This is a genomic window from Frankia sp. Mgl5, from assembly GCF_023242985.1.
GTDB classification, from domain to species: Bacteria; Actinomycetota; Actinomycetes; order Frankiales; family Frankiaceae; genus Parafrankia; species Parafrankia soli.
In genome coordinates, this window is the sequence record NZ_JALKFY010000001.1 from 1 (window position 1) to 57,671 (window position 57,671).

Annotated in this window: 43 protein-coding genes and 1 pseudogene; 25 read left to right on the forward strand and 19 right to left on the reverse strand. The window is 72.6% G+C overall.

The features are described 5' to 3' along the window. Positions 1-652 (reverse strand): annotated as a pseudogene (locus MXD62_RS00005) (proline dehydrogenase); the annotation flags it as partial. 236 nt (positions 653-888) lie between these two features. Here MXD62_RS00005 and MXD62_RS00010 point away from each other — a divergent pair. Continuing rightward, a complete protein-coding gene (locus MXD62_RS00010; RefSeq protein WP_248827430.1) occupies positions 889-2,802 on the forward strand; it encodes an alkaline phosphatase D family protein in 1,914 nt (637 codons plus the stop codon). Between the two features lie 34 nt (positions 2,803-2,836). On the opposite strand, the gene MXD62_RS00015 is transcribed toward MXD62_RS00010, so the two are convergent. Together MXD62_RS00015 and MXD62_RS00020 are read right to left on the reverse strand one after the other, a co-directional pair. Further along, a complete protein-coding gene (locus tag MXD62_RS00015; protein WP_248827431.1) occupies positions 2,837-4,174 on the reverse strand; it encodes an ATP-dependent 6-phosphofructokinase in 1,338 nt (445 codons plus the stop codon). Positions 4,175-5,243: 1,069 nt separating this feature from the next. Next, positions 5,244-5,615, reverse strand: coding sequence for a hypothetical protein (locus tag MXD62_RS00020; protein WP_248827432.1), 372 nt, complete (start codon positions 5,613-5,615; stop codon positions 5,244-5,246). A 168-nt stretch (positions 5,616-5,783) separates the two neighbouring features. On the opposite strand from MXD62_RS00020, the gene MXD62_RS39570 reads away from it, so the two are divergent. Then, positions 5,784-8,915: a CHAT domain-containing protein gene (locus tag MXD62_RS39570; protein ID WP_248827433.1), complete on the forward strand. Its 3,132-nt coding sequence runs from the start codon at positions 5,784-5,786 to the stop codon at positions 8,913-8,915. Positions 8,916-8,930: 15 nt separating this feature from the next. Here MXD62_RS39570 and MXD62_RS00030 read toward each other — a convergent pair whose 3' ends face one another. Next, a complete protein-coding gene (locus MXD62_RS00030) occupies positions 8,931-10,073 on the reverse strand; it encodes a phosphotransferase (protein WP_248827434.1) in 1,143 nt (380 codons plus the stop codon). Between the two features lie 373 nt (positions 10,074-10,446). Here MXD62_RS00030 and MXD62_RS00035 point away from each other — a divergent pair, with 373 nt between their 5' ends. Next, the gene (locus tag MXD62_RS00035) at positions 10,447-10,800 is read left to right on the forward strand and encodes a DUF6011 domain-containing protein (RefSeq protein WP_248827435.1); all 354 of its coding nucleotides are present in this window, start codon (positions 10,447-10,449) and stop codon (positions 10,798-10,800) included. A 97-nt stretch (positions 10,801-10,897) separates the two neighbouring features. Here MXD62_RS00035 and MXD62_RS00040 read toward each other — a convergent pair whose 3' ends face one another. Further along, a complete protein-coding gene (locus MXD62_RS00040; RefSeq protein WP_248827436.1) occupies positions 10,898-12,127 on the reverse strand; it encodes a cobalt-precorrin-5B (C(1))-methyltransferase in 1,230 nt (409 codons plus the stop codon). A gap of 56 nt (positions 12,128-12,183) precedes the next feature. Beyond that, positions 12,184-12,810, reverse strand: a complete 627-nt coding sequence (locus MXD62_RS00045) for a precorrin-8X methylmutase (RefSeq protein WP_248827437.1) — start codon at positions 12,808-12,810, stop codon at positions 12,184-12,186. Positions 12,811-13,010: 200 nt separating this feature from the next. On the opposite strand from MXD62_RS00045, the gene MXD62_RS00050 reads away from it, so the two are divergent. From MXD62_RS00050 to MXD62_RS00090, 9 genes are all read left to right on the forward strand, one after another. Beyond that, positions 13,011-18,185: an AAA domain-containing protein gene (locus MXD62_RS00050; protein ID WP_248827438.1), complete on the forward strand. Its 5,175-nt coding sequence runs from the start codon at positions 13,011-13,013 to the stop codon at positions 18,183-18,185. After that, on the forward strand, positions 18,182-18,688 hold the full coding sequence (locus MXD62_RS00055) for a hypothetical protein (RefSeq protein ID WP_248827439.1): 507 nt from the start codon (positions 18,182-18,184) through the stop codon (positions 18,686-18,688). The genes MXD62_RS00050 and MXD62_RS00055 overlap by 4 nt, the downstream gene beginning before the upstream one ends. Before the next feature lie 172 nt (positions 18,689-18,860). Then, complete coding sequence (locus tag MXD62_RS00060; protein WP_071066880.1) at positions 18,861-19,079, forward strand: hypothetical protein; 219 nt, start codon at positions 18,861-18,863, stop codon at positions 19,077-19,079. Between the two features lie 211 nt (positions 19,080-19,290). Then, entirely contained in the window at positions 19,291-20,094 is an 804-nt protein-coding gene (locus MXD62_RS00065; RefSeq protein ID WP_248827440.1) for a DUF3050 domain-containing protein, read from the forward strand. 142 nt (positions 20,095-20,236) lie between these two features. Next, the gene (locus tag MXD62_RS00070) at positions 20,237-22,099 is read left to right on the forward strand and encodes a class I adenylate-forming enzyme family protein (RefSeq protein WP_248827441.1); all 1,863 of its coding nucleotides are present in this window, start codon (positions 20,237-20,239) and stop codon (positions 22,097-22,099) included. 101 nt (positions 22,100-22,200) lie between these two features. Continuing rightward, complete coding sequence (locus MXD62_RS00075) at positions 22,201-22,860, forward strand: carboxymuconolactone decarboxylase family protein (protein WP_248827442.1); 660 nt, start codon at positions 22,201-22,203, stop codon at positions 22,858-22,860. 57 nt (positions 22,861-22,917) lie between these two features. Next, positions 22,918-23,856 carry an NAD(P)-dependent oxidoreductase gene (locus tag MXD62_RS00080; protein WP_248827443.1) on the forward strand — a complete coding sequence of 313 codons (939 nt, stop codon included), beginning with the start codon at positions 22,918-22,920 and terminating at the stop codon, positions 23,854-23,856. Between the two features lie 433 nt (positions 23,857-24,289). Further along, positions 24,290-25,660: a hypothetical protein gene (locus MXD62_RS00085; protein ID WP_248827444.1), complete on the forward strand. Its 1,371-nt coding sequence runs from the start codon at positions 24,290-24,292 to the stop codon at positions 25,658-25,660. A gap of 68 nt (positions 25,661-25,728) precedes the next feature. Beyond that, complete coding sequence (locus tag MXD62_RS00090) at positions 25,729-27,948, forward strand: BTAD domain-containing putative transcriptional regulator (RefSeq protein ID WP_248827445.1); 2,220 nt, start codon at positions 25,729-25,731, stop codon at positions 27,946-27,948. Positions 27,949-28,067: 119 nt separating this feature from the next. On the opposite strand, the gene MXD62_RS00095 is transcribed toward MXD62_RS00090, so the two are convergent. Both MXD62_RS00095 and MXD62_RS00100 read right to left on the reverse strand, forming a co-directional pair. Then, entirely contained in the window at positions 28,068-28,478 is a 411-nt protein-coding gene (locus MXD62_RS00095; RefSeq protein ID WP_248827446.1) for a hypothetical protein, read from the reverse strand. Between the two features lie 120 nt (positions 28,479-28,598). Then, positions 28,599-29,822, reverse strand: coding sequence for an enoyl-CoA hydratase/isomerase family protein (locus MXD62_RS00100; protein ID WP_248827447.1), 1,224 nt, complete (start codon positions 29,820-29,822; stop codon positions 28,599-28,601). Positions 29,823-29,919: 97 nt separating this feature from the next. Between MXD62_RS00100 and MXD62_RS00105 the strand changes: the two genes are divergently transcribed. Both MXD62_RS00105 and MXD62_RS00110 read left to right on the forward strand, forming a co-directional pair. Continuing rightward, positions 29,920-31,374, forward strand: coding sequence for an amidohydrolase family protein (locus MXD62_RS00105; RefSeq protein ID WP_248827448.1), 1,455 nt, complete (start codon positions 29,920-29,922; stop codon positions 31,372-31,374). 539 nt (positions 31,375-31,913) lie between these two features. Continuing rightward, positions 31,914-33,149 carry a cytochrome P450 gene (locus tag MXD62_RS00110; RefSeq protein WP_248827449.1) on the forward strand — a complete coding sequence of 412 codons (1,236 nt, stop codon included), beginning with the start codon at positions 31,914-31,916 and terminating at the stop codon, positions 33,147-33,149. 140 nt (positions 33,150-33,289) lie between these two features. On the opposite strand, the gene MXD62_RS00115 is transcribed toward MXD62_RS00110, so the two are convergent. Then, positions 33,290-35,116, reverse strand: coding sequence for an ABC transporter ATP-binding protein (locus tag MXD62_RS00115; RefSeq protein WP_248827450.1), 1,827 nt, complete (start codon positions 35,114-35,116; stop codon positions 33,290-33,292). Continuing rightward, positions 35,113-36,825, reverse strand: coding sequence for an ABC transporter ATP-binding protein (locus MXD62_RS00120; RefSeq protein WP_248827451.1), 1,713 nt, complete (start codon positions 36,823-36,825; stop codon positions 35,113-35,115). Before MXD62_RS00120 ends, MXD62_RS00115 begins: the two co-directional genes overlap by 4 nt. Positions 36,826-37,282: 457 nt before the next feature. On the opposite strand from MXD62_RS00120, the gene MXD62_RS00125 reads away from it, so the two are divergent. Further along, positions 37,283-38,155, forward strand: a complete 873-nt coding sequence (locus MXD62_RS00125; protein ID WP_248827452.1) for a helix-turn-helix transcriptional regulator — start codon at positions 37,283-37,285, stop codon at positions 38,153-38,155. Between the two features lie 315 nt (positions 38,156-38,470). Further along, the gene (locus MXD62_RS00130) at positions 38,471-38,734 is read left to right on the forward strand and encodes a hypothetical protein (RefSeq protein WP_071066869.1); all 264 of its coding nucleotides are present in this window, start codon (positions 38,471-38,473) and stop codon (positions 38,732-38,734) included. Positions 38,735-38,905: 171 nt separating this feature from the next. Here the strand turns inward: MXD62_RS00130 and MXD62_RS00135 are convergent, their stop codons facing one another. After that, the gene (locus tag MXD62_RS00135; RefSeq protein ID WP_020459997.1) at positions 38,906-39,070 is read right to left on the reverse strand and encodes a hypothetical protein; all 165 of its coding nucleotides are present in this window, start codon (positions 39,068-39,070) and stop codon (positions 38,906-38,908) included. 352 nt (positions 39,071-39,422) lie between these two features. On the opposite strand from MXD62_RS00135, the gene MXD62_RS00140 reads away from it, so the two are divergent. Further along, positions 39,423-40,298, forward strand: coding sequence for a hypothetical protein (locus tag MXD62_RS00140; protein WP_248827453.1), 876 nt, complete (start codon positions 39,423-39,425; stop codon positions 40,296-40,298). A gap of 49 nt (positions 40,299-40,347) precedes the next feature. On the opposite strand, the gene MXD62_RS00145 is transcribed toward MXD62_RS00140, so the two are convergent. After that, on the reverse strand, positions 40,348-40,836 hold the full coding sequence (locus MXD62_RS00145; protein WP_248827454.1) for a flavin reductase family protein: 489 nt from the start codon (positions 40,834-40,836) through the stop codon (positions 40,348-40,350). 292 nt (positions 40,837-41,128) lie between these two features. Between MXD62_RS00145 and MXD62_RS00150 the strand changes: the two genes are divergently transcribed. The 3 genes from MXD62_RS00150 (at position 41,129) to MXD62_RS00160 (ending at position 43,273) form a co-directional block, all read left to right on the forward strand. Then, positions 41,129-41,902 carry a type 1 glutamine amidotransferase gene (locus MXD62_RS00150; RefSeq protein WP_248827455.1) on the forward strand — a complete coding sequence of 258 codons (774 nt, stop codon included), beginning with the start codon at positions 41,129-41,131 and terminating at the stop codon, positions 41,900-41,902. A gap of 524 nt (positions 41,903-42,426) precedes the next feature. Then, complete coding sequence (locus tag MXD62_RS39025) at positions 42,427-42,795, forward strand: hypothetical protein (RefSeq protein WP_308301176.1); 369 nt, start codon at positions 42,427-42,429, stop codon at positions 42,793-42,795. Continuing rightward, complete coding sequence (locus tag MXD62_RS00160) at positions 42,788-43,273, forward strand: (2Fe-2S)-binding protein (RefSeq protein ID WP_248827457.1); 486 nt, start codon at positions 42,788-42,790, stop codon at positions 43,271-43,273. The genes MXD62_RS39025 and MXD62_RS00160 overlap by 8 nt, the downstream gene beginning before the upstream one ends. On the opposite strand, the gene MXD62_RS00165 is transcribed toward MXD62_RS00160, so the two are convergent. From MXD62_RS00165 to MXD62_RS00175, 3 genes are all read right to left on the reverse strand, one after another. Then, a complete protein-coding gene (locus MXD62_RS00165; protein ID WP_248827458.1) occupies positions 43,270-44,040 on the reverse strand; it encodes an SRPBCC family protein in 771 nt (256 codons plus the stop codon). The genes MXD62_RS00160 and MXD62_RS00165 overlap by 4 nt on opposite strands. Positions 44,041-44,051: 11 nt before the next feature. Continuing rightward, entirely contained in the window at positions 44,052-46,391 is a 2,340-nt protein-coding gene (locus MXD62_RS00170) for a xanthine dehydrogenase family protein molybdopterin-binding subunit (RefSeq protein ID WP_248827459.1), read from the reverse strand. Between the two features lie 125 nt (positions 46,392-46,516). Continuing rightward, entirely contained in the window at positions 46,517-47,152 is a 636-nt protein-coding gene (locus tag MXD62_RS00175) for an NTP transferase domain-containing protein (RefSeq protein ID WP_248827460.1), read from the reverse strand. 83 nt (positions 47,153-47,235) lie between these two features. On the opposite strand from MXD62_RS00175, the gene MXD62_RS00180 reads away from it, so the two are divergent. The 4 genes from MXD62_RS00180 to MXD62_RS00195 are packed head-to-tail and all read left to right on the forward strand — an operon-like array spanning position 47,236 to position 51,485. Continuing rightward, complete coding sequence (locus MXD62_RS00180) at positions 47,236-48,114, forward strand: MoxR family ATPase (protein WP_248827461.1); 879 nt, start codon at positions 47,236-47,238, stop codon at positions 48,112-48,114. Continuing rightward, positions 48,111-49,283 carry a VWA domain-containing protein gene (locus MXD62_RS00185; protein ID WP_248827462.1) on the forward strand — a complete coding sequence of 391 codons (1,173 nt, stop codon included), beginning with the start codon at positions 48,111-48,113 and terminating at the stop codon, positions 49,281-49,283. Before MXD62_RS00180 ends, MXD62_RS00185 begins: the two co-directional genes overlap by 4 nt. Then, a complete protein-coding gene (locus MXD62_RS00190; RefSeq protein ID WP_248827463.1) occupies positions 49,276-50,466 on the forward strand; it encodes an XdhC/CoxI family protein in 1,191 nt (396 codons plus the stop codon). Before MXD62_RS00185 ends, MXD62_RS00190 begins: the two co-directional genes overlap by 8 nt. A gap of 47 nt (positions 50,467-50,513) precedes the next feature. Next, positions 50,514-51,485 carry an LLM class flavin-dependent oxidoreductase gene (locus MXD62_RS00195; protein WP_248827464.1) on the forward strand — a complete coding sequence of 324 codons (972 nt, stop codon included), beginning with the start codon at positions 50,514-50,516 and terminating at the stop codon, positions 51,483-51,485. Positions 51,486-51,697: 212 nt separating this feature from the next. On the opposite strand, the gene MXD62_RS00200 is transcribed toward MXD62_RS00195, so the two are convergent. Continuing rightward, on the reverse strand, positions 51,698-51,928 hold the full coding sequence (locus MXD62_RS00200; RefSeq protein ID WP_248827465.1) for a hypothetical protein: 231 nt from the start codon (positions 51,926-51,928) through the stop codon (positions 51,698-51,700). Between the two features lie 429 nt (positions 51,929-52,357). Here MXD62_RS00200 and MXD62_RS00205 point away from each other — a divergent pair, with 429 nt between their 5' ends. Continuing rightward, positions 52,358-53,227: a helix-turn-helix transcriptional regulator gene (locus MXD62_RS00205; RefSeq protein ID WP_248827466.1), complete on the forward strand. Its 870-nt coding sequence runs from the start codon at positions 52,358-52,360 to the stop codon at positions 53,225-53,227. Between the two features lie 123 nt (positions 53,228-53,350). Here MXD62_RS00205 and hpnH read toward each other — a convergent pair whose 3' ends face one another. The 3 genes from hpnH to MXD62_RS00220 all read right to left on the reverse strand — a co-directional run bounded on the left by hpnH (position 53,351) and on the right by MXD62_RS00220 (position 56,967). Further along, positions 53,351-54,349 (reverse strand): adenosyl-hopene transferase HpnH, encoded by a 999-nt coding sequence (hpnH, locus tag MXD62_RS00210; protein WP_248827467.1) that lies wholly within the window; start codon positions 54,347-54,349, stop codon positions 53,351-53,353. A gap of 1,161 nt (positions 54,350-55,510) precedes the next feature. Beyond that, positions 55,511-55,882 carry a hypothetical protein gene (locus MXD62_RS00215; RefSeq protein WP_020463613.1) on the reverse strand — a complete coding sequence of 124 codons (372 nt, stop codon included), beginning with the start codon at positions 55,880-55,882 and terminating at the stop codon, positions 55,511-55,513. A gap of 611 nt (positions 55,883-56,493) precedes the next feature. After that, the gene (locus tag MXD62_RS00220; RefSeq protein ID WP_248827468.1) at positions 56,494-56,967 is read right to left on the reverse strand and encodes a peroxiredoxin; all 474 of its coding nucleotides are present in this window, start codon (positions 56,965-56,967) and stop codon (positions 56,494-56,496) included. Positions 56,968-57,671: the final 704 nt, after the last annotated feature.

Genomic DNA, 57,671 nt, shown 5'->3' on the forward strand with positions numbered 1-57,671 from the left:
GGCGGGGGGGGCCCCCCGCCCCCCCGCCGCCCCCGCACGGCCGGGCCCGCGCGGGCCCCGGACACAGCCGGACCCGACAGCCCGGACGGGCGAGGTCCCGGCAGTCCGCCACGGTGCGGGCCAGACCTGTCCGCAGCACGGCACCGGTCGCCGGGACGTCCCGGCGCAGCTCCGACAGGGTCACCAGCATCGCGTCGACGGCGGCCGGTTCGGCGGCGTCCAGTGGAAAGATGTCCAGGGTGACGGTGGCGCCGACCTCGCGGGCGCGGGCGCAGATCTCGGCGGCGTTCCCGTGGGCGATCTTGGCGCCGTCGCGGGGCACGGCCTGGCCGACCGCGGCGAGCCGCAGACTGATGTCGAGATCGTCGGCGATCCCGGCGCGGTCGGCGAGGTCGAGCAGGGTCAGGTAGGAGGCGGTCGTGGCGCTTGCCGCCTCGGCGTCTGTCGCGATGGGCCCGACCCGGTCGATGCTCGCCAGCACCCGGGCGTCCGCGACCTGCGCGGCCCGCGCGAGCGCGTCCACCGGACCGGCTCCCGCACGGTCGAGGCGGTCGACGAGCGCCCTGGCCGCAGGAACCCGTCCGGCCAGCTCACGGGCCCGCCCGGCGGCCGGCGGCCGCTCCACCCGGCGCTGCGTCCCGGGGCGGATCACGGCCGGCTCCGATGCGAACGAGCGCCGGCAACCACCCACGATCGTGACTGTATGGACACAGATAGAAGCCTCACGTAACCGCCGGCCGCTGTCCAACCGAACGGCCATCCGGATTACCGCAGCCGGCGACCAGGATTTCGCCAGCGGTGATCCAGTTCGCCGGGGCCGGTCACCCACCACCGCGGCGGGCCACCCCCGTCGGGCGCCTCCCACGGGGCACAGAGAGAGTAGGACTCATGACCAGCCTCCTCCTCGGACCCATGCACCGGTATGCCGGCGACCGCCACGTGTCCGTGTGGGTGGAGACCGACGAGCCCTGCACCGTCGAGATCCGGTCCGGGCTCGGGCCACGCGCGGCGGCGCCGACCTTCGCCGTCGCCGGGCACCACTACGCGCTGGTCGTGGTCGACGGCCTCGAGCCGGGCACGGCCTACCCGTACGAGGTCTGGCTCACTGCGGCGGGCGTGCCATCGCCCGACCAGGCGGTGTGTGTCTGGCCCGAGGAGGGCAGCCCGCCCAGCCTGCTGCGGCCGGTGGGTGGCGACCGTCCCGTCCGGCTGGTGTTCGGCTCGTGCCGGGTGACCGCGCCGCAGGAGAAGCCGTACACGCTGTCCCCCGGCGAGGACCCGCGTGGCCTGGGCACCGACGCGCTGCACGCCCTCGCCCTGCGCATGACCGAGACCCCGCCGGACACCTGGCCCGACGCGCTGCTGCTCCTCGGCGACCAGGTCTACGCGGACCACGTGTCGCCGGCGACCGCGGTCCGCATCCGAGCCCACCGTGACGTCACGGTGCCACCCGGCGAGGAGATCGCGGATTTCACGGAGTACGCCTGGCTGTACCAGGAGGCCTGGTCACAGCGGGAGATCCGTTGGCTGCTCTCGACCGTCCCGACCGCGATGATCGCCGACGACCACGACGTCCGCGACGACTGGAACATCTCTGCCGCCTGGCGCGCCGAGATCCGGTCGCAATCCTGGTGGGACACCCGGATCACCAGCGGGATCATGGCGTACTGGCTGTACCAGCACCTGGGCAACCTGGATCCGCGGACGCTCGCCGACGACCCGGTGTTCACCGCGGTCACGGCGCTTGCCTCCGGCGGCGAGGACGGCGAGAACCTGCTGCGCACCTTCGCCCGGCGGGTCGACCGGATGCCGGACCTCGGAGCACTCGCGTCCGACCAGGACCACGACACCAGCACCGCGGTCGCCGGCGAGGTCACCGGCGCCGGCCACGACACCGGTGACCTCGCCGGCGAGCGTCCCCCGACGCCGCCGCGCTGGAGCTACCGGTGGGACCTCGGCCGCACCCGGTTGATCGTCATCGACTCCCGCTTCGCCCGCGTCGTCGCCCCCGACGGGACCCGCGCCATGGTGCACGACGCCGACTGGTCCTGGATCCGGGACCAGACCCGGCACACCGGCGAAATCGATCACCTCCTGCTCGGGACGTCCGTGCCGTACCTGCTCACCCCGACGATCCACAACGTCGAGGCGGTGAGTGAGCGCCTGGCCTCCGGCCGCTTCGGACGGGTCGCGGCCGCCGGGGCGGAACGCCTGCGGCAGGCGCTCGACCTCGAGCACTGGGCCGCGTTCAGCCACTCCTTCATCCGGATGACCCAGCTGCTCGGCCAGGTCTCGACCGGTGAGCACGGCCCGGCTCCCGCGAGCGTCGTCGTGCTGTCCGGGGACGTCCACCACGCCTATCTGGCCAGGGCGGAACCCGCCCGCGATCCGGTCGCGGCGAGTCGGGCACCGGCCGACCCAGCCGCCGGTACGCACCTCACCGCAAGCCATGCCGGCACGACCGGCACCGCCACCAGCAGCGCCATCAGCGCCGCCGGTGGCGAGTCGGCGGTGTGGCAGGCGGTGTGCTCGCCGTTCCGCAACCCACTCGGCCCCGGTATCCGCCGGATCGACGCGCTCTCCCGGCGCCGCCCGCTCGCCGCCGTCTCCAGCCGGGTCGCCCGCCTGCTCGGCATGCGGGGGCAGCCCGTGCGGTGGAAGGTCACCCACGGGCCGTGGTTCGACAGCCAGCTGGCCACCCTCGTGCTCGACGGCCGGCACGCGACCATGCTCCTGGAGAAGACCGAGCCGGACGGCGAACCGGGCGGCCTGGACGAGGTCATGCGCGCGACGCTCAGCTGACCGTCCGGCCGCCGCGGGACGCGGCCGACGCCGGTCAGCCGAAGCGGTAGGGCTGGCCGGTGGCCTCCAGGACCGACATCCACAGATCACCGGCCGGGTCGACCTGGTTGCGCTGGCTGACGGCGAGCGCGATCGGGATGTGGATGAACCGGCGGCGCCAGCGCCCGACGACCATCTCCGTGCGCCCGGACATCGCGGCGTGGACCGCCGCGTGCGCCAGCCGGATCGTGTAGACGTTGTCGTACGGGTTCGCCGCCACGCTGCGGATGTGGTAACTCGGGTCGATGTACTTCAGGTTGAGCTCGGCGCCGCGGGCGGCGAAATCCTCGGTGATCCGCCGGGAGAGCTCCGGGCCGATGTCGTAGAGCTTGCGGTTCCCCGAGGCGTCGGACGACTCGGGCAGGCCGGCGACCAGATCCTGCCCGGCGCCCTCCGCCACGACGACGACGGCATGGCCCCGCTTCTCGACCCGCTGACGGATGTAGGCGAGCAGACCCCGCTCCCCCTCCAGGGTGAAGGGCAGCTCCGGGATGAGCACGACGTCCGCGTCGCTCTTGGCCAGCACCGCGTAACAGGCGATGAAGCCGGAGTGCCGGCCCATCAGCCGGACGATGCCGACCCCGCCGGGAGCCGAGGTCGCCTCGGCGTACGCGGCGCGGATCGACTCGGCGGCCTTCGCGAACGCGGTCTGGAACCCGAAGCTCTGGTCGATGTAGGGGATGTCGTTGTCGATCGTCTTCGGGATGCCGACGACCGCGATCTTCTCCCCGCGCTCGGTGACGATGCGGGAGATCGCCCGCGCGCCGCGCAGCGTGCCGTCACCGCCGATCACGAACAGGATGTTGATGTTCATCCGGGACAGGCAGTCGACGATCTCGGCGGGGTCCTGCTGGCCGCGGGAGGTGCCGAGGATCGTGCCGCCGTCCTCGTCGATGTTCGCCACCCGCTCCGGGGTGAGGTCGACGACACTGTGCCCGTACTTGGCGATGAAACCCTGGTAGCCGTGCCGGAACCCGAAGATCCGGTTCACGCCGTAGTGGTTGGTCAGCTCGAGCACCAGCCCGCGGATGACGTTGTTCAGGCCGGGGCAGAGCCCCCCGCAGGTCACGATCCCCACCCGGGTCTTGGACGGGTCGAAGTAGATCTTGCGGCGCGGCCCGGCGGGCTCGAAGCCCGGCAGCTCGTCCAGCGGCACCTTCCGCGCGGAGATCATCGAGACGGTGTCGTCGAGGAGGACCTTGTCGCCCTCGTCGATGTAGTGCTGGGTCGTCGGCCGCGCGCCGAGCAACGGGAGCAGCGGCGAGTCGATCCGGCACGGACCGAGGCTGCGGACGTCCAACTCGGCGCCGTCGACGGTCAGCGGCTCGTCCACGGCCCCCCGATCCCGACACCGCTACGGTCCCCCGACGCCCGACTGGATCGGACCACGATCGCCCCAGCTCCCTTCCGGTTTCTCGGACCGAGCGTACCGGTTCGGACGACTCACCCACCGGCGCCATCGGCCGGGCAACCCGGTCATCGCGCGGCAGACACCAACCGATCACCACCGCGCAAGGTGGATGGTGCGCAACCGACACCTCGCGGACATAACCGGGGCGACCTCCGGACAGGCCTCCCACCTCCACGGGACGAGGCCCGACGTCCCACGACGCTCCTCGGCGTGCCGACCCACCGACCATCCTGCCTATCTGGACTCTTCCCCCCGTGGCCGTCGCGATGCCACCATCCCCCGCTCCACGAGCAGGAGGCCCGACGACCGTCGGGCCGGGCGACAGCCCCGAGCCGAGTGGACATCCACGGCAAACCCTGGACGTGGTTGATCGACACGCGGGCAGAGGCGTAGGCGGGTGCCGCCGGAGGCACACGGCGAACAGTCCGGCAGCATCTCAGATCGTCAAGCGGTCCCGGCGGTGGCTCGGCGCACCGGACCCTTTCTGTCCGATGGGACGCATCGGATACGGCAGAGAAGTTTCCCATCCGACGTCCCAGGCGGTCTCCAACAACTGGTCTACCGTGTTCCGGTTCCGTGACCGTCGGCTGGAGCACCGCGACCGTCAGCCGGAACATCATCCTCCAGAACTCCACAGAGAAACTGGAATCTCGCATTTCTCTCAAACCTGTGATAACAGTTTGACTAGGAACCGAAGCGCGGACGCCGAAAATATCCGAGCCGCGAGACCGAACTCATCGCCCGGACGGTCCACCATGGGAATGCCAGACCAGCTGGAGGCGGAGACCCGGCCATGACTATTCGAGCTGACGAACGCCATCCCGGCGATCGACCCGGCGCTCGCCTGGCCCTCAGACACGGCACCGCGGTACTCGACTGGTACTGGTACCACCGACCCGGCGCTGAGCCGAAAGGCGTGCTCGACAACGCGATCGACCTGCTGGCCAAGGCGGTGCGTACACTGCCCAGCCACCCTTCCGTCATGCTCAATCTAGGCACGCTCCTGGCCGTACGCTTCGCCCTGCACAGCTCGGATCCGGAGGACCGCGACGAGGCCATCGCCCTGTTCGAACAGGTCGCCCTCACAGAAGGCGCCGACTCCGACGAGACGATGGCAGCCAGGTTCCAGCTGGTCCAACTTCTGCTGTCCCGCGCCGCTCCAGGCGGTCCCTTCGACAACTTCGGCCCAGCCGCCGAAGCCGCCGTCTCCGGCACGCTGGAGCCGAGCCTTCTGCGTCACACGCGGATCGGGACCGTCGACTGGTCCAGTACGGCCGAACGCGATGTACAGCGAGCGACCACGCATCTGCGCACCCTTGAGTCCGGCGACGTCAAACGTGAGGATCTTCGGGGAGCGATGCACGCGATGTCCGGCGCGGTGACAGTGCTGCGCGGAATGATGAGCAGTCCCGCGGGCACCGGCAGGTGGGCGCCACGGGCTGCCGCCACCCCCGCCTCCGGAGCGATACCCGGCGCGACACCTGCCGCGGCTGCCGAGCCGTACTGGGACGAGGAGGCCGCCGGGCACTTCGTGGCCGCCGTGCGGTCGTTCACCGGATCCCCCAAGCCTGACGACCCGGAACCCCTGGTACCTCTACTCGAGGTCTTTGCCGAGCTGTTCCAGACCAAGATGCGCCGACCCTCCTCCATCAAGGACCTGGACATCACAATCGCGGATATGGACGCCTTGCTGGCGCGATCGACCGTCAACCATCCACTGGTCGGCGAGGTCCGGGAAAATCTCGGAGTGGCACTAATCAGCCGGGCAATGATCAACGGATCGGGTGAAGATTTTTCCCGTTCCCTCGAATTATTTCTACTGAATCTCGCCGAGACGGACCGAACCGACCCTCAAAGGGACCGCATGCAGCGCCTGCTTGCCGCGGCGACGCTTTCCGCAGGTGTCTTCGGCATGGATCCGGGCGGGTTCGGTGCGGCTGCCCAGGTCTCCCGGCACCTGCTCACGGAACGGGAGGATCCAGAGCCGGAGCCAGGCAGCGAGCAGGCAGCGCGCCTGGCCGGAGACCGGTTCATCGAAGCCGCGGTGGACCTGCTGTCCACCGCTTCCGAGCAGGGTGACGTGGCGAGAAGCGAGGCGATGGCTCTGCTGGAACGGGCCTACCACGATCTTCCGGTGGCGGATGACCTGAGCCCGATGGTCGCAGGGCTGATCGGCGCGGCCCTGGTCGGGCGCGGCGGCCGGAGCGGCGGTCTCAATGATCTCGGCGTCGGCACGGATTTCATGGAGCAGGCGCTGGCGACTCTCTGCTGGCAGCGCGACAATGGTCTGCAGGTGGCAGACCTGGACATCGCACACGTCACCGCGCTGCGGGCCTTCGCGGGGCTCACCGCCGCCCTCAAACAGGCGGGCGTACCCGGATCCGGCGGGGAATCGGCTACCAGAAATATCGAGGAGGCTACGACAGCTCTGGAACGGGCCGTCGAACTGTTACCGGCCGAGTACTTCCTGCTCCCCAGAGTCTGTTACCTCCGTGCGGTCGGCATCCTGTGGGTGGGTCTCGCCCGGGGCGACGACACCGGAATCCGCAACGCACTGACGCTGCTTGAGCAGGCAGCGGAGGGCGTTCCCGAGGGATCGCCGTCATGGCTACGCCGGGACGTACACACCGCCACCATGCTCGTGGCGATCATCCGCGGCGCGCTGGACCGTGACGTTGCCTCGCTGGACGCTGCCATCGAGCGGATGCGAGAGCTGATCAGCTCCGATGACCCGCGCTCCACGGAACAGGGGCGGCCGCACCAGGAACTGGCGCAGCTCCACCGACTGCGCCACGCGATCGGCAAGGATCCGAACGATCTCAACCAAGCTGTGGAGAGGCTACTCATCGCGGTCTCGTCGGGCACGGGTGATCCAGGAGTTTCCGGTGCGGCCGATACCCAGTGGGCACTGCACAAGTTGCTGCGACTGCGTGGAGCGCACGGGGACCGGCCCCGCGGCGAACAGGCAGGCCTTGAGGCGCTGCGGGCCGGTGTCGCCGATGTACTCCTTCAGAACGGCGTCGCGGACCGTCTTGCCAGGGCCAAGCACACGACCGCGCTGGCGGGCGACTTCAGCCGCTGGGTGCTGCGCGACCGCTTCGGCCGCGACGACGCCGCGGCGGCGACCGCCTGGACGGCGCTCGAGCTTGGCCGTGGCCTGGTGCTCTATGCGGCGACCGCGGCTGCGACCACAGCGGACCTGCTCGATGACGCGGGCCACGGCGAAATCGCCGATCGGTGGCGTGCCACCCCGCCGCGGCCAGCACCACGGATGACCACCACGGCGAGCCCGAACGCGACGGAGGACATCGCTCGCCTCGTCCTTGAAATGCCGAGCGACCTGCGGTTGCGCGCCCTGGACGCCTTGCGTCAGGCGCCGGCCGGATCCGTGCTCACCACGCTGCTGGACGGGCCGGCCCTCGACGACGTCCTCGAGGCCATGCAGAACAGTGGCGTCGCGGCGACGGTTCACCTACTGCCCGGCAACGGCACCGAACCGGGCCACGCGTTGTTGCTGAGTGCGGAGGGTCGATGGAGTGTCCTGGATCTTCCAGATCTGGTCGACGAACCTGGCTGCGCGCTCGACGACTACGCCACCGCGCACCGCGCTTATCTGACGCTCGGGGCTCGTGAGGACACCGCGGCCCGCAGCCGCTGGCGCGAAGCGCTGGACCGGTTGTGCGGCTGGGCCTGGGATGCCGCCATGGGAGAGGTACTCGGCTGTTTCGCGCCTGGGGTTCCCGGCGTTTCGGGAGATCCGGTGCGTCTCGTGCTGGTGCCGTGTGGGCGGTTGGGCATGGTTCCCTGGCACGGAGCCCGGGGATCGGTCGCAGGCGAGCGGCGGTTCGCCGTCCAGGATGCGGTGATCTCCTACGCTGCGACCGCCCGGCAGTTCGTGGAGACGGCTGGCCGGATCCTGCCGCTGCCGGGGTCCCGTCCGGTCATCGTCGCGCCCCATCCCGAACTCGCGTTCGCCCGCGCCCTCGCCCGTGGCCTGGCGCGCTCGACATACCCAGACACCCTCCTGTACGGGCCCGCGATGTCCGGGCGACCCGGACGGGGAACGCCCGACGAGGTCCTCGCCCACATGCCCGGCGGCACGCAGCCCTCGTCCCTGCTGCAACTGGGCACACACGCCCGGGTCTGCCCGGACCCGCTGCAGTCCTACCTGTCACTGGCCGCGGGCGAGCGGCTCACCGTAGAGCGAATCCTCGAGCAGGGCGAACGCGATGCCCATCGCCCGCGCGGGGCCGGTAGCGCCGGCGCGGACGCGGCGGGGCTGGTCGTAATGCCCGCATGCGGCAGCGACCTCAGCGACGTCGACCATGATGAGGCCCTCGCCCTGTCCACAGCGCTGCTGGCAGCCGGCTGGGCCGGGGTGGTCGCGGCACGCTGGAATGCTCTGGACCTGCGCACGTCCATCATGATCTACATGTTTCACCATTTCCTCGGCGAGCTAGCCGACAGCGAGGGCGCAGTACTGCCAGCGGACGCGCTGCGCCTTGCCCAGCTGTGGATGCTGGACGAAAACCGCTCGGTTCCCGACGGGATGCCGCTGCTGTTGGCCCAGCCCACCCGGCAGGCACATCCAGGGGGCGAACACGAGGATCTCGAACTCGACGATCCCTATTCCTGGGCAGTCCTCTCGGCGCAAGGACGCTGACCTCGGCGCGCTGGTTCAGCGATCACGAAGGCGCGAGAGATCCGGCAACAGGGCACCAGACAGGTAGCGCCGGGCCAGGTCGCCCGCGCCCCGAACATACGCGGCGACGTCCGGGACGGCGTCAGAGTGCGGATGCGTGCCGAGCCAGGCGACAAGCAGCAACCGACGCAGCACGACGAAGGTTGGCACCATCGCCAGATCCCGCCGCCCGAGCGGGCGGTGGGAACGGTATCCCTCGATCCAGGACTCGACCAGGGCCGGCAGAGCGGGACTGTCCTCGATGAATGACAGAGCCGCGGCGAGATCGTAGAGATGCCAACCGAAACCGCAGTCGTCAAAGTCGATCACGTGGACCGTCTCAGTCGGCCGCCGGGCATCCGGGTGCCCGGGGCCGGGGCCGGGGCCGGGGCCGGGGCCACAGTCAGGATCCATGGACGGCCGAACCACGAGTAGGTTGGCCAGCCGCATGTCGGCGTGGATCAGACCGAAGCGGTCGGGCCCACGCCCATACTCGACAAGATCGCGCTTTATCGCCGCCGCAGCCCGCTCCAGCAGAGTGATCACGGACGCCGCCGCGTCAGGCAACGCCGCCAACGCCCCGGCCCGCCAATCCCCCCATCGACCGCCAGAACCGAGTGTCGTCCGCCAGGACCAGGTGAAACGGCTGAACCCGGTGGGAAGCGGCCAGCGACGCGCATGCTCGTGCATCCGACCGGCGATGTCACCGAGGTCACCGAACGACGAGACGAGCCCGGCGGTGTCACCGGGATCGGGCGAGACGCCCTCAACCCACTCGAACAGCACCGCGTGCCGAACCGCGCCCCCGGACCGGACGGTGGTCACCGCCGATCCGGACCGGTTCATCACCGCCGCGGGCGTGGCGATGACTCCTTCCGACCGAAGCGCTGACGCCCATGCCAGCTCGGCGGCGATCTCGGCACCATCGTGATATTCCGGCCGGTGCAGCCGCAGCGCCCAGCGACGGCCTCCCACGACGTCATCGATCCGGTACGTCACGTTCTCCGAAATATTGATCAGGACCGGCACCGGTGCAGGCCCCAGGTCGTAGGCAGCCAGGACGTCGGCCAGCACCATGGTGAGCTCGAGTAGCCCACCGGTGACCGTGCTGCTCCCGCCGCCGGGTTCGCCGGTCCCCACCCTGTACGACCCCCTTCCCCGACCGCGCGCGGACTGCCTTTCCCCCGTGAACGCTAGACGAGTGATCCGGGTGGCGTACGGCAGAGTTCCGGCCGGACAGATCGTACGTCCCGGCCGGTAGATGAATGATTCGGAGTGACCAAGCAGTCCAGGACTTCGTGCCTGGCATCGCCCGGCGCACGAATCACAGGTCCAAGGGCCGTCCCATACGACCGTGATCCGAGATCACTCGGACAGGCATTGAAGGCTTCCGTGAACGAGCTCGACGGAGGCGCAGTTGCGGGCCCAGAAAATCACAGCACAATTCCAATAAATCCCGCCGAGCGCGGCGTCGGACGATATCATTGGGATACGCACTCCGAGGGGAGCCGACATGACCGTTCCCATCACCCCCACCCCCGTGGCCACGCCCGCCCTGTGCCTGCGTTGCGGCCGCGCGCTCACCAGCCCGCTCAGCGTCGCCGTGGGGCTCGGGCCCGGGTGCACGCGCCACATCCGCCACACCGCGCCGACCCTCACCGGCTACTCCGACCGGCAGCTCGAGGATGCTCTCGAGCTGCTCGAGCTCGGCGGCCTCACCCCACTGCGCGGTCGCCGGGTCTGGCTCACCGTCGGCCATCGCGGCGCCACCTATCGAACCGCCGTCACCGGGCACTGCACCTGCGTCGCGGGGCTGCACGGAAAGCCGTGCCATCACGCGGCCGCCGTTCACCTCGTCGCCGCATAGCCGACGGTCCAGCCATCCGCCCGCGGCGAATTCCGGCGGAATTCGCCGCGGGCGGCAATCTGGTTTCGGTGCCGGTCAGTCTGGTTTCGGCCCCCGGTCAGCAGGTCCCGTCCGAATACCCCACCACCACTCCGGCCCGGTCGATGACGAGGACGTCGACCGTCACCGGCGCCTCGCGCAGGACCTCGCAGGCGGTCCTGCGCGCGCCGGCGGCGATGAGATCACCGAGAGCTATCCCCGCGTCGGCGCAGATCCGCAGCGCGCCGAGAGCGGTGTTGGCTCCGAGGATCGCGGCCTGAAGATCCGCGCCCGCTCCGGCGGAGCGGGCGAGCGCGGCGAGGCCGGCGAGGTCGACCTGCGAGCGACCGGAGTGCAGGTCGAGGTGTCCGGCGGCGAGTTTCGCCAGCTTGCCGACCCCACCGACGACCGTCAGCCGCGGGATCGGATGACGCCGCAGGTACTTGAGCACGGCGCCGGCGAAGTCACCCATGTCGAGCAGGGCTTCGTCGGGAAGCCCGTACCGGTCGCGGGCGACCTGCTCCGAGGTGCTGCCGGTGCACGCGGCCACATGCCGGTGCCCGGCCGCACGGGCGACGTCGATGCCGCGGCGAATGCTGTCTATCCACGCGGAGCAGGAATAGGGGACGACTATTCCGGTGGTGCCGAGGATCGACAGCCCCCCGAGGATTCCCAGCCGCGGGTTCCAGGTTCGGGTCGCCAGCTCCGCTCCGCCGTCCACACCGATCTCGATCTCGACGTCGACGGCGGCGGTACTGGCCCTGGCCGTGGTTCCGGCGGTGTGCGCGGGGTCGTCGCCGTGTGCCGCGGCGACTTCGGCGACGGCGGCGCACATCATCCGGCGCGGAACCGGGTTGATCGCCGGCTCCCCCACCGCCAGCGGTAGGCCCGGCCTGGTCACCGTGCCCACTCCCACGCCGGCGCGGAACACCACGCCGGTTCCCGGCGATCCGCGGCGGATGGACGCCGTCACGACGGCGCCGTGCGTGACGTCGGGGTCGTCCCCAGCATCCTTGATCACGGCCGCGGTGGCCGAGTCGGGCCCGAGCCACTCGCGGGCCAGCGCGAACGCGGGCCGGGCCCCGCCGGGCAGGGTGATGGTCACCGGATCGGGGAACTCGCCGGTCAGCAGGGCGGTATAGGCGGCCGTCGCCGCCGCCGTCGCGCAGGCGCCGGTGGTCCAGCCGTACCTCAGCGTGCCGCGATCGGAGCCGGACCGCCGGCCCGAGCGTCCGCCGGCGGTCCCCGGCGCGGACGCACTTCCCGATTCCGATCCCGGCTCGGATGCCGGCGCGGACTCACGTCCCACCCCCGGTACCGGCCCGGACGCCGGATCGGGAGCCGGTTCCATCTCCACCGGTCCGGTCAGTCCGCGTCGCGGGCGAGGGCGTTCACGGCCGCCGCGGCCATCGCGCTGCCGCCGCGCCGGCCGTGCACCACGAGGTGCTCGAGCCCGCTCGGATGGGCGGCCAGGGCCTGCTTGGACTCCGCCGCCCCGACGAAACCGACCGGCACCCCGACGACGGCGGCCGGCCGGCCGGCTCCGTCCTCGACCAGTTCGAGCAGGCGGAACAGCGCGGTCGGGGCGTTGCCGACGACGACCACCGCCCCGTCGAGACGGTCGCGCCACAGCTCCACCGCGGCGGCGGTGCGGGTGGTCCCCGAGTGCCGCGCGAGCTCCGGGACCCGCGGGTCCGAGAGCGTGCAGATGACGGGGTTGTCCGCGGGCAGCCGGCGGCGGATCACCCCGGCGGCGACCATCGCCGTGTCGCAGAGCACCGGCGCGCCGCCGACGAGCGCGGCCCGCGCCGCGGCGGCCACCCCGGGAGAGAACGCGACGTCACGCACGAGATCGACCATCCCGCAGGAGTGGATCATGCGTACGACGACGTGGGCGAGGTCGGCGGGCAGGCCGGTCAGGTCCGCCTCGGCCCGGATCGTCGCGAACGACAGGCGGTAGATCTCGTCGGCGTCGCGCAGGTAGCCGGTCATCGGGCGGCGATCAGGCCGATCAGGCGGGCGAGCACCCGCGGAGCATATGTGGGCAGGTCGCCGTGCGCACCCGACCCGGCGGCGGCCTCCGCAACGGTTATGTCGGTGCGGCGCCGTATCGTCGCGGTGTCCCGCCAGCCCGGCCCGTGCGGGCGGACGGGGCGCTCCGCGCCACCTGACCCACCCGCCGGAGGAGTCCGATGTCCGCCCTCGACCTGGTCAAGAGCCGTTCGCTCCGCCTGCTCGACTACCTGGCCGCGCTCGCCACCGACCTGCGCGGTGCGCCGCGCCGCCGCCTGGCCGAGTACGCGCCGGTGCCGGTGCTGCCGCGTGACGTGCCGGTGCACGCGGCCGTGCGGCTCGGCCCCGGCGAGACGCGGGCGAGCTGGCTGGAGGTCGGCAAGGTCGCCGCCCCGGAGCCGCCACGGGTCCCCCGGGAGCTGTATCCCTACATCGGCGGGGTGGAGGTGCTGCCGGACGCGCCACCGGCGCTGCCGGTCGATCTGCCCGAGCGGGCGGCCGGGCGCGGTGAGGATCCCGCCGCCGTCACCCGCGCCCATGCCCGGTGGGTTCACGACTCCTGGCAGCCCTGGGCGGCGCCGGCCCGGGCGGCCCACGCCGCCCGGCAGCTCTACGAGCGGCTGTTCGACCTGCGGTTGCGGCATGCCGCTGACACCGCCGGGCTGCAGCTCGTCTGGGGCCACTCGGTGCTGAGCTGGCAGCCGGCCGCGGCCGGTGGCGAGCAGGTAATCGTCGAACACCCCCTGCTGGTGACCCCCGTGCAGGTGGAGGTCGACCAGGACACCGGCCTCATCCGGGTGTCGCCGGACGGTTCGACCGTGCTGGAGACCGATCCGGTGCGGGGGCTGGAGGCACCGGAACTCCGGTCGCTGCCCGGCCTGCGCGACCGGCTGCGCGCGGACCCGCCGGACGTGTGGGATCCGGCCGAGCTCGCCGAGATCCACGATCAGCTGGTCGCGCCGCTCGGTCTGGACGCCGCCGTCCTGCCCGGGCCGGACCTGCCGCCCCCCGGGCCGGACGCCCGTGTCGTCGACACGTGGGCGCTGTTCCTGCGGCCGCGGCCCGCCACCGGCGCACGTTTCTACAGCGAGCTGCGCGAGGCGATGGCCGAGCTCGACTTCCTGCCCGAGGCGGTCGCCGCCGTCGTCGCGCCGGACGCGCTGGTCACCGAGGCACTCGAGGAGGCCCGCGGCGAGTTCGCCGGTGGCGGGAACCCGGATCCGATCGGCGGCGGAGCCGACGACGGCTGGGCGGCGACAGGGGCGCGGCTGCTCATGCCGCTGCCGACCAACGATGACCAGGAGCGGGTGGCGACCCAGCTGGCGACGTCCCGTGGCGTCACCGTGCAGGGCCCGCCGGGCACGGGCAAGAGCCACACGATCGCCAACCTGGTGTGTCACCTGGTGGCGCACGGGCGTCGCGTGCTCGTGACCGCGCAGGACGAACAGGCGCTGGTGGTCCTGCGGGAGAAGATCCCCGCCGAGCTGCGGCACCTCTCGGTCGCCGTCCTCGGTTCCAGCCAGGCCGACATCGAGGAGCTGCGCGCCTCGGTGGTGGAGATCCAGGCCGCCGTCGCCGATGTCGACCTGCGCTCCGAGACCCGTCAGGTCGCCGGGCTCGCCGCCGAGCTGGACGCGGTGCGTTCCCGCACCCGCGCGCTGGAGCTCGAGCTGGTGGAGCTGCTGCGCGGCGAGGAGCACGAGTTCGAGCTGCCACACGGCCGGGCCCGGGCGGCGGACGTCTCCGAGTGGCTCGCGCGCAACGAGCACGAACTCGGGCTCATCCCCGACCGGCTCGACCCGGTGGCGCCACCGCCCCTGCGGCCGGGCGAGCTGGTCGACCTGGTCGCGCTGGCCCGGCAGATCTCCCCCGAGGAGGCAGCGGCCGCGGGCCGGCCGCTGCCGGACCCGACGGCGCTGCCGGGCGCCACGCCGCTGTCCGCGCTGTTCCAGCGGTTGGACGAGCTGGGCTCCGGCGTGGCCGAGGCGGAGCGCGCCGGGCTCACCGCCATCGCGGTCGATCAGCTGGGCGAGGCTGGGCTCGCCCAGCTGCGCGCCGAGACCCTGGCCGGCGTCGCGGCGCTGCGCGCGGTCGAGGAGCCGTGGCTGGTGGCCCTGCGCGACCAGTGCGCCTCCTCGCCACGCCTGGCCGACTTCTGGCGCGGCCAGGCGGCCGAGCTCGCGGCGGCCGTCACCGCGCTGCACGCCCTGCGCGTCCGGGTGTTCGGGCACACCGCGCAGGTGCCGGGTGGTGACCCCCGTGACCAGCTCCGGCTGCTGGGCGAGCTGCGCGAGCGCCTCGCCGGCGGGCGCGGCCTGCCCCGGTTCGGTGGGCGGGAGCTGCGGGAGTTCGCCGAGCGGCTGATCGTGGACGGCTATCCGGCGAAGACGGTCGCCGACCTTGACATCGCGGCCGCGGTGATCGAGGGGCGGGTGCGGTCCGCCGCGGCGCTCACCCGCCATGCGGACATGGCCGTCCAGCTCGGCATACCTCCCCTGGCCGAGGGGCCCGGGGGCGGCGGCGAGGCGGGGGTGTTCGCCGCGCTGCCCGCGCTCGACGCGGTGAGCTCCGCGATGGCGGCCGCGCTCACCTGGGACTCCGGCCCCGGCCCGGCACTGGCCGGCCGGCTGCGAGCGCTCTTCCCGGCGCTGCCCGTCCGCCCGACGTCCTCGGACCTGCTCCGTCACGCCGAACTGCTCGAGCTCGCCGGGGCACGGATAGCCCAGCGCGCGACCGAGACCGAGCTCGCCGACCTGGCCGAGCTGCTGCGGATCGGCCGGCACACGCCCGAGGCGAGTGTGCTGTGGTCGGAGCTGACCGACGCGCTACGGAGCCGGGATCTCGACGCCTGGGCGCGGGCGCTGGAGGAGTCGGCGCGGCTGCGTGCGCTGCGCCCGGCGGCCCACCGGCGGGCCGAGCTGGCGGAGCGGCTCGCCACCGTGGCCCCCCGCTGGGCCGGGCTCATCCTCGCCGGCCTAGGCGATCCCACCACCTGCGGTGATCCGGAACAGCTCGCCGGGCTGTGGCGGTGGCGGCAGGCCGAGACCTGGCTCGACGACCTCCATTCCGGCGCCGACGTCCCGGCATTGCAGCGGCGTCTCGACGATGCCACCGAGAGCGTCCACCGACTCGTCCTCGAGGTTGCCCGCCGCTCCGCCCGTCTCGCGCTGGCGAACAATCTCGGGCCGGAGCAGCGGCAGGCCCTCACCGGGTGGGTGCAGGCGCTGAGCCGCATCGGCAAGGGGACGGGCCGGTTCGCGGGCCGTTGGCGGGCCGAGGCGCGCGGCCACATGACCGAGGCGATGGGCGCCGTCCCAATCTGGATCATGCCGATCCACCGGGTGATGGAGAGCTTCGACCCCCGGGTGAACGACCCGTTCGACGTCGTGATCGTCGACGAGTCCAGCCAGTGCGACGTGCTCTCGCTCGGCGTGCTCAGCCTGGGCCGCAAGGCGGTCGTCGTCGGCGACGACCAGCAGACCAGCCCGTCGGCCGTCGGCATCCCCCGCGACCGGGTCTTCGCCCTGATCGAGGACCACCTGCCCGACGTCGCGCACCGCTCGCTGCTCGACGTCGAGGCGAGCCTCTACGACACCGCGACGCGGGTGTTCCCGCGCACCGTGGTGCTCAAGGAGCACTTCCGCTGCCTGCCGGAGATCATCGGCTTCTCCAACCGGTTCTACGACCACCAGATCCTGCCGCTGCGGGAGACGCCCGAGGTCACGGTCGGCCCGGCACTGCGGCCGGTCCGGGTGGCCGGCGGCGGGCGGGCACCGGGCAGGTTCGGCGATGCCAACGCGGTGGAGGCGGCCGCCGTCGTCGACCAGATCGTCGACTGCTGTGCCGACCCGGCCTACGACGGGATGACGTTCGGCGTCGTCACCCTGCTCGGCGCGGGCCAGCCCCGGCTGATCGAGCACAGCCTGGTCGAGAAGCTCGGGGAGGAGGAGTACGTCCGCCGCCGGATCCGGGTGGGCGACCCGTACCAGTTCCAGGGGGACGAGCGGGACGTCATCTTCGTGTCCGTGGTCGCCGACGACAACCGCTCGGCGGCCACCCGGCGGCGCGACATGCAGCGGGTCAACGTGGCCGCGAGCCGGGCCCGTGACCAGCTCTGGGTCTTCCACACCGTGGCCGCGGAGACGCTGCGCGACGACGACGTGCGCCGCCAGCTCATCGAGTACATGTACGCCGCCCGGGCCCCCGACGAGGTGGCGCGGCTGCAGGACCTGTGCGAGAGCGAGTTCGAGCGGGCGGTGCTGCGCGAGATCCTCGCCCGGGGGTTCCGGGTGCGCCCGCAGCATCCGGTGGGGCGCTTCCGCATCGACCTGGTGATCGAGGGCGAAAGCGCCCGGATCGCCGTCGAGTGCGACGGGGACCGCTACCACGGCCCGGAGCAGTGGGAGGCCGACCTGCGCCGCCAGCGCATTCTCGAGCGGCTCGGCTGGACCTTCTGGCGGATCAGGGGCTCGGAGTTCTACCGGCACCCCGCCCGCACCCTCGACGGGCTGTGGCAGCGTCTCGACCAGATGGGCATCCGCCCGGCACCGGCGAGCCCCACGCAGCCAGACCCAGCCGAGGAGATGCGCTGGACGCCGCCCGCCCCGACGGTCCCGACGGCGCGGATCGCGCCGGACACCCAGCCGAACGCCGGATCCCCGGACGCTCCCACCGCCCCGCTCCGGCCGGCCGGCCCCGGCACCCCGCCTGATTCAACGGGCCCGGGGGGCTCAGGCATCGCGGATCTCGGCACCCCGGGCGTCCCGCCCGGGGTGCCGTACCAGCGGCCCGAGCCGCCCGGGGAGAGCACCGCCACCGGACCAGCGCACCCGGGACCGAGCAGAACGGGGCCGCCTGCCGGGGCGGGGGACGCCGTCCCGGACGGATACCGCCATGCCGGGTGGGTCCGGCCGGAGGAGGCGCAGGCCGTGCTCACCGCCCTGGCCCTCGCCCGGGACGTACCGGTCGGGGCGACCGGGGGCCGGGTCCGCATCGTCGCGATCGACCCGTGTGATCTCCTGCTCGCCCATCCGGAGCTCGCGGCGTCGGGGTCCGGTGGGGGCGGTGGCGAGGTCGAGCCCCAGCCCGGAGCCGCCGTGCTGCTGCGGCCGCGGGCGGGTCCGAACGCGGGCGGGCGCCGGATCACCTGGCTCACCGAACGCGAGGCACGTGCGGTGCTGCGGGCCGCGGACCGGCGCCGCGACCAGCCGGTCGACCTGTCCGGCCGCGCCGGCACCGGGCCCGGTGGGAGCACCCGGGCCGGGCTCGTGCAGTACTTCCCCGAGGAGTCGGGCGTCGCCCGGCGGTACGGCTCGGTGACCAGGCTGCTGCGCGCCGAGCCCGCGGGCGGATGACCACCACGCCCGGGCCGGCCGTGAGTGCCGGCGGCCACCCTCGGCTGATGCCGGCCCGCCGTTCCGTCCGCGCCTCGCTGCTCTGGGCGGCGTTGCTGGCGGTGCTCGGGCTGGTCGGCGCCACGCCGACCGCTCTGAGCCAGGCCGCGGCAGGGGCGGGCTGGTCGGCGGACATCGCCGCGATCGCACCGGCGGCCGTGACAGCCGACGGGCCGGCGCCCCCAGGCACGTCAGCCTCCCCGGGCACCCTGTCGAGCGCCTCGACCGCGGCCGCGCCGATCCCCACGGATCTCGGACGCGCCTGGTTCGACGGCCGGCCGCCGATGGTCGGCCAGCAGCAGCGCTCGGACCACCAGCTCCTCGCGCTGGGCGCCGCGCTGGGTGTTCTCGCGGTGGGTGCCGCCTGGCTGGTGCCGGGCCGGGGTTCCGCCGGGCGCACCCCGTTCGAACGTCGCGGCGGCCCCGGCCCGCGCGCGCCACCGCGGGCGCCCGCCTACGCGTGACGCGACCGACTGCCCCGAGGGGAGCGGACTCCACGCCCGCTGACACCCGCGTCGCAGCACGCTGAACAGCCACGCAGCACGCTGAACAGCCACGTAAGCCGCTGAACGCGTCCTGCTACGCGTCCGTGTCACCGGACCGTGGAGCGGCTCCTCTGGACGTTCCAGGAGCCGTATGAATCCCGAGTTCGAATGGGGCCGCCTGCTGATCGCGGTCGCCCTGCTCGCCGTCATGTTCGCCGTGCCGCTGGTCTTCGTCGTCCGGGATCACCTGGCCGACCGGCGGCGCTACGGCGAGGCGGCGCTGGCCGCGCCCGTCCGCTACGCACCGGACGGGCGCCGCTACCGCGAGGGCTACCCGCCTTCCGGGGAGGACCCGAAGCAGCGGCCCTGACGGTGCCGCCCGGACCGGGGCGGTCAGCGCGGTGCCCATGCGCCCGCGCCGGCCGCCCCGGCCATGCCAAGTAGCGGCAGGAAGCTGCCGGCACGCTACCGGTGCGCTACCGGAGACGGGAAACCTGCTCCCACCGGCCCCCCACGGGCCGTCCGGTCGACGGACGGCCGCGGACGGCCGGTTCCTCAGGCCGTCGAAAGGTGGATGACCCGTGCCGAGTCGCTATTCCTGGGGTGGCGCCCATCCGTCGGTCCGGTGGCTCAAGGAGGAGATAACCCCGGCCCGGGACGACGTTCTCACGCATGCCGTGTACGGCCGCCTGGTGACGCCGGACGACGTCACGACCTTCATGACCAGCCACGTGTTCGCGGTCTGGGATTTCATGTCCCTGCTGAAGACCCTGCAACGCAGGCTCACATGTGTCGACGTGCCGTGGGTGCCGACCCCGCACCGGAACTGCCGCCGCCTGATCAACGAGATCGTCCTCGTCGAGGAGAGCGACGAGTACGGCGACTCCTACATCAGCCATTTCGAGCTGTATCTCCAGGCGATGGCGGAGGCCGGGGCGGACACCGGGCCCATCGAGCGATTCCTCGCCGAGCTGGCCGCCGGTACCCCCGTGCCGGAGGCGGTCTCCCGCGCGCGGGTGCCGGCGCCGGCCGCGCGGTTCGTACGCCTCACCTGGGACCTGCTGGGCTCCGCGCCGCTGCACTCTCTGGCCGCCGCGTTCGCCTTCGGGCGCGAGGACCTGATACCGGAGATGTTCACCCAGGTCCTCGACGGCGACGTCGACTTCTCGGCCTTCCGGGACTACCTGTCCCGGCATGTGGCCGTCGACGGGGAGCAGCACACCCCCATGGCGATGGAGATGCTCGTGGCCCTCGCCGGCGACGACCGGGAACGGTGGCGGGAGTGCGCGGCCGTGGTGCGGGACTGCCTGCGGGCCCGCGCGGCGCTGTGGGACGGCATCGCCGCGTCACTCCCGAACCGGCGTCCCGTCCAGCGGGTCTCCTGACCACCGCACCAACGCCGCCACGTCACCACCCACCGCATGGCCGCATGACCGCAAACCGCACCCATTTAGCCACTTTGCGCCACCAACCCACCTCGCACAAACACCGCTTCGTCGTCTCACCCTCCGGCCGTCAGGAGCGCCGATGATCGTCGCCTTAGTCGTGGTCCTGGGAGTCCTCGCCGCCTACACGGCGTTCGTCTGCACGTCGGTCGCGCTACCCCGACGGCTGCGACTCGCACTGGGACCGATATCGCTGGAGCGGATCCCCGACCGGGCGGCCCGCCGCCATCGCGGCCGGGTTCTCTTCACCAGCGACGAGCCGTGCTCGTGGTCCGTGCCCCAGCCCGGTGGCACGGGCGGGCCCGGCCCGGACAGCTGGACGGCACGGGACGTCCAGACCACGGCCGGCCGCGTCGCCGCGGCCCTGTCCGCCCTCGGTCTGCGCCACGGCCAACGGGTTGCCATCCTCAAGCGGAACCACTTCGACATCCATCTCCTTCATCTCGGGGTGGTGCGCGCGGGTGGGGTCGCCTGCCCCATGAACGGCGCCTTCGCCGCCGACAAGGTCGCGCCCTACCTGCTCAACGTCAACGCCCGGATCCTGCTGGCCGACGTCCCGACGCTGCTGCGCGTCCTGCGCGAGGGCGGCGCTCCGGACGGGGTCGACACGGTCGTCCTGGTCGGGCGGGTCGGCGACACTCCGGAGACAGACGTCCGGGAGCTGTCCGCCGCGCTGGAACGCGCCGGGGTGCCGGCCGTCCACTGGATCGAGGAGCTGCTCGCGGCGGTCGAGCGGCCCGCCCCCGCCGTCCGCCGCGGCCGGCGGGAACCGCTCTACCTGGTTCACACCTCCGGCACCACCGGGTTCCCCAAGGCGGTGATCCTGCGCAACGGGCCGCAGGCCCGCGCCATCCGCGGGTGGCTGTGCTACGTCCACGTCTCGCCACGGCGGGACAAGGGCTACTTCGCGGTGCCCAACAACCACCAAGCGGTCATCATGACCTTCCACAGTCTGCTCCTGCTGGGTGTTCGGACCCACTGGACGCGGGCGACCGGTCTCGACTTCGACGCGCCGCGAGCCGTCCAGGAGCTGGCCAGCGGCCGCTACACCGGTTTCTTCGGCTTTCCGATCACCTACACCCAGCTCAAGGAGGTCCCGCTCGCGACGCATGACCTGCGCGCCATGCGGTTCTGGGCGAGTACGGCCGACGCCGCGCACGAGGAGATGATCAGGCCCTGCGTCCGGGTGGGCGGCACGTTCCGCCGGCTGGGCCTGCCGGTGGGGGGCTCGGTCTACCTGGACGCGCAGGGCTCGAGCGAGGTCGGCACCCCGTCGGTGCTGCGCTACTACAGCCGGTTCACCCGTCGCTACGAGCGCCGGATCGGCCGGCGGCACTCCACCCCCTTCGGGCCCCGGGTCCGCATCGCCCGGGACGGCAGGGTGGTCCCGCGCGGAGAGGTGGGCCGGCTCGAGGTCCGCGGGAGGACGCTGTTCGAGGCCTACTGGAACAACCACTCGCTGACCTACGAGGCCGTCCGCGACGGCTGGTTCTTCACCGGCGACGTGGCCCGCTGGTCGGGCGGCCACGTGGTCCAGCTCGACCGGGAGGTCGACGTCATCCGCACGCGGGCGGGAGAGGTCTACAGCCTTCCCATCGAGGAACGCGTCCACCGGCACCCGGCGGTCTTCGACGCCTGCGTCTACGCCGCCCGTCAGCCCGACGGGAGCCAGCTGCCCGCCGCGGCGGTGGCGGTGCGGTCCGGCGCCTCGACCACCGCACGGGAGCTGCGCGACGAGCTGAACGCGCTGTTGACCCCGGCCGAGCACCTGGTGGCCGTGGAGATCGTGCCGTGGGACGAGTTCCCGATCGGGGTCACCGGCAAGACGCTCAAGCGGGCGTTCCGTGAGCGGACCGAACCGATGCCGGTGCCGGAGGCGAACCGCCCCGTCGCCCTGGAGATCGCCGACCGCCCGGCGCCACTGGTCACGGCCTCGTCCGGCTAGCCCCCGTGCGGTGTCCCCGCCGGCCGGCCGGACGCGGGCCGGCCGGCGGGAGCCGGGACGGGGCGGCGCACGCCCCGCAGTCGTCGACAGAGGGGACGGACATGACCATCACAGGAACGGATCGCCAGGGCCTGGACACGAAGGGCCGCCGCTGGGTCGAGCTGGTGTGCCTCGCCTCGGCCGGCTCCGCCGACACGCTCGCCGAGCGGGTGCTCGAGGTACTCGACCGGGACGAGATCACCCTGGCGGAACTGCAGGAGTTCGTACTGCAGTACGCCGTGTACGCCGGCTGGCCGCGGGGCTCGGAGGCCGAGGCCGTCATCCGGCGCCAGTGGGCCCGGCTGCGGTCCGAGCGAGGCGAGGAGATCACGCCCTGGCCCCTGCTCGACACCGCGTCGCTGGGCCCGGAGAGCTGGGAGACACGGCTGCGGGCGGGCGAGGACGCCTTCCGCACGGTGAACCTGCTCGAGGCCCCGCGCCGGGACACGCCGTTCGTCCAGGCCGGGATGCTCGGGTTCGTGTTCGGGCAGGTGTGGCGACGGCCGCACCTGACGGTACGGGAGCGACGACTGATCTCGATCGGCGTCTGCGCGACCGCGCAGACGTTCCACGCACTGCGCCACCACGTCCGCTCGGCCCTCGAATCGACGGACCTCTCCGTGGCGGACCTGCAGGACGTTCTCGACGAGGTGAGCAGGCACATCCCCGCGCGGGCCGCCGAGACGCTGCGGGACGTCCTGTTCCAGGACGACTCGCGCTGACCGCCGCCGGCTGACCGCCGCGGACCGAACCCTTCCACCGCTGAGGAGACGCACGCGATGCTGGCCGCCCCGCAGGGAGACTCGTCCCTGGCCAACGAGACCTACGGCTTCGTCGGCCTCGGGCATCAGGGTTCCCAGATAGTCAGGCGCTGTGCCTCCGCCGGCCGGCACCTCGTCGTGTACGACACGCAGACGGACCGCGCCGAGCAGTTCCGGCCCGCCGGGATGAGCGTCGCGGGGACGCTGGCGGAGCTGGGCCGCCGCGTCACCGTCGCGAGCGTGTGCGTCTACTCCGACGAGGACGTCCGGACGGTCGTGGCGGGGCCGGGAGGGCTGCTGGAGACGATGCGGTCGGGCGGCCTCGTCGTCATCCACAGCACCTGTTCGCCCCGGACCTGCGTCGATCTCGCCGCCCGGGCCCGCGGACGTGGCATCACAGTCCTCGACGCCCCGGTCAGCAACGGTGCGCCCGACGAGTGGGGCCGTCAGCTCGTGGTCCTGGCCGGCGGCGACCGGCGGGATGTGGACAGGTGCGCGCCTGTCTTCGAGCTGTTCGGGAGAACCGTGGTGTACACGGGTGACGTGGGCAGCGCCCAGCTCACGAAGCTGGTGAACAACGCGCTGTTTATCGTGCACCGCAGCGCCGCCGTCGAGGCGCTCCGGGCGGCGGGCACGCTGGGCCTCGACCCGGACGGGGTGCGGGTGGCACTGCAGGAGTGCAGCGCGAACGCGCGATCGCTCCCCATCCCGGGCGGCCCGCCCATCGGTGGGCACGGTGGCCCTCCCCCCGACGCGTTCGTGGCGCTGTTGACGAAGGACCTGAATCTTCTGGAGGCGTCGCTGGCCGACTGCCTTCCAGGCACGGAGCACCTCGTCGCCACCGCGCGCCGCGCGCTCGCGACGATGCTGACCCCGCTGACCCCGCTGACCCCGGCCGGCCTCGCCACGGCACCGGCCGACCTCACTCCGGCACCGCGACCGATTGTGACGGCCTGATTCGCCGGACACGTGATCCCGCCGGAACAACCGGATTCGTTCCCGGCCGCCGGCGGTTTCCGCGAGAACCCGTCCGCGCAGGTGAGAAACCCGCACTTCCCAGTTTCCCGCCCGCCACGCCGGACACAGCAGCGCCGATCTCGACGAAGAACGGTGACGGGCAGCGTGGAAGATCTCGCGCCGAATGTAACCAAACGTAGCGTGTTGACAAGTCTCCACCCGCAATCCAAACTCCTAATCGAGTTGGCGAGAAAAACATTTCACGGACGGCAATGAATCGACCGGCAATGGCAGCGGGGAAAAGTGGGACCCTGCCGCGGATCGGCCGGCATCTCTGTCCGCCGGTGGGCACCGCCGGCGGACGGCGGCCGCCGCTGCGCGGATACGGGATTCCAGAGCCCCGCCCTGACTGGCGACGTGAGGACAGACCAGGTTGTTTCGGAACCACCAACGAAGACGGCCGCCGCGAGAAAAACAGATAACGGCGCTCCTGCGGAGCGCGCGGGGCGCGGGACGCGGCGGTGACCTGCACCTGGCGATCGCGTTCCAGTCGAGCGCGGGCCGGCTGGCGCGCGTGCTCCACGCACAGTCCCCCGGGGACGTGCACGGAGCCCAGCTGCTCGGTGGCGTCCTGTATGACCTGGCAGCCCTGCTGCATCGGGCCGGCAGTGACGGCGAGGCCATACGGGCACTCGAGGACAGTGAGCGGGCGTACGCGACCCTCGCCGGGCGCGTACCGGCGGCGGGCGGGTGGATCTCCGACGTGTACGCCCGGCGCGCCGTCCTGCACGCCCAGCGGGGCTGCGGCGCGTCCGCGCTGGCGGATGTGCAGGCGGCGCTGCGGGCCCGCCACGTGCTCGACGGGGCCGACGGCCCCGACGGCCCCGATGAGGCCCGGACCCTCGCGCTCGGCAGCGACGTCCTCGGCGCGTTCGGGGACCCGGACATGGCGGTCGCGGCCGCCGACCGCGCCGTGCGCGGCTACCTGAGCTGTTTCGGCCCGGCCGGCGTGGCCGGCCCCGGCCTGCCCCGTACCTCCCCCCACGTGGGCTACCTGGCCCGGGCCTGCCGGGTGGCGGCCGTCATCCGGCAGGGCCGCGGGGCCGGTGAGGAGGGCCGGGCCGCCCGGTTGGCGGCCGCGGCCGCCAACCTCGGCGCCTCGGCGCCGGCGACCGTCCTGGAGCGGCGGTTCTCCTCACCGAACCCGCCGGATCTCGCCACCGGCCTGGAGGACGCGCTGCGCGTGGTGCCCCGCTGTGGTGGCGACGGCCGTCGCGCCGAGCTGCTGCACGCGGCGCTGGTGCGCGCGCGGGCCGACCGAACCGCCCTGACCTGGTACGAAGGCGTCACCGTCGACGCACCCGAGACGACAGCGGGCACGGCGACCGGCGCCACGATGGGCATGGGGCCGCCCGGTGTCGGAGGGTCGCTGGCGCGGCTCGCCACGGCCGTCCTGCCCACCGACGCCGCGGCCGGGATGCGGCTGGCCCTGGAGGCACACCGCCTGCGCGCCGGCGCACCGGCGGCCCGCTCCGGCCGGGCGCACGCGGATGACGCGGCCTGGGCGGAAGTGCTGCTGACCGCCAGCAGGCAGGTCGCCGGCACCGGGGACACGCTGTTCGCCCTGGACCTCGCCGCCTGGGCCGCCCGAGCCACGCAGGCCCCTGCGGACACCTGCCCGGCGGGTGCGATCGACGGTCTCGACGCGCGCGAGGGGGGACCACCTCGACACAGCTCCCGGCCGTCCGACATCCACTGCCGGCCGGATTTGGGTACCGGGGCCTGGCAGGCCCTGCCGTGCTAGCGGCGGCGCCTCGGGACGCGCCAAGGGCATCCACCCCGGTCAGATCACCCGATCGCCCTGGAGGACCGTTGAAGACAGCCGGAACGGACCAGGCCGGCGGGATCCCCCGGTTCCAGCTGCTCGGCCCGCTCGAGGTCCGAGACGGGCACGACCGCCCGATCCCGGTCTCCGCCGCGAAGCAACGCGGTGTGCTGGCCGCGCTGCTGGTCGACGCGGGCACCGTCGTCTCGACGGACCGATTAGCCGACCTGCTCTGGGACGGCTCGCCGCCACCGTCCGCCAAGAAGACGCTGGAGAACTACCTCAGCCGGCTGCGCCGGCTGCTGGGGCCGGCGGTGGGTGGGCACCTCGTCACCCGCTCCCCCGGCTATGTGATCGAGCTCCGGGACGGGCTGGAGGTCGACCTGGTCATGCTGGCCGATCTCGCCGGACGGGCGCAGGAGGCCGCTGACCGGGCGGACTGGACCCGTGCCGGCCGCGACGCCCGCGAGGCGCTGGCGCTCTGGCGCGGCGACCCGTTCTGTGACGTGCCGGTGGAGCGGCTGCGGTGCGAACAGACACCGCACCTGGCCGAGGCCCGGTTGCGGCTGCGGGAGCTGGCCCTGACCGCCCAGGTGATGCTGGGCGATCACCACATCGCCCTGCCCGGTCTCCGGCGCCTCGTCGAGGAGACCAGAATCCGGGAGCACCCCTGGGAGCTGCTGATCAGCGCTCTGTACCGCTGCGGCCGCAAGGCCGAGGCGTTCGAGGCGTACCGCCGTGTCGGCAGGATCCTGCGGGACGAGCTCGGGGTGGATCCCGGCCGCGGGCTCCAGCGCCTGCACGGCCTGATGCTGGCCGACGACCCGCATCTCCTGCCCACGGCGGACGTCCACGCGCGCCTGCCCCCGCCGGGCACGCCCGGGATTCCGCCGGCCGACACCCTTCCGCCACCGGCCCCGCCCGGGGCGTCCGCCCGGCCCGGACCGCCCGTCCTGTCGACCGTGGACGCCCCGGCAGCCGAGGTCCGCCAGGGCGTCGCCGTCCGCTACGGGAGCCTGCCGGCACCGCGCACGGCCACCGATCCGGACCCGGCCCGGGCGCTGCGCCTGCTCAGCGGATGGGACGGAGACGACCTGCCACTGGCGGCGGCAGGTGCCATGCTGCGCCGGCCGGTGGAGATCGTGCGGCGTGAGCTGGGAATCCTGACCGATCTGCGGCTTCTGGAGAGCCCCGCCCCGGGCCGGCACCGGCTGCCCCCCGCCGTGCGGGTGTTCGGGCGCACGGTGGCCCGGGCCCAGCACACCGACGCCGAGCGGCAGGAGGCCCTGGCCCGGCTCCTCGGGTGGTATCTGCAGACGGCGGTCGCGGCCGAGGACGTGCTGCATCCCTACGGCCGTCGGCAGATCCCGGGTACGGGCGTGGCCGAGTTCCCACGCGAGGGCTTCGCCAGCTACGGGGACGCGTCGGCCTGGTTCTCGGCCGAGCACGCGAACCTCGTGACCGCGGTCCGGGTCGCCGCCTGCACGGCCGAGCACACCATCGCCTGGCAGCTGGCGGCCGGTCTGACCGGCTATCTCCATCTCAGCAAGCGCTGGACGGACTGGATCACGACCGCCCAGATCGGCCTCGTCTCCGCCAGGCACCTGGGCGAGCGGTCCGGCGAGGCCGCGCTCCTGCTGAGCGCCGGCCTCGCCTACCGCGACCTACGTTTGCTCGGCCGCTCCGTCGACCTGATCGAGAAGGCGACGGCGATCCGGCGGGAGACGGCGGACCCTTGGGGTGAGGCGTGCAGTCTGCTCGGCCTGGGCCGGGTGCACGGACCGGACCGGATGATCGTCCACCACCGCCGCGCGGAGAAGATCTTCACCGAGGCCGGGAACCTCTGGGGCTACGCCCTGACCCAGATCGAGCAGGGGCGGGCCCTGCGCAGGCTGCACCGCCCCGAACGGGCGGTCGCCTGCCACCGCGGCAGCGCCGCCATCCTGGCGGACCTCGGCGACCTGTGGGGAGTGGGGCTGGCGCACCTCGGCCTGGCCGAGGACTACCTGGCCTACGGAAGCCACGAGGACGCGGCCGCCTCGTGCCGCCGCTCGCTGGCGGTCTGCTGCGAGATCGGCGACCGTCACACCAGCGCGCGCGTCCTCGCCCTGCTGGGACAGATCTACCTCCAGCTCTCCGATCCGGCTGCCGCCCACCAGGCATGGAGCAGGGCGTTGCGGATCTTCGAAGATCTCGCCGACCCGCGCGCCACGCAGGTCCGGGTGGGCATGGCGAACCTCGACGCGGCGGTGGCGATGGCGTCCTGACCGCGGCTGGTCGGCGACGATCGCCGGCGAAGGGCGAAGGGCGGACGGCGGAGGGCGGAGGGCATTCCGTGAACGGGCGGCCCGCCGACGTTCCGCGGGCGGAGACGCACACCGAAGTCCTACGGGAAACGGAAGGTCCGGGGATGCAGCTGGGGGCGCAGCGGCAGCAGGAACGGGAAGGCGGTGCGCCGCTGCGGCCACTCGTCGCGCGGCCAGGTCCGCCAGGACGGCCAGGGCACCGCGTGTACCGCCCGCGGCAGGCCGAGGGCTGACGGCGGTTCCACCGCGGGCGGCAGCGGGGTCTCGGCCCAGTCGACCGTGAGGCTGCCGCAGAACGCGCAGGGCGGACCGCCGCGGGGCGAGGGAACCGGGACTCCGTTGTGCCGGTAGACCTCCACGAGGCCGCCGTCGTCGTCGAACCAGCGGGTGACACCGAACGAGCGCTCCCACGCACGGCCGCATCGCCGGCACCGGTAGAAGATCTCCACGTTCGCGTTCTCCACGTCCACCACAGGGTGTTCGACGTTCATGGACCGAGCCCTTCGTCCGCTTCGGTGGGGTCAGACCTGCCCCCACCTCTGCCCGACAGGAGCGGAGTTAACCCGGGACGGGAGGTCGTCACCCAACTCGCCGCGCGGCGGCCTGGGCGATCACACCGGAGGGCGGGCGTCTCCGCGCACTGGGCGGACCTCGTCAACCAGGCCCCAGTTCGCCGCGGTGGCGGCGTCCAGCGGCCAGCCGGTCAGCGACAGGAACGCGGCGCGCTCCCGACCGACCCGGCGCACGACGCTGGATGTCCCACCCGCGCCGGGCACCAGCCCCATCGCGAGCTCGGGCAGCCGGAGGGTGGTCGCCGGATCGGCGATCACCCTCCGGGCGAAGGCCGGGACCTCCACCCCGGCTCCCACGCAGGTCCCGTGCATGTACGCGGTGACCCGGCGCGCGCAGCGCAGCAGCGACAGCGGGATGCTGCGGGTGGTCCGCACCGCGTGGGCGCGGGCCGGGTCGGGCAGCGAGCCGAACTCGGTGAGGTCACCGCCGCTGCAGAACGAGCGGCCGGCCCCCCGCAGCCGCACCTCGGCGACGGTCGGGTCGGCCCCGGCCAGGGCGAACGCGGCGGCGAGGCCGTCCCGCAGATCGCGGCTCACCGCGTTGTGCACGCGCGGCCGGTTCAGCACGACCCACAGCTCGTCGCCGTCCCGCTCGACGAGAACCGCCGGCTCCGTGGGCTGGCCGATGGGCTGGCCGATGCGCTCGGCGCGCACCGGTGCGGTGGCGGCCCCGGCCTCGCGACGCTCCCGCGCGGCACGGTGCCCGGCGAGCCAGGCGGCGAACTCGGGGCCCCCTTGCAGCGTCGAGTAGGTGAACGACTCGGCGATCACGGCGTCGCGGACGTCGATCCCCGCCGAGTACCGCACCAGCTGGGTGAACGCCACGCAGGCGCCGGGGACGGCACGGGTCATGGCTGCGATCGCCCCGAGGGCGGCCGTGAACCCGTCGCCCGGCCGCAGCGGGCCGACCCACGGGGCGGGCGGCGTGGCCTCGCCGGTCAGCAGCACGTCGTAGCCGGCCGACTCGATGCCCGGGGGGAGATCGGCGAGATCCGGCGCGACGCCCACCAGCACGCACGGCAGCCAGCGGGCGAGCTCGCCGACCTCGACCGCCAGCGGGCCGTGGGCGCGCACGGCCAGCAGCGGCCGTCCGGTGTGCGCGGCGAACATCTCGGGGTCGGCGCACAGCAGGAGCAGCGCCTCCTCCGGCTCCAGGACATCGGCCTCCGGGACAGCCACATCCGGGGCGGCGAGGCCGGGGACGATCGTCGTACTCCCCCGCCCGGTCGGGTGGGCCCCCGCCTGGTCCTGACGAACATCCACGGCGCCCACGTTAGGCCCGTCCCGTGCCGTCGTGCCGGGCACGGGCCCGCGCACCGTACTCTCGGGCTGCCGCTCCCCCACGCCCCGAGGTGATCCCGTGCTGGTCAGACGCGCCGAGGCTGCCCTGGGCCGCGGTGGGCGGCCGGCGGGCGGGCTGGTGGACGTCCGGATCGGCGGCGGGGTCGTCACCGAGATCGGGCCACCCGGGCAGCGCCTCGCCCGGCAGCGCGGCGAGGACGAGCTCGACGCCGTCGGCGGGGCCCTGCTCCCCGGCCTGCACGACCACCACGTCCACCTGATGTCGCTGGCCGCGGCCGCGTCATCGGTCATGCTGGGCCCGCCTGAGATCACCGGGCCGCGGGATTTCGCGAGCCGGCTGCGGACGGCCGCCGCCGCGGCGCGCGCCGGGACGGCCGGCGGCTGGGTCCGCGGGGTCGGCTACCATCCGGCCGTCGCCGGGGACCTCGACCGGGTGGCCCTGGACGCGCTCACCGGCGACGTCCCGGCCCGGGTGCAGCACCGGGGCGGCGCACTGTGGGTGCTCAACTCGGCCGCTCTGCGCGCGGTGGGCCTGGGCCCGGAGTCCTTTCTGGACGTCGAGGGCGTCGAACGGACGTCCGACGCGGCTCCCACGGGGCGGCTGTGGCGGCTCGACGGCTGGCTGGCCGGCAGGGTCCCGCGTGTTCCGGCCGATCTCGGCGCGGTGGGCCGGGCCGCCCTCGCCGTCGGTGTCACCGGCTTCACCGACGCCACCCCGCAACGGCGGCCCTCCGATGCCGCCGCGCTCGTCGACGCCGTCGCCTCGGGCACGCTGCCGCAGCGTCTGACGCTGATGCGGCCGTTGGACGGCGGACCAGCCCTCCCGGACGGGATCTCGCCCGGCCCGGTGAAGATCATGCTGGATGACACGAGCCTGCCACCGCCGGACGCGCTCGCCGAGCGTGTCCGGCGGGCGCACCGGGCCGGCGCCTCGGTGGCCGTGCACTGCGTGACCCGCGTCCAGCTCGTGGTGGCCCTCGCCGCGATTGGCGACGCGGGCCCGCCGCCGCCGGGCACCGCCGACCGGATCGAGCACGGCGCGGTCGTCCCGCCGGAGCTGGCGGCGCTGGTCGGCGCCGCCGGGCTCACCGTCGTCACCCAGCCGAACTTCGTCGCCGAGCGCGGGGACGCCTACCTCGCGGAGGTCGACCCGGACGACCTCGACTGGCTCTATCCCTGCCGGTCGCTGCTGGCCGCCGGGATCGCGGTCGCGGCCGGCACCGACGCACCCTTCGGTCATCCGGACCCGTGGCGGGCCATCCGGGCTGCCCGCGAGCGGCGCACGGCGTCCGGTCGGGTGCTCGGCGGCGGGGAGCGGGTCGACGGGCGGACCGCGCTCGACCTGTTCCTCGGCCGCCCCGGCGACCCGGCCCGCCCCCGCCGGCTCCACCCGGGTCTGCCCGCGGATCTGTGCCTGCTGCGAACACCGCTGGACGACGCGCTGGCCGACCCGGACGCCGCGCACGTCGCGGCCACGATCATCGACGGCGCGCTCGCGCACACGGCGCCTTAGGGTCCGTCACGGCACCCGGCCCGCCTGCTCCGCCGGGCCACGTCTCCCACCGGGCGTGTCGACTGCCGGGCGTGTCGACTGCCGGGCGTGTCGACTGCTGAGCCGGGTCCTCTGCTGGGGCGCGTTAGTCAACCACAGACCGGGGCTCCGCGCCGGGGAACTAGCTGCCAGGCCCTGGCATGTTTTGGCCCGAGGCAAATCGGCAGTCTTGCTCCCCCGCAACGATCGCCTCGTTAGGGTTATTTTGACGCAAGTGCCCATGTTCGAGGGGGTTTGTGCGATGACAGACCCGGGCCGGCACGACCACCGGGCGGGCGGTCGCCACCCACCACGGATGAGCACATCCCGGCCGATCTGAGGGCCGAGCGCGTACCACAACGTCACGCCCGCGCGGCGGCGCGGCCGTCTCCGCCCGGTCCGGCCCGGGCCCGCCCGGCCCCGGCCGGCACCCGCGTGCACAGCACCAGCAGCGATTCCCCGCCAGGCCGTGCGCGGTGCGTCGTTCCCTGACCCTGACCGTGAAAGGATCCATTTCTCCCATGTCGGTCACCGAGACTGTGCCTCAGGATCAGGACCAGGATCTTCCGTCCTTTCCTTTTCCGGACACCTTCAGCCCGCTCCCGTCGGGAACACTGGCCGAGATCGCCCGGCGCGCGCCCGCGATACGGGTTCGCTTCGGCCCCGGGCAGATCCCGATCTGGCTCATTGTCCGGCATGCCCCGGCCCGGGCGATGCTCAGCGATCCGCGCTTCTCCCGTACGAAGACGCTTGAGTTCCGGCCCCCGCTGACCGGGGCGCAGATTCCCGACCCGAACTCGCTGCTGTGGCTGGATCCGCCCGACCACACCCGTATCCGACGGCTGGTCTCCACCGGATTCGCCCACCGCCGCATCGAACAGCTCCGGCCGTGGGTCGCCGAGACCGCCCGCCGGCACGTCACCGCGATGACCGCCAAGGACGCCCCGGCCGACCTGCGCGCCGCCCTGGCCGCCGCGCTGCCGGTCGACGTCATCTGCCAGATCCTCGGCGTTCCGGAGATCGACCGGGAGAACGTCCGGGCGTGGAGCGAGACGCTTTTCCGCTTCGCCACCAACCGGGAGGCCGCCGCCGCCGGGCAGAAGGCCCTGTACGGCTACATGGACAGCCTGGTGCGCGAACGGCAGGCCCAGCTCGCCGCGGGAGAGCCCGTGACGAAGCTGTTCGACGTCCTGATCACCACCCAGGACACCGACGACGGCCGGCTGAACGAGGTCGAGCTGCGTTCGCTGGCGCTGACGCTGCTCATCGGCGGGTTCGAGACGACCGCCGGCGTGATCACCAATGCGGTCACCACGCTGCTGACCGACCGGTCACAGTGGGAGTCGCTGGTCGGCAACCCCGCGCTGCTACCGAACGCCGTCGAGGAGCTGCTGCGTTACCACCCGCTGTCGATGACCTTCCCCCGGGTCGCGACCGAGGACGTCGATCTCGGCGAGTTCACCGTGCGGGCCGGCGAGGTCGCGATCGCCCCGTTCGCCGCCACCAACCGGGACCCGGACCTCTACGACGACCCCGACCGGCTCGACCTCACCCGGGAGCCGGTGGCGAACCTGGCCTTCGGCCACGGGGCGCACCACTGCATCGGTGCGCACCTGGCCCGGGTCGAACTGACCGAGGTGCTCTCCGCGCTGATCGACATCGTTCCCACCCTGCGCCTGGCGGTGCCGGTGTCGGAGCTGCGCTACGAGCTCGCCGCGCCGATCGGCCGTCCGGAGAAGCTACCCGTCGCCTGGTGACTCACCCGCCGACGCGCCTGCCCACCCCGGCGTGGCCCGTCCAGCCACGCCGGGGTGGGCGCCGCGACCGGACGGGCTCCCTCGTCGCGAGCGCAGACGTCAGGCCCGCCACGCACCCGTCGGCCCACCTGTCTGCGACCTCACGCCGAGGCCGAGGACGGAGCGCTGCTCGCGGGACCCTTGGTGGGATCACCGTTCGACGACCAGGCCGACCACATCCGCGCGTAGTGACCACCCGCGGTCACGAGCGCGTCGTGCGAGCCGCTCTCCACGACCCGGCCCCGGTCGAGGACGACGACCCGGTCGGCCGCCGCCGCCTGCGTCAACCGGTGGGCGACCAGCAGGACGGTGCGGCCGCTCAGCGCCCGCTGTGCGGCGAGCTCCAGTCGCCTGGCCCCGGCGCTGCCCGCCTCGGCGGTGGCCTCGTCGAGGATGACGATCGGGGCGTCGACGAGGAGGATGCGCGCGAGCGCGAGCTCCTGGGCCTGCGTCGGGGTGAGCCGGTGGCCGCCCTTCCCCACGACGGTCCGGATGCCGGACGGCAGCGCGGTGACCCACTCCAGCGCGCCCGCCCGCTCCAGCGCCCCCTCGATTTCCACCTCGGTGGCCTCCGGCCGGGCCAGCCGCAGATCCTCGATCAGCGGCCCGGCGAACACGTGGACCTCCTGGGTGATCAGGCCCACCGACCGGCGCAGCTCGTCCGGGCCGAAACGGCCGACCGGCTGGCCGCCGAGCCGCAGCTCCCCGGACGCCGGTGGGTGGAGCCCGGCGACGAGCTTGGCGAGCGTGGTCTTGCCGGCGCCGCTGGCACCGACCACCGCCAGGCGTTCCCCGGCCGGTACGGCGAGGTCGACACCGTGCAGGACCTCATGGCCGGCCTCGTAGGCGAACCGGACGTCGCGCAGGTCGATCGACGGCTCGGTGAGGACCGTCTCCTCCCGCTGCTCCGGCAGCGGCACCCCGGCGACACCGACGAGACGGGACAGTGCCGCGCCCGCCTCCTGCACCATGTCGATCATCATCAGCACCATGTTGACCGGTTCGAACAGGCGGCTGAAGTAGAACGCCGCGGCCGTGGCCGCGCCGACCGTCACGGACCCGTCCCGGACCAGATAGAAGCCGGCGACCAGGACGGCCGCCACGCCGATGGCCTCGGACAGGTGCATCCGGCCCCAGAAGCGCGTCCGGAAGCGCATCGCCCGGAAGGAGCAGTCCATCGCCTCCTCCGACCGCCCCGCCATCAGCCGGAGGTGGTCGGAACCGAGCCGGAAGGCCCGGACGGTGTCCGCGCCGCCGACCGAGTCGAGCAGCTGCTGGGCGCGGGCGCCCTCGGCCACCCGCTGGGCGGCGAACACCGGTCCCGATCGCCGCAGGTACCACCGCAGCGCGTAGAGGTCCGTCGGCACGGCCAGCAACGCGACGGCGGCGAAACGCCAGTCGATGACCGCCAGGCCCACCGCCGTCATCCACACCAGGAAGACGGACATGGCCAGCGTCGGCACGATGTTGCGGATCGCCGTCGTCACGACCTCGACGTCACCGCTGATCCGCGCCACGAGGTCGCCGGCACCACTACGCTCCACCGCGCCGGAGGGCAGGTGTAGCGCCCGCTCGACCACCTCCTCCCGTAACGTCGCCAGAACGGGCTCGGCGACGAACGCGATCAGCGTCCTGGTCAGCACCTGGAAGACGCCCGTGGCGACCGCGACGAGCACCAGGACCTGGACCGGCCAGACGATCGCCCCCCGGTCACCCTCGATCGCCGCGTCGATCACCCATCCGAGGGCCCGCGGCGTGACCAGCTGGACGGCCGCGCCGACCGTCAGCGCCAGGACGGTGAGCACGGCGAGATGCCAGCGCGGTCGGAGCAGGCGGAGCGCGTACCGCCAGGTCTCGCCCGCTCCCGCCTTCGGGAGGAGACCGTCCTCGGGCTCCGGGCCCGCGGACGGGCCTGGGCGGCGCCTCATGCGAGCACCAGCTCGCGGTAGCGGGGGTGCGAGCCGACGAGCTCCTCGTGGGTCCCCTCGGTCGTGATCACGCCGCCGTCGAGCACCACGACGCGGTCGCAGAACGACAGCACGGCGGGGCTCGAGGTCACGCAGACCGTGCTCGCGCCGTCGCGCAGCTGTCTGACGCCCTGCGTGATCTTCAGCTCGGTGAGCGAGTCCACCGCGGTCGTCGGCTCGTGCAGCACCAGCACGGGGACGTCCGCCGCCAGGGCCCGGGCAAGGGCGACCCGCTGGCGCTGACCGCCGGACAGCGACACCCCGCCGTGCAGGAGCCGGGTCCGCAGGCCCTCGCTGAGCACCTCCTCGAGGTCGTCGAGCCCCGCCGCCGCGACCACGGGGCCGAGCTCCGCCCCGGGCGCCGCGGAACGGATGTTGTCCGCCACCGTCCCCTCGAACAACTCGGCGTCGTGCGGGGCCACCAGGACGACCGATCGGGTCTCGTCGGGGTACAGCTGCGCGACGGACTCACCGTCGAGCAGGACGGTTCCGGTCTCGGGGTCTGCGTCTCGGGCCAGGACCGCCAGCAGGGCCGCCGCCTCCTTCGGATCGGAGGCGACGATGCCGACGAACTCGCCCGCCGCCACCTCCAGGTCGAGACCGCGGATGGTGCCGGCCGAGAAGCCCTCGAAGCGGAGGCGCCCGGGGCCGGCCGCCGTGGCCTGGCGGGTGCCGCCGACCGCGTGGGGGGCGTCGAGGATCGCGGCGATGCGACCGGCCGAGGCCAGCGACTGCGCGCGCTGCGAACCGAAGCCGGTGATCCGGTTGAGGGGATCGACGAGGAACTGCGCCAGGCCGACCGCGGTGATCAGCGCGCCGATGCTGATCGACCCGCCGGCGGCCAGCCGCCCCGCCACCAGGGTCACGGCGGCGAGCAGACCACCGGCCAGCACGACGGCCACCGCCCGCACGGTCGACTCCGCGGCCGCCGAGCGCAGGGTCGCACCCAATGCCTCCCGGCTGGCCGACCGGTAACGCGCGACGGCGGGACGCTCACCACCGAAGCCCTTGAGGACCCGCAGGCCGGCGATCAGGTCCGCGGCCAGGCCGGTCGCCGCGGCCATCTTCGCGCGTTCCGCGGCGCTGCGGTGCTCCAGCGGCCGGCCGAGCACGTGCGTGATCACCAGCAGCAGCACCGAGCCCGCGGTCACGAGGGCGGTGAGCGGCAGGGAGAACCGTACGAGGGCGACCACGGCCACACCGACTCCCGCGAAACCGGAGATGGCCATCGCGGTGGCGTAGTTCAGCATGCCGACCTTCAGGGCGTCGCCGGTCGCCAGGGAGACGAGCTCGCCGGGCATCCGCTCGGCCCCGGCGGCGCCGCGTGGGTCGAGAACCCGTTCGGCCAGCAGCATCCGCAGGTCGTGACCGGCCCCCTGGGTCGCCCGCAGGTTCGCCCGGAAGCCCCACCTCATCGCGCAGGTCAACACCACGAAGAGCCCGAGGAGCGCCGCCAGCCACCGCAGCATGGACGGGCCGTCCCCGGTCGCGACCGCGCGGTCGACGGCGAGGCCGATCGTGACCGGCACGAGTGCCTCGGCCACCTGGTGGCACGACAGGAAGAACGACGAGGCGCCGAGGTGGCGAAGCTGGCCCCTTCTCGCCCGGCGCAGGATCGACGCGGCTGTGTGGGTCTGACCGGTGGAATCAGGTGCCACCGCGGCGTTCACGGCGCATTCCACTCGGCGCCATGAGTTCCTCGCACCGCTCGCGCGGGTTCTCTTTCCTCCCGCTGCCGGGCGTACAGCCGGGACTGTTTGGTCGGCAGGTTCTTCCATAACAGGTCTGGCGGCTCGACCACGTTGCCGTCAATGCTCACCAGGACCGGATCGTCCCACTTAATTTTCGTCTCCTCGGCCGTCGGGTCGGGAAGCCTTCGGCGCGCGCATCGAATCAACGGGAACCGTGATCGCACCTTTCGACTTCCCATACTTGTACGCTTCGCGGCCGTGGCCGTCTCTGCATCTACGGCCAGATAGCCAACACAAACGGCCAACATCAACACACGGATCCGGGCGCGGGCCGCCGACCTGCACATCCAGCGCGGCCGACGGCCAGACTGATCGCCTTCCGGCGCGCGACCGTGACCGGTAGACCACAGCAGGCCCCGTTTGTACACTCTCGGCCATGACCGCCTCCGCACATTCCGCCAGGAGGGCGCCGGAAACGGCCAGGGCCAGCCTGGTCGATGTGCGCCGAGGGGGGCAGGCCCTCGGCGGCAGCTACCTGTACGAGGGCGAGCGGCTCGTCACCGGCTGGCACTCACACGACCTGCACCAGATCGAGTACGCGGTCGCGGGCGTGGTCGAGGTGGAAACCGCCACCGCGCACTACCTGCTGCCGCCGCAGCAGGCCGCGTGGATTCCCGCCGGCCTCGAGCACCAGGCCACCATGAACACGGCGGTGCGGACGGTGTCGGTGATGTTCGACCCGCGGCTCGTCCCGCATCCCGGAGACCGCGCCCGCATCCTCGCGGTGGCCCCACTCATCCGCGAAATGATGATCTACGCCCTGCGGTGGCCGATCGCCCGGGCGGAGCACGACCCGGTGGCCGACGGCTTCTTCCAGACGCTCGGCCACCTCGTGTCCGAGGCACTCGACCACGAGGCGCCACTCAGCCTGCCGACCTCGACCGACCCGATCGTGTCGGCGGCCATGGCCTACACCCAGAACCATCTCGACTCGGTGACGGTCGGTGAGGTGAGCCGGGCCGTCGGCGTGTCCGAGCGGACGTTGCGCCGCCAGTTCCGCTCGACGCTCGGCCTGTCGTGGCGCAGCTACCTCCTCCAGGCCCGCCTGCTGCGCGCGATGGCGCTGTTCGCCGTGCCCGGGCAGTCGGTGCTGGAGGTCTCGACGGCCGTCGGCTTCGACAACGGCAGCGCGTTCGCCCGCGCGTTCTCCCAGTACTGCGGCGAGACGCCGTCGTCCTACCAACGGCGGATAAGCGCCGCGCCGCAACCATTGACCGTGTCCGGCACCGCGGCCGGGCAGCAGGCCTGACGACGCAGCTCCGGCACGCCCGACGGCTCCGGCCAGCCGGGGCGAAACCGAAAAGCCGGCAGCGCCTCCCGCATTTCACCCGGCCGCCCTGGCGACCGAGATGACGGCTATTCACGCCTCTCGCGCGCCCTTTTTGATTCCCGATCCGGGAGCATCCCAGATGCCGCGGCCCATTCGGCGCCAGACATCCCAAGTGCGACCTTGGGTTCGCATTCCGGCGGCGCTTCAACGCCATCCGAAGCAGCTGGGGTAGCGTTCGCTGCGCGCCTTCAGGCGCGTCAGGAAAACGACCACCGAGAAGGGGATCCAAAGAAAATGATCCAGCAGCAGGAGCAGCGTCAGATCGAGCAGCAGCGGCGCCAGGTGGAGCAGCAGCTGCGCCAGAACTGGCGGCAGCTGCGCTACCGCATCCTCGACCAGTTCGGCCAGGTCAGCACGGCGGACCTCGACGCCGCCACCAACATCAACGACCTCGTCGCCCGTATCGCGGACAAGACGAACCACAGCGAGCGGTACGTCGAGAACCGCCTGCGCGAGCTGTCCGGTGTCGCGGCCAACCAGGGCGGCCTGTTCGTCTGAATGGACTGTCCAGCGCATCTCGGCGCTGGACAGCCGGGCGATCGGCAGCGCCAGCCGTCCGGCACCCCGCGGTAGAGGAATGCCAGGCCGGTCAGGTCTCGGCACATCCTGGGGGAACGTGACGTAAGCCGGCACCCCGCCCGAACTTCGATCGCTACTCGGCGCGTGCTCTCACTCCGCCGCGCCGAGTAGTGACCGAAACTCGAGAAGATCGTCCATCAGCTTGATGTTCTCCGAGGTCCTCGGGAGCCGACGTAGTTCCTCGAGGATCACGTCCGTTTCCTCCACGGTGGGAACATCATTGATCGACTCGACCAGCCTGACGATGTCCGTCATGGGAATACCACCTCTCCCGCCGTTGTGACGCGGATGGGCCGACCCGGTACCACACGACCGGATGTCACGCAAACCAAGAGTCGCACACGGCGATTCACCGGAAGTTAAGCTCCGGGCTCCTTCCGTGTTAAATGCCCCTCTGGAACCGCTTCGGTACGGTGGGCTACATCTCGCCCGCAGTGCCAGAGCCGGTAGCGGCAGGCCGCTACCGGTCCGCTGGCCGCGCGCTACCTGCGCCAGGGACCCTCGTCGCACCCGGTTCACCCGGCCGTGTGATCCGCGGCGGCGTCCCGGTAGCCAGCGCCGAGAGCCCGCGGCCCGAGCGGCCCGCGCCAGAGAAAGGCTCCAGTTCATGCCCATCGATGTGTCGCAGTACGCCGGCGTCTCCGCGACCGACTACCTGCTCGAGCTCGTCGACCTGTTCGAGAACTCGAACATCGGAATCATGGTCACGGGCTTCGACGGAACCGTGCACCGGGCGAACCGGGCGCAACGCCGGATCGCGGACTGGCCCGACGCCAGCTCGTCGCCCTCCGGGCTGTCGGCCAGGGCGCTCCTGGACGCCGCGACCTGGGACCGGCTCACGGCCACCGCGGCCGACGGGTACGCGCTCCACAACGTGCCGGTCACGGTTCGTCGGGCCGACGGCTCGACCGCGGACTGCCTGCTCGACGTCAACGGCGAGCCGGACGGCGGCATGCTCCGCATCGTCACCCGGCCGGCGTTCCAGGCGTCCCTCCCGGGGCCCGAAGGCACCGACGCGTGGGAGTGGCACCGCCAGTGGAGCCAGGCCGATGTCACCCCGCTCGTCGAGCCGCTGGACGAGGCGGGCGTCCAGTCGCTGACGAAGGAGCTCGACGACCTCTTCGAGCTCCTTCCCGTCCCCGTCCACGCGATGGCCCGCACCGCCGAGGTGCGGCGGACCAACCAGGTTCACCTGCAGTTCCTGGGCTGCGAGGACGAGCCGGCGCGGTTCGTCGGCCAGAACCTCCTCACGATCTTCGCCGTCGAGGCCGACCTGGTGGCGATGGGCGATGCCATGACCGGCCAGAGCGGGATCCTCAACTTCCCGACCACGATCCACCGGCTCGACGGCTCGATCCTGCCGATGACCGTCTACTCGAGCATGGTGATGCGGGACGACGCCTTCGTCGGCACCCGCTGCTTCGTCTTCTTCGCCGACGCGTCGGACGCCCCCGACAGCGCACCGGCCGGCGAGCCTGCCTGAGAGCCGACCCGGCGGGGCCGATCGGTCGGGGCCCCTCAGGCGGGGCCCGTCAGGCGGGGTGGCCCGGTTCCATGTCGCGCACGTCCTGGAACCCCAGCTGGCGCAGCGGACCGTGGAACTCCCCCGCGACCGGATCGATCACGAACGCCGTGTGGTCACCGACCTCTGCGGTGGTCATCACTGGACCGGCGAACCAGGCACGCGGGCCCGCCAGCACCGGCATCCCGAACGGCCCACCCGACCAGCGACAGCGGGCGAACTTGTCGACCTCGTCGCCGGTGAGCTCGCCGAACAGCTCCGACAGCTCCCGGTCGGCGACGTCGAGGAGGTGCACGGCCAGGTGCGTCGCCCGCCGGGCCACGGCGAAGGTGTGGTTGCCGCGTGAGACGCAGACGAGGTAACGCGGCGGATCGATGCTGCACTGGGTGTGGAAGCCGACGAGGCAACCGCTGCGCTCACCGCCCGCCGCGGTGGTCACGATCGCCATCGGATAGCTGACGGCGCTCACCGCCTCGTGAAACGCGCTCGGTTCGACCATGGATCGCCCAGCTCCTCTCCTACCCGGGTACGGCATCCCCCGCCCAGGTGCGGCGTTCCCCGCCCCGCCCTGCCGGCCGCCGGGTCGCCCGGGTGCCTGGGACATTCCCAGAGATCAGCGCCTCATGCCCGTCCCGGCGGTCGCACGGCGAGCCCCGCCAGGCGCGCCCCGCGGCCGGGCAGCGCCGGCTGCCTTCCGGACCCCGGGCCGGGCCAGCTCGACGACCGGGGCGTCCCGATCGGGATCTGGTTCTGAGCCGTCCGCGAGCACGTGGCGTACCGTCGGGAACACTGTGGGCGTCGAGAACACGCTGGGCTCCGACAAGGCGATCCGGGCCGGCACGCCGCCACGGGCGGTGGTGATCGTGCACGACGTCACGGATGATGCCGCCGTGGCCGAGATCGGCAGCGTCGGCGACCGGCTGCGCCACCACGGCATCGACTTCACCCTCGTCACCTCCGGCTCACCGCCGCCCTCGCCGCGGTCGCTGGACCTGGTCGTGGTCATGGGCTCGGACAGGTCCGCCTACGACGACACCGTGTCCTGGCTGCCGTCCGAGCTCGCCTACCTACGGGCCGCGGTCGAGGCCGGGACACCGGTGCTCGGGATCTGTTTCGGCGGCCAGTTGCTCGCCCGCGCCCTCGGCGCCGCCGTGCGGCGGGCGCCGCGCCCCGAGCTCGGCTGGCGCTCGGTGACGACAGCGGCGCCGGATCTCGTCCCCGCGGGCCCATGGCTCGAGTTCCACTTCGACACCTTCGACGTCCCGCCCGGCGCCGAGGAGATCGCCTGGACCGCGGACGCCCCGCAGGCGTTCCGTTCCGGGCCGCACCTGGGCGTCCAGTTCCATCCCGAGATCACGCCGGCCAGTTTCGAGGGGTGGGTCCGCGGGTGGCGGGAGCAGGGGCTCGAGCCGTGGCTGCGCGGCCACGGCGTCGACGCCGCCGCCCTGCGCGCCGAGATCGCCACCCGGGCCGACGAGGCGCGGCACCGCTCGGACGCCCTGTTCGACGCCTTCTGGACGAGCGTCCGCACCACAGCCGACTCCAGACGGCCCCGGGCGAAGTGAGCCAGCCACCGTTCCCGGACGTCCCACCCGAGCAGGCCCGCGATACTGGACGGACGACGGATCCGGTGCGGCGGCCTGGAGGGGGCGGTGATGGCGGACGTCCCCCCGGGAGTCGAACCGCTGGAGGAGGGCGATCCGACCGAGATCGGCGGCTACGCGCTCGCCGGCCGGCTGGGCGTGGGCGGGATGGGCACCGTCTACTTCGATCACCCCGGTGCGGGCGACGCGACGTGGTCGGCTCCCGCCCCGGCGACCCGCCCGCTCGGCGCGGACCGTCTCACGCCGCCGAGCCGGGCCGCGCCGTTCCCGACGGCGGGTGGTCCCGATCCCGGCCGGAGTCTCCCGCCCGCTCCGGTCGCCGGCCCGGGCACCTGGCACCTGGCACCCGGGCTGGTCCCCCCAGGGCACGCTCGTCTTCGTCAAGGACGACAGCGCCGGCGACTTCTTCGCCGCCACCGGACACAGGCCGCGACCGCGGCGGCGTCGGGAACCCGAATAGTGATCACCGTCGGTAGAGCGGCATTGTGCTGCGGCCAGCAGCACAATGCCGAACGCGCGGGCCTGAGTCAGGACGGAGCTCGGCGGGGGGGGGGGGGGGGGGGGGGGGGCGGCGCGCCCCCCCCCCCCCCCCCCCCCCGCCCACGGTCCGCCGCTGCGCGATCGGGCTGCTCGGGCTCGGCTCGGTGCCCAGGCGTGCGGCCGCGGCCGAGCTTTCCGTCACGGGCCTGCCGGTCGCCAAGGTGAACGCCGCGGAGCTGGGCGAGCGGGCCATGGCCGGGCTTGAGGACGTCCCCGCCGACCTGCACGGGTCGGATTCCTACCGGACCCGGGTCGGGGCCGCGATGGTGGCCCGGGCCTGGGAGTCGGCCACTGCGGAGGCACTCGATGGGTGAGCGACCGGTCCAGCTGACGGTGAACGGCCGGCAGGTTCGGCACACCGCAGAGCCCCGTCTCACCCTCGCCGACTTCCTGCGCGAGCGGTGCGGGCTGACGGGCACCCATCTCGGGTGCGAGCACGGCGCGTGCGGCGCCTGCACCGTTCTGGTGGACGGGCTCGCCGTCCGCGCCTGCCTGATGTTCGCGGTGCAGGCGGACGGGGCGGAGGTGACGACCGTCGAGGGCATCGCGGTGGACGGTGAGCTCTCACCCGTCCAGGCGGCGCTGCGGGAGTGTCACGGGCTGCAGTGCGGCTTCTGCACCCCGGGTTTCGTCATTTCCATCACCGCGCTGCTGCGCGACATCCCGAGCCCGTCGGACGAGGAGATCCGCGAGGGCCTGTCGGGGAACTACTGCCGCTGCACCGGCTACCAGGGAATCCTCGAGGCGGTGCGCCGCGCCGCGGCCACCGGTGCGACCAGCGCGGACGGTTAGCGCCGGGGCCGTCCCGCGCGCCGGATCAGCCACAGGGCGACGACGAGCACCGCTGCGACCGGCGCCACCCGCTTCGCCACGGGCACGGCGATCGTCCCGAGCAGGTTCACCGGGACGGGCTCCTGGCCGCGCGCCTCCGCGCGGGCGGCTGTGATGTCCCCGCCGGCCGGGCGCGGAGCGGGGCGCGTGGCAGCTTCCTGATGAGGCGCGGGAACGTCCGCCGCGGCCACGGGAGTCACGGCCACGGGAGTGTCGTCGGCCGCGGCAACGGGTGCGGCCACGGGAATGTCGTCAGGTGCTGAGTCGGGTACGGAGGCGGGGGCCGCGGAGAGGACGTTGCTCTCCAGGCACTGGACGAACTGCCGGAGCAGCTTGGCGCTCACGTCGGCGAGCACGCCGCGGCCGAACTGCGCGGCCTTGCCGGAGATGGTGAGGTCGGTGGAGAGCCGGACGGCGGTCGCGTCGCCGTCCTCGGTGAGGGTGGCGGTGATGACCGCGCTGGCGTTGCCCTGGCCGCGGGTCTCGCGGCCGTCAGCCCTGATCACGGCCCGGTGGGCGGCGTGGTCCTTCTCCTGGAAGGTGGCCTTGCCCTTGTACTGGGCGGTGATCGGCCCGACCTTCACCTTGACCGCGCCGCGGTACTCCTCGCCCTCGACCGACAACAGCTCGGCGCCCGGCATGCACGGTGCGATCAGTTCGAGGTCGGTCAGCACGTCCCATGCCCGGTCGATCGGCACGGCGACCCGGAACTCGTTGGTCAGCTCCACTGCTTATGTCCTCACGGTGTCGGCGCCGCGGACGACCGGCGCGCGTTCTCCAGCAGCGAGACGATCGTCGCGGGGCTGGCGGGCAAACTTGTGATCTTCACGCCGAACGGGGCCAGCGCGTCGGCTACGGCGTTGACGACCGCCGGGGCCGAGCCGATCGCGCCGCCCTCGCCGACCCCCTTGTAGCCTCCCGGGCCGGGCGCGGGGGTCTCCAGGTGGCCGTACTCGATCGTCGGGACCTCGGTGGTCGTCGGGAGGAGGTAGTCGACGAACGTCGAGGCGAGCGGGTTGCCGTCGGGGTCGTAGGCGAGGTTCTCCAGCAGGGCGCCGCCGATGCCCTGCACGGTTCCGCCGGCGATCTGCCCCTCGACGACGTTCGGGTTGATCATCGGGCCGACGTCCTCGCCGACGATGTGGCGCAGCAGCGTGACCTTGCCCGTGACGACGTCGACCTCGCAGGTGCAGATGTGCGTCGCGTTGGCCCACAGGATGGGGCTCTGGGCGGAGTAGCGGGCGGTCGCCTCCAGCCCGGCGGACATGCCCGGCGGGAGCGCGCCCGGCTGGAAGTAGGCCAGGTTGGCGAGCTCGGCGTAGTCGACGCCGAGGGTCGGGGTGCCGCGCACGCTGGCCCGGCCGTGCGCGAGCTCGATGTCCTCCTCGGCCGCCTCGAGCTTGTGGGCCGCCAGCGCCACGATCTTCTCGCGCAGGATGCCCGCCGTCTGCGCCACGGCGCCGGCCGTCATCGAGCCGCTGCGGCTGCCGGCGGTGCCGGCGCCGAACGGCGTGACCGCCGTGTCGCCCTGGATCGTGGCGACCTGGTCGAGGTCGACGCCCAGCGCGTCGGCGGTCAGCTGCACCACCGTCGTCTCGATGCTGTTGCCGGTCGAGCCGCCGGCCACATAGACGTTCACCGCGCCGGACGGCTCGATGCGGATCGTGGCGCCCTCGGTGGCGTAGTACCCCATCCCGGTCGAGGTGGGCTCCACATAGCTGCAGGTACCGACCCCGAGGTAGCGGCCGGCCGCGCGGGCCTCGTGCTGCTCGCGGCGGAACGCCCCGTAGTCGAGCATCTCCAGCGCGAGGTCGAAGGTCTCCCGCGGGGACATGTGGTCGTAGGGCATCCCGCACGGGTTCACGTACGGCATGTCGGCCAGGCCGAGCAGGTTGCGCCGGCGCAGCGCGACCGGGTCGAGGCCCATCTGCCGGGCGGCGATGTCGAGGAGCACCTCGCGGGCCATCGACTCGAACTGCCAGGGGCCCCGGTAGGCCGTCCGGCCGCTGGTGTTCGAGAACAGCGAGACCGTCGACCAGGTGGCCTGGGGGATCCGGTACGGGCCCGGAAAGATCATCCCGACGGCCGCGGACGTCCCGACCGGCCACGGGCTGGGGTAGGAGCCGACGTCCTGGGCGTGGTCGATGTGGGCGGCGAGGATCTCGCCGTCGGCGGCGAACGCCATCCGTGCCCGGCCGTGCTCGTGGCGGGCCTGGCCGGCCGACATCAGGTTCTCGCGCCGGTCCTCGATCCACTTGATCGCGGCGGGGACCTTGCGGGCCGCCAGCATGACGCACATGTCCTCGCGCAGCGGGATGACCTTCTGGCCGAAGCCGCCGCCGGTGTCGCGCATGATGACCCGGACGCGCTGCTCGGGCAGGCCGAGCAGCCGGGCGCAGAACGCCCGGACCTCGTGCGGGGCCTGCGTCGCAGCCCAGATCGTGAGCTCACCGGCGGACCACTCGACGACCAGCCCGCGGGTCTCGATCGGCACCGCGGCATAGCCCTGCTGGTAGATGGTCTCGTCGGCGACGTGCGCCGCGGCGGCGAAGACCTCCTCGGCCGCGGCCGGCGGCGGGCCGCCCATCCTCCCGGCGACGTTGCCGGGGTAGGCCTCGTGCACCAGGGCGTCCGCCGTCTCGGCGTCGCGGTAGTCGGCGACGGCGGGCAGCGGGTCGTAGTCGACCTCGACCAGCTCGGTCGCGTCCTCGGCGATGTACCGACTCTCGGCGATCACCAGGGCGACCGGGTCGCCGACGAAGCGGACCTCGTCCGAGGCGAGCGCCGGCCGGGGCGTGTCCGGGATGTCCTTGCCCATCGCGGTGTACCACTGCTCGCGGATGTCCGGGTTGAGATCGGCGGCGAGGAACACGGCGTGGACACCGGGGAGGTCCAGCGCGGCCGAGATGTCGACATGGGTGACGCGGGCGTGGGCGAACGGGCTGCGCACGAAGCAGGCGTGCAGCATGCCCGGCCGCCGGACGTCGTCCACGAACGTGCCGTGCCCGGTGAGCAGGCGCCCGTCCTCCACCCGCTGGACCCGGGTGCCCGCATAACGCGCCGCGGTGGTCTCGAGCATGAGCACCTGCTCCGTTCGTGCGCCGGACGGCCGGGCTACCGCGTACGTCACAGATGCCGCGTACGTCACAGATGCCGCCGGCGCACGACTCTAGCCGTCCGGGCCCGACGATGTTGGGCGACCGCTCAGGAGGGCGCGTCCGCGGCGGTGCCGGCCGCGGACGGGCGGGAACCGGGCCAGCGCCGTACATCCTCCGGGGTGTCGAGGTCGGCGGGATCACCCGGGACCGGCACCTCGTCGACCAGATCCGGGTGCGCGGCGAGGAATCGGCGCGCACCCTCGTCGGCACCGGCGAGCGCGATCGCCTCGCGCCACAGCCGCGGCGCCATGACGATCGGATGTCCGCGCCGGCCGCCGTAGCGGCCGACGGCGACCCGGCCCGGCCGCCAGGCCGTCAGGACGGCGCGCACCGCGTCCGCGCCGATCCCGGGGGTGTCGACCAGCAGCACCGCGACCGCGTCCACCCCCGCCGCACCGGCAGTGGGCACCGGACCGCGGGCGCGGTCCAGCGCGAGTGTGAGCGAGCTGCGCTGCCCGCGGCCGGGGTCAGGGTTCACCACGACGTCCGCGCCTGGAACGGCCGTGCCGTCCCGGACCACCGTGATGATCCAGTGGCAGCCGGCGTCCCGCGCGGCGGCCACCGCGCGGTCCACCAGTCGCGCCCCGCCCACGACGAGCTCGGCCTTCGGCGCGCCCATCCGGCTGCCGCCGCCCGCCGCGAGCACGGCCGCGACGATCCGGGCCGGTGCGTGTCCGGTCATGCCGGCCAGTCTGGTCCCGTCGGTCAGTCTGGTCCCGCCCGCGTGGCGGGAACCGGGCCGGGACGGTGGTCATACTCGCCGTCATGCCGTTACGTGACTTCGCCGACCCGGCGGCGGTGGCCGGTGCCCTCGACGCGGCCGGGTACGTGCCGGACGAGGGCGTCGCCACCGCCGCGTTCCTCGCCCTGCGGATGGGCCGGCCGCTGTTAGTGGAGGGCGACCCCGGCGTCGGCAAGACCGCGCTGGCACACGCACTGGCCACGATCTGCCAGGCCCGCCTGATTCGCCTGCAGTGCTACGAGGGCATCGACGTGAGCCAGGCGCTCTACGACTGGGACTTCCCGCGTCAGGTCCTCCACCTGCGTGCCGCCGCCGGCAGCGCGGACCCGGGCGAGATCGAGGCCTCGCTGTACGACCGCCGATTCCTGATCGCCCGCCCGGTGCTGCAGGCACTCGAACAGAGCCCCGCCGTCCTGCTCGTCGACGAGATCGACCGCGCCGACGACGAGTTCGAGGCGTTCCTGCTCGAGGTGCTCGCCGAGGGCTCGGTGACGGTCCCGGAGATCGGCACGATCCGGGCGGACGTCCCGCCGCTGACGGTGATCACCTCGAACCGGACCCGCGAGGTGCACGACGCGCTGAAGCGCCGCTGCCTCTACCTGTGGCTGGACCATCCGGACTTCGCCCGGGAGGTGGAGATCGTCCGGCGCCGGGTGCCGGGCGCGGCGCGCCAGCTCGTCGCGGACGTCGCCCGGGCCACCGCGCGGCTGCGGGAGGCGGGCCTGCTCAAGCCGCCCGGCATCGCCGAGACGATCGACTGGGCGCTGGCCCTGCACACCCTCGGCCGCTCCCGCCTCGACGGAGAGGCGGCGCGGATGACGCTGGGCGCGGTGCTGAAGTACCGGGAGGACATCGTCCGCGCAGAGCGGGAACTGGGCGAGATCGTCGGCGGGCTGGCGTGAACGCGCGGCCGCCCGCCGCGGGTCCGTCCGCCGCGGGTCCGCTCGCCGAACCGGACCCGCTGGTCGCCCTGACCGGGTTCGCCCGCGCGCTGCGCGGCGCCGGCGCGGCGGCGGACGTGAGCCGGGTCGCAACGGCGGTGCAGGCACTCACCCACCTCGATCCCACCAGCGCCGCCGACGTGTACTGGGCCGGTCGCCTGGCGCTGTGCGCCGAACCGGACGACCTGCCGCGCTACGACGCGCTGTTCGACGAGTGGTTCCGCGGGCGCCTCGACGGGCTGCCCGGGGAGGCCGCCGCCGGGGCCGTCGCGCCGTCGTCGCGGGCGGTGCGGGTCTGGCCGTCCAGCGGCGCCGGCACCGCGCGCGACGACGGTGACGACAGCCCGGCCGACCCGCTCCCCGTCGGCGCGAGCGACGTCGAGCTGCTGCGCCGCCGCGACGTCGCGGACCTCAGCCCGGCGGAGCGGGCCGAGATCGACCGGCTCGTCGGCCTGCTCGCCCCCCGGGCCGGGTCCCGTCCCAGCCGCCGGCGCCGGCCCGGCGGGAACCGCGGGCTCGACCCGCGCCGCACCGTGCGCGCCATGCTGCGCGACGGCGGCGAGCCCGGTGAGCTCGTCCGCGCGCGCCCGCGGGTACGGCCCCGGCGGCTGGTGTTCCTCGTCGACGTCAGCGGTTCCATGAGCCCCTACGCCGACGTGATGCTGCGCTTCGCGCACGCCGCCGTCCGGGTCGCCCCGTTCGCCACCGAGGTGTTCACCTGCGGGACCAGGCTGACGCGACTCACCCGTCCGCTGCGGCTGCGGGACGCGGGGGAGGCCCTGCGGGCGGCCGGTGAGGCGATTCCCGACTGGAGCGGCGGCACCCGCCTCGGCGAGTCGCTGCGCGCCTTCCTCGACCTGTGGGGGCAGCGGGGCACCGCCCGCCAGGCGGTCGTGGTGATCGTGTCCGACGGGTGGGAGCGCGGCGACGTCACCCTGCTCGCCGAGCAGATGGCCCGGCTGGCCCGGCTCGCGCACCGGGTCCTCTGGGTGAACCCGCACACCGGCCGGGACGGGTTCACGCCGACCGCCGCAGGCATGTCCGCGGCGCTTCCCCACGTGGACGACCTGCTGGCCGGGCATACGTTCCAGGCACTGCGAGGACTTGCCGAGGTGATCTCCGATGCGTGACGTGCTCCCCGACCTCGAGAGCTGGTGGCAGGCGGGGGAGACCGTGGGCCTGGCGACGGTCGTCGGCACCTGGAAGTCGGCCCCGCGCCAGCCGGGCGCGGCGATGGCTGTCACCCCGGACGGCTCGGTCGTGGGCAGTGTCTCGGGCGGCTGCGTCGAGGGGGCCGTGTACGACCTGGCCGAGCAGTGCCGCGCGACGTCCGTCCCCGTCCTGCAGCGCTACGGGGTCAGTGACGACGACGCGTTCGCGGTGGGCCTCACCTGCGGGGGCATCATCGACGTCTTCGTCGAGGCGGTGAGCCGGCGGACGTTCCCCGAGCTCGGCGGGATCCTCGCCGACGTCCGGGACGGCCGGCCGGTCGCGGTCGCGACGCTGGTCAGCGGGGTGGGCACCAGCCCCGTCGGGTCCCGCCTCGTCATCCGGCCGGGCTCCGTCGAGGGCACCCTCGGCAGCGCGCGGTTCGACACAGCCGTCCGCGACGACGCGCGCGGGATGCTGGAGCAGGGCCGGACGGGCATCGTCCGCTACGGCCCGGACGGCGAGCGGCGCGGTGACGACAGCGCCGTCTTCGTCGCCTCCTACGCGCCGCGGCCGCGGCTGATCGTCTTCGGTGCCATCGACTTCGCCGCCGCGCTGGCCAGGGTGGGCGCCTTCCTCGGCTACCGGGTGACCGTGTGCGACGCACGGGCGACGTTCGCCACCCGCAAGCGGTTCCCCGAGGCCGACGAGGTGGTCGTCGACTGGCCGCACCGCTACCTCGCCGCGACGGCGGTGGACGAGCGCACGACCGTCTGCGTCCTCACCCACGATCCGAAGTTCGACGTGCCGCTCCTGGAGGTCGCGCTGCGCCGGCCGCTGGCCTACCTCGGCGTCATGGGCTCGCGCCGCACCAACGCCGACCGCGCGCGGCGGCTGCGGGAGCTCGGCTTCTCCGACGCCGACCTGGCCCGCCTGCACGCGCCCATCGGCCTGGACATCGGGGGGCGCACACCGGAGGAGACCGCGATCTCCATCGCCGCGGAGATCATCGCGACGCGGCACGGGGGATCGGGCGCCCAGCTACGGCAGCTGTCCGGCCCTATCCACCATGACCTGCCCGCGCCGGCCGGTGACCCATCCGCGCCGGCCGGTGACCCATCCGCGCCGGCCGGTGACGTGCGGGCATCGGCCCATGACGGCTGAACGTCGCGTGCCGATCGCACGGATCTGATTCCTGTTACTCTCCGGCCGTGCTGTTCGCCTTACGCTTCGACTTCCGTAATCCGGACCTCGCCGGTACGACCATGGCCGACCGTTACGCGGCGGCCCTCGACATGGCCGAGTGGGCTGACCAGCTGGGCTGCGTGACCATCGCGGTCTCGGAGCACCACGGCTCGCCGGACGGCTACCTTCCCAGCCCGATCCCGATGCTCGCGGCGATGGCCGCGCGCACCACGAAGGTGCGTTTCCGTATCGCGGCGCTCATCGCACCGTTTCACGACCCGCTGCGCCTCGCCGAGGACATGATCTTCCTCGACAACATCAGCAAGGGTCGCGTCGACCTGATCGTCGCGGGCGGGTACGTCCGCGAGGAGTTCGCCCTGTTCGACGTCCCGATGTCCGAACGCGGGCGCCGGGTGACCGAGACGGTGACGACCCTCAAGGCCGCGTTCACCGGCGAGCCGTTCGAGTACCGCGGCCGGACGGTCCACCTCACCCCGGGTCCGTTCCGCCCCGGCGGCCCGCAGATCTCGCTCGGTGGCAGCAGCGAGCCGGCCGCCCGCCGTGCCGCGCGCATCGCCGACGGCTTCGTCCCCTCGGTGCCGGAGGTCTGGGAGTTCTACCGCGACGAGGTCCAGAAGCTCGGCCGGCCCGATCCCGGGCAGAGCCCGATCGGCGCCAACCAGGTCGTCGCGCTCGCCGAGGACGCCGACGAGGGCTGGAAGCGGATGTCGCCGTTCTTCCTCCACGAGACGAACGCCTACGGCGTCTGGCAGGCCCAGAACAACGCGGTCTCTCCGTACCGCACGGCTGCCGATGCCGACCATCTCCGCACGACCGGGCAGTACCGGGTGCTGACGCCCGAGCAGTTCGTGGCCGAGCAGAAGGCGGCGCCCTTCCCGTTCGCCCAGCTCCACCCGCTGTGCGGGGGAATGCCGCCCGAGTCGGCGTGGGACAGCCTGCGCCTGTTCGAGCGCGAGGTTCTGCCGGCCTTCCGCTGATCCGTCGCCCCGTCTGATCTGTACCTGTCTGATCCGCGCCCGTCGGCGGTCGACGCCGCTTCTGGCCGCTGGCGGACCGTGCTGATCCCTGGTTCCCGAATGCTGATGCCCGAAGCCCGGACCGGCTTCGGGCATCAGCATTTCGGGCCCGTGGAACCCCGGGTTCGCGATTCCAGCCGGCGTTCGTGTTCGCGGGCCGGCGGCCCGCGCGGTCAGATCCCCGGATCGGCCGGGTCCACCCGTACGACGCGGAAGTCGGCGCCGACGATCCGCCCGTACATCTCGGCTGACATCGGGCCGGGGAACGTCCCGACGACGGAGGTCGGGGACCCGGCGTCGTCGACGAGCACGACGGCGTAGGCGCTGGGTGCCGCCCACTTCCCGCGCACGGCGTGCCGCCAGCTCTCCTCGGACGGGGGGTGCAGGGGGCTCGGCGTCGTCACGCCGGCCTCGCTCTGCGGAAAATGAATTTAACTTCTTTAAATGAATCTAATGCCACTCTGTCGGCCTCGACGAGGTCGGCCTCGACGAGTCGGCGCCCCTTTGTCATGTATCGCTCCGGTCCGGGCGGTGTTCCTGCTGGATGGCGTCCCCTCTCCCTTCGACCAACGGTCCACCATGACGGGCGATCAGGCGAGGGTGTGAGTGGCGTCATACTGCAGGCATGCGGAGGAAGGGACACAGAGCCACCGGCGCGTCGAATGCGGCACGGTCAACGGGCCGGTCCGGTATGGCACGATCGGCACGGGAGATCAGCGGACGAATTGTGGCGGCCCTGGTGGCCGGCGCCTCGCCCGCGTGGGTGTGACAACAGTCAGACCAGCTGGAATCGGTCGGCGACGAACCAGAACCGAGGACCCCGGGTAGACGATGTGAAGCACATACAACCTTGTCTCGCCAAGTTGTTGGGCGCAATCGTCCAGCGCAGGAAGGCCGCCGGGCTCAGCCAGGCCCAGCTGGCCAACCGGGTGCGTTACCAACCGAGTTACCTCTCGAAGGCCGAGCGCGGCCTGCTGGGCGTGCCGTCGCAGTCGCTCGTGGCCGCGATCGACGCGGAGCTGAACGCCGGCGGCGCGCTCGTCGAGCTGCGCCGTCACGCGTGGCTGGAGGACAAGGGCGGTCAGGCGGGCGTCATCTGGCGGGGAGTCCCGGAGGAGGTGGACATCACGGATCGCCGACAGCTCATCGTCGGGGGCGGCGCCGTCGCGGTCGGGCCGGCGGCGGCCGCGGCCCTGCCGGCCGTGCCAGCACTGTCCGACGCACCGGCATCGTCGGGCGCGTCGGCCGTTCCCGCGCCCAGGTCCGGAGCGGCCGGGCCCCCGGCACCGAGCCGGATCGACCTGTCGGGGCGGTGGTGGACGTCCTGGCAGACCTTCCGGGACGGCGAGGAGATCCGCTCCTCGCAGGAGGTCAGCGTGGAGCAGGCCGGCGAGGTCCTCCACATCGAGGCGGTCTCGCGCGGGCTGGCCCTGGAGGAGGGCGGCTACCTCTGGTCGGGCGAGCTGCGCGTCTTCGACAACGAGATCGTCATGGGGTGGTACGTGGCGGTCGACGGCCCGGTGCGGTCGAAGGGCACGCTGTTCCTCTCGCTGCACCCGCACGGTGACCGGCTCACCGGCCGCTGGGTCGGCCTCAGCTTCGACGGCCTGTTCATCGAGGGGTGGGGAGCGATGGCTCGTTCGGAGGAGGCCACCGTGACCCTGATCGACCGCCTCAAGAAACAGTTTCCGAAGGTGGCGTGACGGCCGCTGGAACCGGCGAGCCGGAGCCGCGTGGAGGACCTCGGTGCGGCGGTCGTCGCCCTCCGGCCGGAGGACGCGACCGCCGTCACCGAGATCATCTTCCGCATCCGCTCGCCGAGTGTCTCAGCGCGTCGCGCGGATGGACTCCCGCAGCGAGGTCAGCGTGGCGGCGATGGCCGTCGGCTCGTAGCCGCAGTGGGCCATGCAGTTCTCGCAGCGGGGGTCGCGGCCGCGGCCGTACGACTCCCAGTCGGTCGTGTCGAGAAGCTCCTTATAGCTCGACGCGTATCCGTCACCCATCAGGTAGCACGGCTTCTGCCAGCCGTAGAGGGAGTACGACGGAATTCCCCACGCGGTGCAGGGGAAGTCGACCTTGCCCTCGAGGAAGTCGAGGAACAGCGGCGAGTGCTGGATGCGCCAGCGCTTGCGCCGGCCGTCGGCGAACGCCTTGCGGAAAAGCTCCTGAGTCTCCTTGACGCCCAGGAACTTGTCCTGCTCAGGGGCCTTCTCGTAGGCGTAGGCCGGCGAGAGCATCATGCCGTCGACATTGAGGTCGTTGTTCAGGAAGTCCAGCACTTCGATGACGGTTTGCGGGGTGTCGGTGTTGAAGAACGTGGTGTTCGTCGTCACCCGGAATCCGCGGTCCTGCGCGTCCTTGATCGCGTCGACGGCCTGGGCGAAGACGCCCTTCTTCGCCACGGACTCGTCGTGGCGGTCCTCGAGCCCGTCGATGTGCACCGCGAGCGACAGGTACGGCGAGGGCTTCAGCTTGTCGATCTTGCGCGGGAGCAGCACCGCGTTCGTGCAGAGGTAGATGAACTTCTTGCGCTTGACCAGGCCTTCCACGATCTGCTCGATCTGTGGGTGCATCAGCGGCTCGCCACCCGCCAGACACACGACGGGCGCGCCGCACTCGTCGACGGCGGCGAGCGCCTGCTCGACCGGCATGCGCTGCTTGAGGACGTCCGCGGGGTGCTGGATCTTGCCGCAGCCCTCGCAGGAGAGGTTGCACGCGAACAGCGGTTCCAGCTCGAGCGTGATCGGGAACTTGTCTCGACGTGCGATTTTCTGCTTCAGCAGATAGGCACCGATCTTGATCGCCTGACGCCGCGGAATGCTCATATTCACCCTTCCGGTGTTGATCTACGTTCGCCTGGTGGGTGGTGGAGTCGCGATGCCGTACCGCTCCCCTAAGTCTAAGGAGGCGCCTTATCTAGTTCTTGGGAAAATTCTTCGATGAGAGCTACTTAACCGGCTGGCCGAGATCTTTTTCCGGTCAACTATGTCGCCACCAGCCCGTTTACCGAAGCGAGATGCGATTTTCACGTACCCGCCGGCTACCGCGGTCTCACATCGAACTGGACCTTTGGGCCCGCCTTAGGTCATCGTCAAGGGCACAACGCCCGTCGAGGCGGCGGACGTCCGACTGCTCGCGCACGCACCCGTGAAAGCCGTTGCCCGGCCAGTCAGGCCCGGCGAAGCAGGTCGGAGCCACGACCGTAACCCGGTGGGCGGAAATGCGCCGCGCCCGAACGTGCCGGGTCATCGGGCGGGCGGGTCACCGTGCCATCCGGTACCGGGACGCGGGCGGGCCGTCGGATGCCGCCACCGGACTGAAGACCCCGGTCACGCGGTACGTCTCGGCGGGCACCGGCACCGGGCCCGGTCCCGGGACGCGGAATCGTCCCGGCGCGGCCTCGGGGCGCCGATACCAGTACGGGGGCGCCCGGCGGAGCCGGTCCCGGCGGCCGGCGGGGGCGATCGACGTGTATGCGGGGGAGCAGACGCTCGGCCGCGACCTCCCGGCCTGGGGGAGACGAAGGAGCCCGCGGGCGCAGAGGGAGTGGAACGCGCGGAGGAGACGGGGGCGCAGAGGCAGCCGAGGAGACGGCGGAGATCGCGTGGGCGCGGGCGGTGCGCGGCCACGTGCGGCCGGCCCGGTCGCGCGGGCCGGCGGGTTCCGTTCGCCGGCTTGGGCGTCGGTGCCGTCGAGGTGGTGTGCACCGGTGGTGATCACGGTGCCGGGCGCGGTGCGCCTGATCGTCCAGTGCTGGAGCCGGGGTGGCTTCGTAGCCGACGCGATCCGGCGGGTGCCGGGCGGCGCTGTCAGGAACCGTTGTCAGGAACCGCTGTCGGGGACCGTTGTCGGGCGGCGTCATCGGGAACCGGTGCCGGTCAGCGTCGTTGGGGGCCGGCACCGGCGCGCTCGTGGTTCGGCCCCGCCGCGGGAGCGCCGTCCCGGGCGGACCGTGCCGGCGGCGGCCGACCACGAGCTGGCGGACGTCACATGTCGAGGCGTGACTCGATGGTGCGCAACCGGTGGCGGGCCATCGCCAGGTTCGCGCGGCTCTTGTCCAGCACCAGGTACAGGAACAGGCCGCGCCCAGTGTGGCTGCTCAGAAGCCTGATCAGGTGGTACTGCCGACCGAGGGTGATGAGGATGTCCTCGATGGTGTCCTGCAGGCCGAGGCTCTCCATCGTGCGGATCTTCGCCCGGACGACCTCGGTGTTCCCGGCGGCCGCGATCTCCAGGTCGAAGTTATGGATGTTGCTCAGCTTGCCGAGCGTCATCCCACTCGTGAAGTCGACGAGGGCGACCCCGGTCGCCCCCTCGATCTCCAGCGATTCCTTCAGTGCAACGTCGACGCTGTTCATGTCGCCTCCCACGTGATCATCAACTTCTTCCAGGGCAGCCAGGTCACTGCCTTCGTCGTTGGCGGATCGGTCCGCTCGTGCAAACCACCAGGTCCCGAGCCTTATCCGCATTTCGCCCCACCTGAAAATGGGGGCACTCTCCGGGTCGTCGAGCGCCATGTCGTGGCGGCCCTCTCTCCCGGAAATGCCAACTCACAGGTGCCTGTCAGGGCCATCTCACCAGGGTTCGGGCAGATCTGACCCGTGCATTGGTGGAGCACTTCGCACGGTGATCGGCTGACTAGGCAATTAGAGCGTCGCGAGTGCATGAATTGAGAGGTCCGTGGGATTGTCTACCTGAATTCGTATAACCGCAGGTCAAGACAGGTGCCGAGCCCCAGGAGCAGGCCGCGCCGGCGGGACGGGCACGCGACCCGGCCGATTCGTCACGCGGCCGCGGTGGTCTCGGCCCGGCCGCACCGCCCCGAAGCCCCCACGTGGCAGGCGATCCACCATCGTTCCGTGGACGGCCCTCCGGTCCTACGGCCCACAACCGGGAGCCGCCCACGATGCCACGAGCCACACCGAGCACGCGTTCAGAGCAGAACGTGTGCTCAGGGCGGAACGTGTACTCAGAGCTGAGCGAGCTGCTTGGCGATCGTCTCCACATCGGAGTAGGTCACACCGATCAGCCCGACCTGCTTCCAGCGTAGTACGCCGTTCGCATCCACGAGGAACACCGACCGGCGTAGTCCGAGTCCTGGCAGGGAGATGCCATACTGCTTGACGACCGTGCGGTCGTCGTCCGCGAGCAGGGGAAAGCTGAGAGAATACGAACGGGCGAAGGCTTCGTGGCTGTCGAGGTCCTGCGGGCTGATTCCCCAGACCAGGGCCCCGAGGTCACGGAACACCTCGATGCCGGCGGCGTAGGAACACATCTGCTTCGTGCAGACCGGAGTGTTGTCACCCGGGTAGAAGGCGAGGACGACCGGGTGGCCCCGCTCCCCGGAGAGGGTGAACTCGGACCGGGTGGCCTCCTCACCGGTCAGCGTCAGGCCGGGCAGCGTGAAGTCGGGCGCCGGCTGGCCGATCGCGGGCGTCGCCATCTCAGGCCACCCCCCACTCGCGGCCGAGCGACCCGCCGGGCATGACACGGCGGCCCGGGTCACGGGGGCAGCCGGGGTGAACCCGCCTGGTGGGATCGTCGAGAAGACTCGACATCTGGCTCCTTCCGGGTGCGCCGCGGCGGGGACCGGTCACGTGCGCCGGGTCGCTGGACCCGCGCCCGTGGTGGATGACGGCCAAGCCGTGGATGGCTGAATTAGGTAACCGTACCGGTGGCGTAAAGCGCCGTGTCACGTTTTCGGCTGTTTCGGTCACCTTTCCGCCCACCCGCGGGCCGCGGGTGGGCGGGGCATCCGAGCCCCGGGCGGGCGTGGGATCTGAAGTGTGGCGACTGAGAGAGTCCATGGTGTCACTCGGTCGCCACACTTCTGTCCGGTGCCGGTGCCGGTGCCGGGAGGTCCGGTGTAGGGGTGGGCGGTGTACGGCGGCGTGGTCTGGACATTGTTCTTTTATTGAGGGACCAAGGGCCCTGGTCTGCGGCGATGGTCCCGGCTTCCGGGAATCGGAGTCCGCGTGGCCTTCCGTGCCGCGATGATGGTCGGTCGGGATTGCAGGCCTGTGGCGCCACTCCGAGCGAAGGCCTGCCCACCCAGGTCCGGCTCGTATCGAGTCGCCAATGTGCTGGTAAAACGAATGGCTGGAATTTCCGGTTACACGGAACGCATACTGCACGGTCCTGGGTCTT

Excerpts from the sequence above, each read along its gene's own strand:
- MXD62_RS00010 (WP_248827430.1), top strand. The coding sequence starts at position 889 with ATGACCAGCCTCCTCCTCGGACCCATGCACCGGTATGCCGGCGACCGC.
- MXD62_RS00035 (WP_248827435.1), top strand. The coding sequence starts at position 10,447 with ATGACCGTTCCCATCACCCCCACCCCCGTGGCCACGCCCGCCCTGTGC.
- MXD62_RS00045 (WP_248827437.1), bottom strand. The coding sequence starts at position 12,810 with ATGACCGGCTACCTGCGCGACGCCGACGAGATCTACCGCCTGTCGTTC.
- MXD62_RS00050 (WP_248827438.1), top strand. The coding sequence starts at position 13,011 with ATGTCCGCCCTCGACCTGGTCAAGAGCCGTTCGCTCCGCCTGCTCGAC.
- MXD62_RS00055 (WP_248827439.1), top strand. The coding sequence starts at position 18,182 with ATGACCACCACGCCCGGGCCGGCCGTGAGTGCCGGCGGCCACCCTCGG.
- MXD62_RS00060 (WP_071066880.1), top strand. The coding sequence starts at position 18,861 with ATGAATCCCGAGTTCGAATGGGGCCGCCTGCTGATCGCGGTCGCCCTG.
- MXD62_RS00070 (WP_248827441.1), top strand. The coding sequence starts at position 20,237 with ATGATCGTCGCCTTAGTCGTGGTCCTGGGAGTCCTCGCCGCCTACACG.
- MXD62_RS00075 (WP_248827442.1), top strand. The coding sequence starts at position 22,201 with ATGACCATCACAGGAACGGATCGCCAGGGCCTGGACACGAAGGGCCGC.
- MXD62_RS00080 (WP_248827443.1), top strand. The coding sequence starts at position 22,918 with ATGCTGGCCGCCCCGCAGGGAGACTCGTCCCTGGCCAACGAGACCTAC.
- MXD62_RS00095 (WP_248827446.1), bottom strand. The coding sequence starts at position 28,478 with ATGAACGTCGAACACCCTGTGGTGGACGTGGAGAACGCGAACGTGGAG.
- MXD62_RS00110 (WP_248827449.1), top strand. The coding sequence starts at position 31,914 with ATGTCGGTCACCGAGACTGTGCCTCAGGATCAGGACCAGGATCTTCCG.
- MXD62_RS00115 (WP_248827450.1), bottom strand. The coding sequence starts at position 35,116 with ATGAGGCGCCGCCCAGGCCCGTCCGCGGGCCCGGAGCCCGAGGACGGT.
- MXD62_RS00125 (WP_248827452.1), top strand. The coding sequence starts at position 37,283 with ATGACCGCCTCCGCACATTCCGCCAGGAGGGCGCCGGAAACGGCCAGG.
- MXD62_RS00130 (WP_071066869.1), top strand. The coding sequence starts at position 38,471 with ATGATCCAGCAGCAGGAGCAGCGTCAGATCGAGCAGCAGCGGCGCCAG.
- MXD62_RS00135 (WP_020459997.1), bottom strand. The coding sequence starts at position 39,070 with ATGACGGACATCGTCAGGCTGGTCGAGTCGATCAATGATGTTCCCACC.
- MXD62_RS00140 (WP_248827453.1), top strand. The coding sequence starts at position 39,423 with ATGCCCATCGATGTGTCGCAGTACGCCGGCGTCTCCGCGACCGACTAC.
- MXD62_RS00145 (WP_248827454.1), bottom strand. The coding sequence starts at position 40,836 with ATGGTCGAACCGAGCGCGTTTCACGAGGCGGTGAGCGCCGTCAGCTAT.
- MXD62_RS00160 (WP_248827457.1), top strand. The coding sequence starts at position 42,788 with ATGGGTGAGCGACCGGTCCAGCTGACGGTGAACGGCCGGCAGGTTCGG.
- MXD62_RS00170 (WP_248827459.1), bottom strand. The coding sequence starts at position 46,391 with ATGCTCGAGACCACCGCGGCGCGTTATGCGGGCACCCGGGTCCAGCGG.
- MXD62_RS00175 (WP_248827460.1), bottom strand. The coding sequence starts at position 47,152 with ATGACCGGACACGCACCGGCCCGGATCGTCGCGGCCGTGCTCGCGGCG.
- MXD62_RS00180 (WP_248827461.1), top strand. The coding sequence starts at position 47,236 with ATGCCGTTACGTGACTTCGCCGACCCGGCGGCGGTGGCCGGTGCCCTC.
- MXD62_RS00190 (WP_248827463.1), top strand. The coding sequence starts at position 49,276 with ATGCGTGACGTGCTCCCCGACCTCGAGAGCTGGTGGCAGGCGGGGGAG.
- hpnH (WP_248827467.1), bottom strand. The coding sequence starts at position 54,349 with ATGAGCATTCCGCGGCGTCAGGCGATCAAGATCGGTGCCTATCTGCTG.
- MXD62_RS00215 (WP_020463613.1), bottom strand. The coding sequence starts at position 55,882 with ATGAACAGCGTCGACGTTGCACTGAAGGAATCGCTGGAGATCGAGGGG.
- MXD62_RS00220 (WP_248827468.1), bottom strand. The coding sequence starts at position 56,967 with ATGGCGACGCCCGCGATCGGCCAGCCGGCGCCCGACTTCACGCTGCCC.